Raw genomic sequence first — 57,671 nt, forward strand, 5'->3', positions numbered from 1 at the left:
GAAGATTTCCTTTTATTTCCGGTGATGAATCGTCTTCATCATTATTTCGGCAAGACACGAAAGTGAAAAAAGTAAAGGCAATAAAGAATAATGATAAAAATTTATAAATTTTCATTGTTGATTTTTTAAGTTGAAATTTTTAAATAGAAATACTTTTTGAATGTTCGGAGGCATTCAAGTTTTTTAATTACAGAATTTTGCACATAAATACTTTGCTGGGATTCCTAGGGAATAACAACTAAGTGTAAATTAAAGCCCGATGCTAAATTTTGCGTTAAAAAAAGATTAAAAAATAACTTAAAAAACGGGTGGCCTGAAAATATTTTTTAAAAACAGAAAAGAATATGCTGTTTTATAAAGAAAACCGAAATTTGAAAAGAAAGACTTTTCTGTTTTATTGATTTTGGTAATTTCAGGGAGAATATAAATATCCAGCAATTTCTGGCCTGAATTTTTCACTTTATTTAATGGGGAAGAGTCGGTATCATTTGCTTTTGCGAGTTCTTTACTAAGGTAACATTTTCCGTTACAGTGAAGCTCAGGATTACTTTTATTGATACACAGCACTTTAGAAATATAATCATAATTTACAGCATATTTCACCAATGGCACCAGAGGCCTGAATACCACAAATAAAGTAAGAAATATGCTGCAAATAGAGTTCATTAGCTTATTTTTTACTGATTGCTTCTTCGTACCTTCTGCTGATTTCTTTCCAGTTCGTTACGTTCCAGATAGCAGTCAGGTAATCTGCTCTTTTATTCTGATATTTCAGGTAATAAGCGTGTTCCCAAACATCAATCCCAAAAATCGGGGTTCCTTTTTCCTCTACCACATCCATCAGAGGATTGTCCTGATTAGGTGTTGAAGAAACAAATAGTTTCCCGTTTTTATCCACAGACAGCCAAGCCCATCCAGAACCAAAACGATCTGCTCCCGCTTTGTTCATTTTTTCTTTAAAAGCATCCATACTTCCGAAAGTTTCATTGATAGCTTTCGACAGTTTCGCTGATGGTTGCGTATTTTTTTCGGGTGTCAAAACTGTCCAGAACAATTCGTGGTTGTAATGACCTCCTGCATTATTTCTCACTGCAGCAGGCAACTTTGAAACATTCGACATTATCTGAAATAAAGTTTGTTTTTCCTGTGGAGTTCCTGCAATAGCTTTATTTAGATTCGCCACATACGCTGCGGCATGTTTTGAATAATGAATTTCCATCGTCTGGGCATCAATATTTCCTTCCAATGCGTTGTATGCATACGGCAAAGGTGTCTGTTTGAATTGCGCAAATGCAAACTGCGCCGCAAATACTGCACTTAGAGCAGCAATTTTCATAATCTTCATAACGTTTTGTTTTTAGTGATTAAACAATATTTATTGTAGTAGTTTTTTAATATCCTCAATTAAGATTTCCCTGTCGGGATGATATTTTCCCGTCAGTTTTGGTATTTTTCCCTCAGCATCTCCATAATTCAATCCTGAATAGTATAAAATCGGCATATTCTCTTTATCATATCGGCAACGGATATTTCCTTCTTTATCAACAAGGGCAATCATCCCGCTGTGATTAAGACTTTCACTCTCATCTTCTTTATCACCAACATAAATATTAAACTGGTCAGCAATTTTTCCGATATAATCTCTATTTCCTGTCAGAAAATGCCAATTCGGAGATTTAGCACCGATTCTTTTGGCATGTTCTTTCAATAATTCCGGGGTATCATTTTCAGGATCGATGCTTATTGAAATGATTCCAAAATCCGGATTGTTTATTTCATCTTCGATAGCCCTCATATTGGTATTCATCACCGGACAAATCGTAGGGCACCTGCTAAAGAAAAACTCTACCAGATATACTTTTCCAAGCATATCTTTATTGGTAATCTTTTTATTATTCTGGTCAGTGAGCTCAAAATCAGGCACTTTCATTACAGTGTAAAGACTTTTTTTAAAATAACCCATCCCAACACCAATTCCCAAGAAAAGCAGAGCAATAACCGCAATCGGAATAATTACTTTAGTCTTCGCATTATTTGGATTTTTATTTTTGGGCATATTTCTCAGGATTTTTTTTGAACTCATCTTTACAGTAAGTACTGCAAAAACCGTACGTTTTATTTTTATAGACTGCTGTATCTTTCATATCAGCCTCTGTTGGCATGTTACAAATCGGGTCTACCGCATTGGCAAATTTTACTCTTTTTGTATTTGATTTAGCAGATGTATTTGATTGTTTATGCTTTACTTTAGGTGTTTCTTGGGCGCAAGCTGTTAATGAAACAGACAATAATGCCGTTAAAATAATTTTTGATTTCATTTTAATTAAAATTGAAATTAATATAGGTATTGAATGATAATTGATTGATTTTTTTTAACTAAAATTAATTTTAAACCATTAAGAATATTGAAGAAGTTAGGATAAGGAGATTAAAACGATTTTAACAATTCCAAAAACTGAATCAATTTTCAATAATGTAAGCAACAATTAACATTTTAGTTTAAATGTAAGCTAAAGGTGGATGGAATATTCTGAAGAAATATTCTGAAGGATGGAAATTAATATAATCCGAGTTTGGATTTTTTACTGAAATATCTGATTGACTTTTGTCAGAAAAAGAAAATATTTCGTTGAATAAAAAAACATCTAACCCTGCAATTTTTATATTTTGGTTATTGTTAGATTGCTTTTCTGTTTTTGCTAATTCTTTTTCAACGTAGCATTTTCCTTTACAGGTGGATTGAGGAACATTTCTGTTTTCACAAAGATTTTTTACAATATAATTATAATTAAGCACATAGTTTACCAATGGCAAAACCGGACGTACTGCAATTGTGAAAATAATGAATATGGAAATAAAAAACCTCAATTATCAATTCTGTATTACAAATATACTACTGAATTTGTTTTTATGAATGATTTATGATGAAAGTCATTTTTATGAATAGTTGTTAATAAAATTTTATTTTCCCCCACAGGTTGCACATAGGTTTGTATACCTGTACAACCTATGGAAGATTAAAATTCCATTCTCTGGATTCTCACAGCATTTAAAATTGCAAGTAATGCAACTCCGACATCAGCGAAAACTGCTTCCCACATGGTGGCTAAACCTCCTGCACCCAAAGCCAGAACAACTGCTTTAACAGAAAAAGCTAAAATAATATTCTGCCAAACTATCTTTTTAGTTTGTTTTCCTATATTGATAGCCATTGGAATTTTGCTCGGCATATCATCCTGAATCACCACATCTGCAGTTTCTATGGTAGCATCACTTCCCAATCCGCCCATTGCAATTCCAACATCGCTTAAAGCAACAACCGGAGCATCATTCACTCCATCTCCGACAAAAGCTACAGTTTGATTTTTGGCTTTAATTTCCTTGACTTTATTCACTTTATCTTCCGGCAGTAAGTCTCCGTAAGCATTTTGAATTCCCAACATATCAGCGACATACTTTACAACAGAAGTTTTGTCGCCACTCAACATGGTGGTTTTCACATGTAAAGATTTAAGTTTATTAATGGTCAATTGTGCATCAGCTTTTATTGAATCTGCAATGGTGAGATATCCAACAAACTTTTTATCATAAGCGATAGCAATTAAAGTGTAAACAATATTTTCAGGTTTAATATCATAACTGATGTTGAATGTATCCATCAATTTGAAATTTCCGACTAATAATTCTTTTCCGTTGACGGCGGCTTTCAAACCATGTCCTGCAATTTCCTCAACATTTTCCAACCCAACAGAATGGTCAATTTCACCTACATATTCATGAATAGCTGTTGCAACGGGATGTGAACTTTTACTTTCCAGAACATTAACAAATTTCAGGATTTCATCTTTATTAAATTCATTATTAAAATCAACTTCCTGAACTTTGAAAACACCTTCCGTCATCGTTCCGGTTTTGTCCATCACTACGTTTTGAACATTTGCCAAAACATCTAAGAAATTACTTCCTTTAAATAAAATCCCATTCCGGCTTCCCGCTCCGATTCCTCCGAAATATCCCAAGGGGATTGAAATCACCAAAGCACAAGGACAGGAAATTACCAAAAATACCAATGCTCTGTACAACCAGGCTCTGAACTGATAATCATCAACAAAGAAGTAAGGCAACAGTGTAATCCCAATCGCCAGAAAAACCACAATCGGCGTATAAATTTTCGCAAATTTTCTGATGAATAATTCTGTCGGAGCTTTTTGAGCTGTTGCATTCTGCACCAATTCTAAAATCTTGCTCAACTTGCTGTCTTTGTAAGCTGTTGTGACTTTCACCTGACTCACTGTATTCAAATTAATCATTCCGGCCAAAACAGTTTCTCCTTTTACTTTGGTATCGGGCTTACTTTCACCTGTCAAGGCTGAAGTATTGAATGAAGCAGATTCGGATAATAATTCTCCGTCTAAACCAAGCTTTTCACCGGATTTTAACTGAATAATTTCACCGATATTTACTTTTTCGGCTTTTACGGTTTGTGGTTTTCCATTATTTATAATCGTAACCTCATCAGGGCGCTGATCAAGTAAAGATTTAATATTACTTTTTGCTCTCGTCACAGCTATTGCCTGAAAAACTTCACCAACGGAATAGAAAAGCATTACAGCAACACCTTCAGGATATTCGCCGATGGCAAAAGCTCCTACTGTAGCAATTCCCATTAAAAAAAATTCAGAGAAAATATCTCCATCCGTTATACTCTCATAAGCTTCCTTTAAAACGGGCAATCCAACCGGAATATAAGCGATTAAATACCAAACTAAACGAATCCAGCCGGTAAACCAGTCTGGTTTTATATAATTATCTAAAGCAATTCCTACCAATAACAATGCAAAAGAGATAATCGCGGGAAGAAACATCTGAAAAGCAGATGTATTTCCCGTGTCATGAGAATGGCCGTGATCGTGACCTTTATGATTGTAATTCTGTTCTTTTTGGGATTTTGTACTGCAACATTCTTCCATAACTGAATAATTTTAATCAAAATTAGGTTTAAAATTAATGCAATACTATTGCAAACTTTCAAGACAATTTTCACAGATTCCTTTCGCAAAAAGTCTTATTTCATCAATTCTGAAATTCGTCTGGATATTTTCAGGAAAGGAAATATCTTCTTTACAGGTCGTCTGTTTGCAGATTTTACAATAGAAATGAAGGTGCCAGTCTTTATGCGTATTTTCATCACAACCGTCATGACAAAGTTTGTATTTTGTCGTTGTATTTTCCTGAATACTGTGAACAATTCCCTTTTCTTCAAAGGTTTTTAAGGTTCTGTAAATGGTTGTTCTATCGGCATTTTCAAAATTATTTTCAATTTCGGACAGTGACAAGGCCGCTTCCTGAGAACTTAAAAAATCATAAACCAAAATCCTCATGCTTGTCGGTTTTGTATTTTTATCTATTAACTTGTTTTCGATATCTTTTTTCATGATGTTGGCCAATTAATGTTCGTGTTCTCCTGAATTTGACAGTTTTGCATTGATAAAAAACGCTCCTTTTGTCGCAATTTTCGCTCCTTCGGGAATAGATTTCACAGGTGTAATAGCAGTATAACCCATTTCTGATGTTCCTTTTACCACTTCCACTCTCTCAAAGTTAACGGTTTTTTCCTGAGATTTTTCATCTTTATGCTCTTCTGATTTTTGCTTGGTTACCAGAAAAATGTAATCTTTTCCGTCCGAACTGGTAATGGCTGTATTCGGAACTGCGGGCATTAATTCATTATTTAAACTTACAACAGCCGTGGCATTCATTCCGTCAATCAAACCATTTTTATTCCCTTTTACTTTACAGTGAATGGGAATTGTTTTACTTTGATTTTCAAAAGCCGTTCCGATACTGTACACTTCAGCATCATATTCTTCTACAGGATTATTCGTCAGTGTAAAATGAATTTTTTGCCCTACTTTTATTGATGGTAAATCTTTTTCAAAAACCTGTAAATCGAGATGCAAAGAACTGTTATCAACAATTTCCGCAACGGGAGATGAAACATCGATATAACTGCCGATTTGCAATAAAATATTGCTAATTGTCCCGTTGATTGGCGCAGTTACTACAAGTCCGGACTTTAAATTAGTATTCGAAACACTGCCGGGACTGATCCCCATCATCTGAATCTGCCTTTGCAGAGATGCTCTTTTGGTTCTTAATGTTTTTAATTCCGCTGCAGCATTTTGCAGATTTTTTTCCGCTCCGGCATCATTATCAAAAAGTTCCTGTTGTCTTCTGTATTCCTGTTCTGCAAAAGTAATCCGGCTTACTGTTGTCAAATAATCTTCCTGCAGTTGGATAAATTCCGGATTGGCAATCGTGGCAATCACCTGACCTTTTTTTACATAATCCCCGACCTGCACATGTAATGTTTTGATAACACCACCATACAAAGAAGTGGCATTCGCTTTGTTGTTATTGGGAACACTCAGCGCTCCGTTGGCTTTGATAATAGAGGTTAATTCTTTCATTTCAATCTGCCCTAGCGTAATACCAACCGCATTCATCTGCTTTTGTGTGAGTTCTGCAAATTCCGAACTTTCATATTCGGAATATTCTTCTGTTTTCTCTTTCGTATCTTCTCCTTTCTCCGCCTTACTACAGTTTAACAGAAATAATGACAGAAAGATGATTATAATAATATTTAATTTTAGCTTCATTTTATTGATTAATTAAAGAGTTGATGTTGATAACCGTCTGGTTCACCTGTTGAATAGACTGCAGATACTTTAGTTCAATATCCGTAGCTGTCTGTAAGGCAAATAAATATTCCACATAAGAAATTTCACCCGTTTTATAGCCTAACTGAGCTGCTTTAGCGATACTTTTGGCATTAGGAACCGCCTGATTCAGATAATAATGATACTGCTGAACATCCTGTTGGTATTGATTCAACGAATTTCTTAGTTGAATATCCAATTGCTGCTGCTGAAATTGGGCATTGCTCTCTTCCATTTGCCTTTGTAACTCCAAAGATTTAATTTTGGCTTTCGTCGCTCCAAAAGTCAAAGGAATTGCGACTCCGACACTTATAGAATTGAATCTGTCTCCTGCTCCGTAATATCTTTCCTGTCCTCTCAAGGTGTGGAAACCAATTAAAGATTGACTGGTGTAGCCAATGCTGAAGTCGGGCAAACCTTGAGCTTTTTCAACATTTTTATTTTTTTCCAGCACTTCCATATTTTGCTTAAAAACCCGAATGGAAGGATGGTTGGCAACTGTTGTACTGTCCAACAGGTGTTCGGCTTTTAAAGGCTCATAGTTCTGAGAAAACGGAATTGAAATTTCCTCATTAACATTTAATAAACCCTTCAAATTTTTATAGGCATTCTCCAAATAGACTTTATTTTGCTCAAACAGTAAATTGACTTCCCCTTTCCTGGTTTCTGCTGTATTGATTTCAATTTTTTTAATATCTCCGGCTTTGAATCTTACTGTTGCAATTCTTATAAAATCGCCATATAAACTGTCTAAATATTGAAGTTTGGTTTGATTATACTGCAGATATTCAATCTGATAAAAATAACTTCTGACCTGTTTTATCAATTCGTTTGCAGTCAGCTCTCTTTCCAATTTTTTACTTTTAATTTCTGACTGAATCAGTTCTTTTCTGGCTTTAAACAAAGTCGGAAACGGGATACTTTGAGAAATAGCAAACGACTGGTCAAATTTCGGACTGTTATATTGTCCCAATTGCGCACTAAAATCTAATTTCGGGAGCTCTTTTGCCGTAGGCTGTAGTACTTCCGAAGATTGAATATTTAAATCTTTTGACTTAATAGACGGATTATTTTTCTGCATCAGCTCTATCGCTTCACTCAAAGAAATCTCTCTTGAATTCTGTGCTTTAATATTTTGACTTAAACATAAAAAAACTGTCAAAACAACGACTGTTAAAGGTTTTCTGAGAAGTTTATTTTTCAAATTAATTTTAGGATTAAAAATGATGTACAACATTGGCAATACAAATAATGTAAGGAAAGTTGCTGAAACCAGACCGCCGATAACCACCGTCGCCAAAGGTTTCTGAACTTCCGCTCCAGCGCTTGTACTTACCGCCATCGGTAAAAATCCCAAAGATGCTACGGTTGCTGTCATTAAAACAGGTCGAAGTCTGGTTTTTGTCCCTTCAATGACTCTTTTTAACACATCGGAAACACCTTCTTTTTCCAATTGGTTGAATGTTCCGATCAATACAATTCCATTAAGAACCGCCACTCCGAACAATGCAATAAATCCTACTCCAGCGCTTATACTGAAAGGCATTCCTCTTAGCAAAAGCGCAAAAACACCACCAATCGCACTCATCGGAATCGCTGTAAATATTAAAATCGCCTGTTTAAACGAATGAAATGTAAAATACAGCAACATAAAAATCAATAAAAGCGATATCGGGACTGCAATCATCAAACGTTGGCTTGCTTCTTTTAAATTTTCAAACTGCCCTCCATAAGTGAAGTAATATCCGGGCGGAAGCTTTACCTCTTTTTCTAATCTTCGTTGAATATCTTTCACTACACTCTCTACATCTCTTCCTTTTACATTAAAACCAACAACTATTCTGCGTTTCCCAGCCTCACGGCTGATTTGAGCGGGACCTAATTTATACTCAATATTAGCAACTTGGGACAGAGGAACCTGAATCCCTGTATCTGTTGGAACCATTAAATTGTTGACATCCTCAATATCTGTTCTGTAAAGGCTGTCCAATCGCACCACCAAATCAAAACGTCTTTCATTTTCAAAAATCTGCCCGGCTATTTTTCCGGCAAATGCAGTACTCAACACATCATTGACATCTTCTACATGTAAGCCATAATTAGCAATTCTCGTTCGGTCATACGTTACATTAATCTGTGGCAAACCTCCTACTCTTTCAACCTGAGGAGAAGTAGCTCCCTCTACATTCTGAATCACCTTACTTACTTTATCGACATATACAGACAGGGAATCCATATTTTCACCAAAAATTTTAACGGCAACATCTTGTCGGATGCCCGTCATCAATTCATTAAAACGCATCTGAATCGGTTGATTTGCTTCAAAGAATACACCGGGAATTAATTCCAGTTTTTCTGTAATTTCTTCTGCTAATTCCGTGTATGGTTTTTTTGATTTCCATTCTTTCTGTGGCTTTAAAACAATGATTAAATCGGTGGCCTCAGGCGGCATCGGGTCAGTGGGAACTTCCGCAGAACCTGTTTTTCCAACCACCATTTTTACCTCATCAAACTGCTTGATAATTCTGGAGGCCTGCATTGAAGTTTCGATACTCTGGCTTAAAGAACTTCCCTGTGGTAAAATACAATGAAATGCAAAATCACCTTCCTGTAACTGAGGAATAAATTCCCCTCCCATTCTACTGAAAATCAATGCTGATATAGAAAATAAAACAACTGTAACGGCAACAATGATGTATTTAACCTTAATCGCTTTTTGCAATAAAGGTTGATAGGTTTTTTGCAGTCTAATCATCATTTTATCAGAAAAATTTTCTTTATGTGAACTCTTTTTTGAAAGAAAAAGCGCGCACATCATCGGAATGTAAGTAAGCGAAAGAATTAATGCTCCAAGAATGGCAAAACTTACTGTTTTGGCCATTGGAGAGAACATTTTTCCTTCAATTCCAGCGAGGGTAAGAATCGGAATGTAGACAATTAAAATAATAATTTCTCCGAATGCTGCGCTTCCACGGATTTTTGATGCCGATAAGAAAACTTCTTCATCCATTTCGCTTTGCGAGAGCTTCTGCATAGATTTTCTTAATCCTAAATGATGCAAAGTAGCCTCAACAATAATAACGGCTCCGTCGACAATTAATCCAAAATCAATCGCTCCCAAGCTCATTAAATTGGCACTTACTCCAAACACATTCATCATTCCCAACGCGAATAAAAGTGACAATGGAATTGCTGATGCAACAATCAATCCCGCTCTGAAATTGCCGAGAAACAGGACTAAAACAAAGATGACAATCAAGGCTCCTTCTATTAAGTTTCTCTCCACCGTTCCAATAGCACGGCCAACCAAATCTGTTCTGTCTAAAAACGGTTCAATAACAATATCTTCAGGAAGAGATTTCTGAATAGTCGGTATTTTTTCTTTAATTCTATTGACAACATCATTACTGTTTGCACCTTTTAACATCATTACAACACCACCAACAGCATCCGTTTGTCCATTATACGTCATGGCTCCGTATCTCGTTGCATTTCCGAAACGAACATCTGCAACATCTTTAATGAAAACCGGGATAGTTCCTGAATTTTTTACTGCGATATTCTTCACATCTTCCAAAGATGTCACCAGGCCAATTCCACGGATAAAGTAAGCATTCGGCTTTTTATCAATATAAGCTCCTCCTGTATTTTGATTATTCTTTTCTAACGCTAAAAATATATCAGAAATACTGACTCCCATTGCTTTTAACTGATTGGGATTAACGGCAACTTCATATTGTTTTAATTCTCCTCCAAAACTGTTGACCTCAGCCACTCCTTCTGTTCCGTACAACTGCCGGGCAACAATCCAGTCCTGCATCGTTCGAAGGTCTTTTGCGTTATATTTTTTTTCACTTCCTTTTTTAGGATGTAAAATATACTGATAGACTTCTCCCAAACCTGTACTGACAGGCGCCAGTTCAGGAATTCCGATCCCTTTTGGGATATTTTCTTCAGCCTGTTTTAATCTTTCATTGATTAATTGACGGGCAAAATAAACATCGACTTTATCTTTAAAAACAACGGTAATTACTGACAACCCAAAACGTGAAACACTTCTGGTTTCTTCTATATCAGGAACATTAGCAATGCTTTGCTCAATCGGAAAAGTCACCAGTTGTTCAACTTCCTGTCCTGCCAAAGTAGGACAAACGGTAATGATTTGAACCTGATTGTTTGTAATATCAGGTACAGCATCAATGGGAAGTTTTGTGGCACTCCATACTCCCCAGATGATGAGTAACAAGGTCATTATTCCAATGACAATCTTGTTTTTAATACTGAATTTTATAATTTTATCTAACACAAATTGAGATTTAATTTGTGATTATCTGCCCTGATTTTTAGGAAAAGTCTGCAAAAGTTTTTACCAACTGTTTTTTAATTTGCAGAGTTGCTATACCCAGCAAAGATGCAAAGCCAGAGAGACAATCTATTGATTTTTTAAAATACACTTCCATTTCATCCAAAAATGAAATGCAAAATATCATGAAAATCCCTGCAACGATATTGCAAAGCTTCATGTAATACTAAAAATCAGTAATTAAATCTTAGGAGGTTGCCAGATATGGTCGTAAACCTGATATGCGAAATTTTTCTTTTGAAAAAGAATTTTCTTTGAAAAATAGGTTTGAATCTGCTCAGGAATTTTTATGAAAGGTTCCATTTTGAAAGCTGTAACGGCCATCTGACAACAATTGCAGGCACAAAGCGGTGAACATATATCACCTTTATCTTTCGAGTGAGATTCTTGAATATTTTCGGTTAATTCTATTTTATTTGAACCTGATTCTTTATGCACATCCGCACACGGCGCTACTGATAATGCCATAAAATAGAATGCTAAAAGAAATCTGAATAGGTTCATTGGGACAAAGGTAGAATATTTTTATAAATGTAATTTAATTTTTAATATTTTGAAAAATTCTGTTTTAATAAAATTTTCATTATTGGTAAGTTAGATACCCCCAGAATAAACAATTTATCTATTAAACAAAATAATGAAATTAATATAACTATGAAAAACAATATTGGATTTTTGCTACTATTACTCATCAATTGCACTTCTAATACAAGTATTCATGATCTCAGATATAATTCTCGTCAATTGGGAGTTCATTAGAAGGTACCATAAAAAATAGCCTTTGCAATTGCAAAGGCTATTTTTACAAATTCGGATTATTCTCCACCTCCTTCTGCGGAATAGAAAACAAATAATATCTACTATTCGGAGCAAAAGCAGACTGGTCAGGAAAAGCATAAATTGTATGACCTCTTCCGTTTACACTTTTGACGGTTCCATCAGGAGTAGTGATCTGCACCTGAATTGCCTGTCCGATTGAATTGGTATAAGGTTTCCTTACCACAGTTCCCTGCGTTCTGATAATGTCCGACAAAGAAAATCCTTCTCCGAACAATTCTTTTCTTCTTTCAATTAAAACTTCTTTAACTACATTTTCCTGAGTCAAAGAACCGATATAAAGATTGGCATTTCTAGCTGATTTCAGTTCATTCAAAACGGCTACTGCATTGGTTATATTTCCGTTTCTTGCTTCAGCTTCAGCTTCAATTAAATACATTTCGGCTGCTCTCATATAGACGATATCGGCAATTAAATTGGCTTTAAATTTGAACTTAGCATATCTCAGAAGCCCTTCCCTGCCCGGAAGTCCGTCCCAAGAAAATAAAGAATATCGAATATCATTCGTATCAAACAAATCTTTAAAATAAGGATCTGCCATAAAGCTGTAATAATAACTTCCCGAAGACGAAACATCTAAAAAGTGGAAAGCATAACTCTCACTCGACTGTTCCTGCGTTTGCCCGTGTCCCCAAATCCATTCTCCGTTGCTGATATCATTGAAGCCTTCCTTATATTTTTCGGCAGTCATCAAAGGATATCCCGCTCTCGCAGCTTTTGCAGCAGTTGCAGCTTTTGCCCATTCTCCTGTATTCAGATATGTTCTTGCTAAAAGTCCGTTTACAACAGCTTTATCAATTTTATCTTTATTGTTTCTTGTATAATTTTGAAGCAATTGATCAGCATCTGTCAAATCACTTTTAATCAAAGTATAGATTTCTTCCAAACTTGCTCTTTTGTTCGGCTTAGAATTAGTGGTTGTCGGTTCTGTATAAATTGGTGCCGTTAAAGCCGTTTTATCTTTTAAATAACTAAACTGATAAAAACTCGCCAAATTCAGATAACAAAAAGCACGTAATGTTTTTGCCTGACCTTTCACCTGATTTTTCTTTTCCTGACTTCCTTCAGTAGCATCTATTCTTGCAATAACATTATTCATATTGTTGATTGTAGAATATAATAAGCTCCAAATAAAAAGCGGTCGGCTTCCCGTATTATTCACTAAATCTGTGAAAGCATAAGCATTCGGAAATCCATATTTATTGGTCAAAACCGCTACATCGCTTCCCATCGCATCACTCGTTCTCAAAACCGTTGAGTAACCGATGTTGGCATACGTTGTTCCATCATCATTAAATTTCGCCCAAGTTCCATTAATTACCGTTTCCGCATTATCAGCAGTTTTAAAAACTTCTTCTTCATTCGCCTGATTAGTTGGAGCCGTTTCCAAATCACTTTCACAACTTACCAAAGATAAAGCAGCGAATAAAGCAAAGGATAAATATTTTATTTTTTTCATTGTTTTCATTTAAAATGGTTTAAAGAGTAGCCTGAAGTCCAAAAGTTACCGTTCTCATCGCCGGATATCTGTAATAAGTCGTTCCGTCTAATGTTTGTTCCGGATCCATTCCTTTATGCTTGTAGAAAGTCAATAAGTTTTCCCCCTGTACATAAATTCTGAATTTTTTCAAGCCTAATTTTGCAAAATAATCGGATGGAAGTGTATAACCGATACTTAGATTTTTTAATCTTGCATAGGTTGCAGAATATAAAAATCTTGATGAGGTTGATGTCCAGTTATTCGTAGTTGTGCTCAATGCCGGAACATTTGTATAAGGGTTTTCAGGAGTCCACCTGTTAAGCATTTCAGCGCTCCACGACCTTCCGGCAAGATTTCCGCTTGACATAATTGCGGTGTAATCTGTATCTAGCACTTTACCGCCAATCCTGAAGGATAATAATGCCGATAAGTCAAAATTCTTATAATTAACGCTCGTTGTAATTCCTCCAACCAATTTCGGGAGTGCCGAACCTTGAATTTCCCTCGTAGCTTTAGCATATTCCGAAGTTGTACCTTCTACTGTTTGTCCGTTTGCATCTGTCGTTACGGTTTTCCAAAGTGGCTTTCCGTTATCGGGATCTACTCCAGCCCAAGTCGGAAGGTAAAAATCATATACTGAACCTCCTACAGTTAAAAGTTTTGTTCCACTGATAATAGATGTTTGTGGCAATTTTGTGATTTTATTGCTTAAAGTGCTTAAATTCACATCGACATTCCATTCAAAATCTTGTGTTTTAAACGGTGTTGTGAATAATGAAAATTCAAAACCTGTATTTTGTAATGTTCCGATATTTGCCTGAAACCCTGTAAATCCTAAAGAAGGAGCCATCGGCATTTCAAACAGTAAATCCTGACTTTGGCGCTTGAAATATTCTATATTTCCTTTAATTCTATTATTAAGAATTGTGAATTCAAGACCTAAATTTAAATTGAGATTTGTCTCCCATTTCAAATCGGGTGTCGGAAGATTGCTTGCAACGGTTCCCGGCTCACCTAGATTATTGTAAAATTTATATAAACTTTGATATGCGTAATATGTTTTAAGCTTATCATTTCCCTGGCCTCCATAACTTGCACGCAGTGTCAGTTGATTGAAGAAATTTAAATCCTTGATAAAATCTTCATTGGAAGCTTTCCAAGAACCACCGACTGACCAGAAAGCTCCCCATCTTTTTTCCGGTGAAAATCTGGAAGAAGCGTCAGATCTTACCGATCCTGAAACGAAATATTTATTTTGATAATCATATTCCGCTTTGCCTAAGAAACTTAGAAGTCCCAATTTATCACTGTTTCCCGTGAAACCTCCTAACAGAGCAGCCGCATCCGGTTCATAATAATACGGAAGTGAAAACTGAGTTCTGTTACCCGAAATCGTCTGATACTCATAATGATAAAATTCTTGCCCAGCCAAAAGGTTGATATGATGCAGCCCAAATTTCTTATCATAGGTCAAAATATTACTCGTTGTATAAGAAAGTGTTCTGGAATTAGTTCTCGTTACTGCCCCGCCAATTTCCGTGCCTTCACCAAGCAATGGATTTGTGTAATAATGACCGTTATAATTCACCAAATCAACAGAAAAACTCGTTTTAAATTTTAATTCAGGCAAAAATGTAAATTCTGCAAATCCTTTTCCTGAAAAGTTATCTTCTCTGTTTTCATTTTTATCTAAAGGTAAGGTTGCCGCTAAATTCTGATTTTGTAAAGCGTTTGTCGGCCTGTATTTTCCGAAGTCATAAATATAGTTCCCACCGGCATCCAGTTTATAGCTTCCATCTGCGTTTCTTTCATAGTAAGGATAAAATGAAGGAATACTTCGCCCCACATTAATAATATTCTCCGAACTGGAATCAGAAGAAGGCGGTGCCAATTGGATACTGTTCGTATAGCTTAAATTGGCCCCAACGTTCAGCCATTTTTTAACTTCAGAATTTAATTTTAACCTCGTACTGTATTTTTTGAACCCAGACTCAATCGCAATTCCTTTATCATCCAAATAGCCTAATGAAAAATAGTAATTGCTTTTCTCACTTCCGCCACTAACATCCAAATCTACCTGATTTCTGGAAGCAACACGCTGAAGAACATCTGCCCAGTTATCATTCCACAGAGCGTTTGCACCCGGCAGTAATTTTCCGTCTGTTCCTACCGGTTTAGGAAAATTGGCTCCGTATGGATTAATTCCCAAAGCATTCACTAAACCATCTGTCGCCATCTGAGCTGCCTGCTGAGCCGCAATGTTGTTAGCAACAAATCCGTTTCTCATCGCTTCCCAATACAATTCGAAATACTGGTCTGTACTTACCTGGGCATAATCTTTTACTGCTCTCGAGGAGAATCCCTGACTGATATTAAAATTAATTCTGGACTCTCCTTTTTTACCTGATTTTGTCGTAACAATGATAACCCCGTTTGCCCCTCTTGAACCGTACAAAGCACTGGCAGTAGCATCTTTCAGGACACTAATAGATTCAATATCGTTTGGGCTGATGGTATTGATATTTCCGTCAAAAGGAAGTCCGTCTACGACATACAAAGGATCACTTGAAGCACTTAAAGAGCCTATTCCACGGATACGAACAGAGGCCACAGAACCAGGCTGCCCGGAAGAACTTACCGCCTGAAGCCCAGGAACCTGACCTTCCAATGCTTTTGTAATATTGGTAACAGGCCTGTTGTTGATTTTCTCACTCGAAATTGTTGCCACAGAACCTGTGTAACTGTTTTTTTTAGCTTTACCGTATGCTACAATCACCACCTCATCAATCTCTTTTTCATGAAGTGTATCTTTTTTTGCTTCCTGCCCCTTCACATTAGCAATTCCTAAGAAAAACACAGCGACTGGCGGAATCCAAATTTTAAAATTAAATGAATTTTTGCTAATCATAATCAATTTTGTTTAACATTAATTTAAACATCAGCCCTTATAAAAAAGACAACAAAGGGCATCAATAAATATGATTAACCTATTGCTTATCTTTCCTTTTTTGAGGCTGAATGTAACACCTTGCGATTTGCAGGTTGTTAAGATTTCACAGGGTCAGTTCCCTCCATCTTTCTTTATAAGCCGATCGAAATATGGATGCAAAGCTAAAAACAATTAGTCTACAAAACAAGTAGACTTTAAAATTTTTGATTATAATTTTATGAGAATTAAGTTAAATTTATTTTAAAAACCACCAAAATAAGGAGTTATAAAAATTATCAATTTTTTAAATATGAGAAATATCATTAAAAATAATGCAATTAACAAAACCCTAAAAAGAGCTGCCTTTTACAGACAACTCTTAAAAAATATTTATAATAATATCTAAATAATTAATATAATCGCTGAATAGAAATATAAACTTCCAAGGTATTATCCGCAGTAGAAGGATCCGAGGTTGTATTGCCATTTCCATTACCTGTGGCAATAGATTTATTATCAATACGCAGTACATAATAAACCCTGTACCATTTGTTATCAGCCGTGGTTACATCAAAAGTTACTGTCTCATTTCTTCCTTGGGTTAGGTAAACACCATCATCAAACTGAGCATAATTATTTGGCAAAATTAATAGGTTTGCTCCGTGTGAATCTCCCGTATGAGTTGACACTTCAGAAACCCAGACTTTCGCATTCGAAGCTGTAATATTATAAAGACGAGGATCCATATTTGTACTTGCACCGGTTCCATCAAATGCTCCCGGGGAAGTTATGAAAGCATCAATTCTAAATGTATTATTCAGCACAGGCAAATCTGTAAGATATTGACTTAATAGAAATGACGATGTTTTACGAGGAATAGATGAATGATAAAACACCAAATCCCCTGGGGAAATTCCATCACCTGCTCCAATGGTCGCACTACAAGTTTGTCCCCCGATTGTTAACGGAAAAGTTGTAGAAACAGGGCTTGTCACAGTGGGCGTTCCTGAAATTGTATAGCTAAGTGTCCCTGAACCGGAATTAAAATTTCCTGCAGATAAAGTTGCGGTAAGCCCATTTACAGGACCAATAGTCTGAGCCGGATACACCCCTCCATTTCCTCCTGTGTAAGGAACATTCATCGCACCCGTAAAAGGAACTCCTGCTGTATACGTACTTGGAGAAAGCGTAATTGCGTTACAAGTAATGCTTCCTAAAGTTCCAGGCGCTAATGAACCATTGTTAAATGTTCTCCATTCCGTTCCATTCCAAAAAACATAACCGTTGTAGGTAAGTCCGCCGGTTCCTAAATTATAAACCAATAGTCCCGTTGCAGGTGAAGGTATAGTCACCTGGTCCGTTTGAGAAGTCAAAGCAACCTTAGGACCAAGAAACCCTTTTTTATTACCCGACGGTAAACCATCTACATTGATATCGAGAATTGCAGATGCATTTGGTGTATTTGTCCCAATACCTACACTTCCATTCGAAGTAACAACAAAATCGTTAGACTGCTGTAATGCAGTTGAGACTCCTGTCACAGCATTATCTCTTGATCCATCTACATGAAAAATGCCTTGAGGATTAGCTGTATTAATCCCAACTTGCGTATACGCTGATACAAAAGCTAAACTTGTAATTAATAAAATAATTTTCTTCATAATAATTGTTTAAAAAAGTTAACATCAAAAGAGGGTTTTGAGGGTGAATACCTCTCAGGAATTATCATTTATGTTTTTAGAATCTCAACGATCTCATTTCTCATCTCTTATATTTTTCTTTTAAAATCTTATATTTCATTATCATGTTTCTTTTATCAAATATCAATTCTGTTTGCAACAAAAAGCCCTTAAATACTTTACATTTTTTTCTATAATTTTGTAAAATGAAAAAAAGGAATTTAATTCATGTTAAATCATGATTATTTTCAAAGAAAAGAAAACATTCATTTGAAATATTTTTATTTAAAAACTATTTTGCAAAATTATTTTTGTTGATAAATCAAAAAAGAGTCAGATAAATGATAATCCCGAAAATGATTTATATTAAATTATCAATTTAAAAATCAAGCAGTTAATAAAGTCATTTTCAGGAATTCATTACGTTTTATTTAAAATAAATCTACTTAAACACACAAATGAGCTCAAAACATGAACAAATAGAAAAATTAAAACATGAACTGATGGACAGGTATGTCATTCTTATGATTAGTATCTTAGGAATTTATGCCGGTATTTTTACTTTCTATATTCATGATAAAGTGATGTCTTGGTATTTAACTGCCGGGCTGATTTTTATAGGCTACAGTTATTCACTAATGCGGAAAAGATTTCCTACCAATACAATTGTTCATTTGTATTTAATCCTAGCGCCTTTATATAATTTTTATGTAATGCTTGCTTTTTGGAATAATTCCGTTGCAAGTTTTTGCTGGTTATTACCTATTCCATTAGGAGCCTATATCTTTTTTACCAAAAAAGAAGTATTGGCTTATACATTTTATATTCTGTTTATCATTATAATCGGCTATATTATTGCCAATAATCTGCAAATCGATTTTCCCAAACACACTCAAAAAGAAGTAATATTCACAGACACTATTCTGATTACGTCAAATATATTAGTAGTTACCTTGCTAATATATTATAAAGATAAAATCAAAAAACTTGAAATATTATCTGAATTCAGCCAAACCGAATCAATACAAAAAGAGAAAATAACTGTCACAGAGTTTATGTCAGAGGATAATGATGCCGACAATGAAAATATGGAAAAGCTTTTCTCCAAAATAGAAGAATCTATGACAGCAAATATGCTTTTTAAAGACGTTAAATTTAATCTTTCAGCATTGAGCGTTGCGTTGGAAGTTAATAGTACTTATATATCCAAAGCTATTCGGTATAAGGGTTTTCCAAATTTCAACAACTATCTTAATACTTATAGAATAAACTATGTAAAAAAGTTGTTTAACGAAGTTGATTTTCAGAAAACCACGTTGATGTATGTTTATACAGAGGCCGGATTTTCGAACCAATCGACATTCAATAGGGTTTTCAAACAAATTGAAGGAATTACGCCTTCAGAATATTTCCAGCGAAATCTCAAAAACAATAGCAAAAGCAGTGTTTAAAAAATATTATCTTTGAATAAATTATTTTCAATGAAAGTTCTTATCATCAACGGCCCAAATTTAAATTTACTCGGAACCAGAGAACCTGAAATTTACGGAACAGTTTCTATGGAAAATTATTTAGAGAATTTAAAATCTGAATTTCCATTTCATGAATTAAAATATTACCAGTCAAATATTGAAGGAGAAATTATTAACAGGATTCAGGAAGACGATTTTGAAGCCTTGGTGATTAACCCCGGAGCTTTTACACACTACTCTTATGCTATTGCTGATTGTTTAAAGAATATTCAGAAGCAAAAAATAGAAATTCATATTAGTAATATTTACAAAAGAGAAGAATTTCGGCAAAGATCTGTCACTGCAGCAAATACTGATGCTGTTTTATGCGGTTTCGGAATGAATGGGTATAGACTGGCAATCTTAAGTTTAAAATAAATTTCACAGCTTTTACAAATATTTCATTATAATCTGTGAAATCTGTAGGTATAAATAGGAAATAAAAATCCCCATCGTTTTGATGAGGATTTTTTATTTAGTTAGTTGTTTGCTCCTGCAACTGAGGACCAGAGGCAATAAGCTTCTTGCCCTCTTCTGTATTACAATATTGATCAAAGTTCTTAATATATCTTGAAGCTAAATCTTTAGCTTTCTCTTCCCACTCAGAAGCGTTATTGTAAGTATTTCTTGGATCCAGAATACCTTCAGAAACGTTTGGCAATTCAGTAGGAACTTCTAAGTTCATAATTGGAATTCTAGTTTTTGGAGCATCTTCGATAGAACCGTCAATGATTGCATCAATGATAGCTCTTGTATCCTTCAAAGAAATTCTCTTCCCAGTACCATTCCAGCCTGTATTCACCAAATATGCTTTTGCTCCGTGTTCTTTCATTTTACCAATTAATGTTTTAGAATACATGGTTGGGTGTAAAGTCAGAAACGCTTCTCCGAATGCAGGAGAGAAAGACGGTTCAGGTTCTGTGATTCCTCTTTCAGTTCCCGCTAATTTTGAAGTATATCCGCAAAGGAAGTGATATTGAGCCTGATTTTCATCTAAAACTGAAACCGGTGGCAATACTCCGAAAGCATCAGCAGAAAGGTAGACAATTTTCTTTGCGTGTCCTGCTTTTGAAGGCAAAACGATCTTATTGATATGATAAATAGGGTAAGAAACTCTCGTGTTTTCAGTAATTGATCCATCTGCATAATCAGCTACTCCATTATTTACCACTACATTTTCAAGAAGTGCATCTCTTTTGATTGCCCTGAAAATATCCGGTTCTTTTTCCTCAGAAAGATCAATAACTTTTGCATAGCAGCCACCCTCATAGTTGAATACACCATTGTTATCCCAACCATGTTCATCATCACCAATCAAATATCTTTTTGGGTCAGCTGACAAAGTAGTTTTTCCCGTTCCTGAAAGACCAAAGAAAAGGGCAACATCTCCTTCTTCACCTACGTTTGCAGAGCAGTGCATAGAAGCCATACCCTTCAACGGAAGGTAATAATTCATCATTGCAAACATCCCTTTTTTCATTTCTCCCCCATACCAGGTACCTCCGATAATCTGAAGTTTCTCAGTAAGGTTAAACATTACGAAGTTTTCAGAATTCAATCCTTGAGTTTCCCAGTTCGGGTTTGTTGTTTTAGAACCGTTGATTACTGTAAAATCAGGTTCTCCGAAGTTTTCCAGCTCGTAGTGAGAAGGACGGATAAACATATTAGTAACGAAATGCGCCTGCCACGCTACTTCAACGATGAACCTTACTTTTAATCTTGTATCTGCATTTGTTCCACAAAAAGCATCTACTACATAAATTTTCTTAGATGTAGAAAGTTGGTTCAGCACTAAATCTTTACAAGACTGGAAAATTTCTGTTGTCGTAGGTAAATTTACTTTACCATCCCAGAAAATTGTTTCTCTTGTAACATCATCCTGAACTATATACCTGTCTTTAGGAGAACGACCTGTGAAAATTCCTGTTTTTACCGATACTGCCCCAGATTCTGTAAGCTCAGCTTTCTCAAAGCCCTGATTTTCAGGAGCAACTTCAGCCTGGTATAATTCTTCGTAAGAAGGATTATAGACGACTTCGTAATTTCCTTTAATCCCTAATTTTTCTAAATCTTGGATGATTTTAGCGTGTTTCATTTTACTTATATTTTCTATTTCTTTTTTGGGTTCAACAAAATTAAATATTAATTAATTGTTAAAGGTGGTTAAATATAATGATATAAGTCAGAATGACAAATAAAAAATAAGCCCTATAAGAATTTGAAAATCAACGTATTATTTCATTCCACTGGAAAACAGTATGAAAACCTTTTCCCCAAAAATAGTCCTTAAAGCCATCAAATTTTGAGGTCATGACAAAATCTCCACCCCAGGCTCCCAAACTTTTTACAAAAACAGGACAATCTGAGAAAAATTTAGTTTTAACTGTAGGAATTTCAAGAAAATCTGATATTTTTTGCTCATGAATTAACATTAGCTCAGAAAAATTTTCCAATTCGTTACATAGCAAAATATTTCTTGTAAGATCCGAAAATTCATCTACTAGTTTTTGAGACTTCATTTTAGACCTGTAAAAATTAATTCCTTCACGGCTATCCTGCTTTTGATTTAGATGAATAAAAATGAGCTCATTTTTAAAGGAAGGATTAAAATTTATCTTCTCATATTTTATCTCAGGCCTGCTCTGAAAAAGAACGGCTGATTTCTCTTTTGCAACTGCAATATCATAACCACTTCCTCCCAAACTGAGAGAATTCAAATGAAAAGGATCAACTTCAGCCCACTCCGCAAGATTATTCATCAAAGTTGAACTGCTTCCCAGGCCATAATCTGCAGGAAACTGAAGATTTGTTTTTAAATGATAAGTAAAATTATTTCTGAATTTAGCTATAGAAAGTAACTGAACGTTTTTTAAGGTTTTTAAAATAAATTCAGCACTTGAAAGAATATTAGTTTCCAGAATCTGCCAGTTTTTGTAATCAATGACAGCTTTTAACCATAATTTATTTTGATGATAGGCCTCCCAAAAAATCAGGGATTTCTCATCTTCGTTTTCTTCAAAAGAAAACTCTTGTCCCAGTTTGGTAGGTACCGCCAGGACAAGAGCTCCGTCTATTGCGAAATATTCTGAAGTAAGCATAAGCTTTCCCGGTGAAAATATCTCGCCCATATTTGTTTAATTAGATTGCAGATGCAACATTTACAGAAGGATCAATTTTTTTGATTAACCCCTGAAGCGTTTTTCCAGGTCCTACTTCTACAAAGTTATCCGCTCCGTCTTTAATCATATTTTGAACAGATTGTGTCCATTTCACAGGACCTGTCAATTGTGCGATAAGATTTTGTTTGATTTCTTCAGGATTTATAATTGCAGTCGTCGTGATATTCTGATAAACAGGAATCGTCGCTTTTCTGAATTTTGTTTTTTCAATCGCAGCAGCCAGTCTCTCTTGTGCAGGCTGCATCAATGGAGAATGAAATGCTCCGTTTACAGGCAGTAACAATGCTCTTTTTGCTCCTGCTTCTTTCAACTTTACGCAAGCCTCTTCAACAGCAACTGTTTCACCTGAAATTACTAACTGTCCGGGACAGTTATAATTTGCTGGAACTACAATTCCGCTGATTTGAGCACAAATTTCCTCAACTTTAGCGTCTTCCAGTCCTAAAATTGCAGCCATAGAGCTTGGATTAGCATTACAAGCATCCTGCATAGCTTTTGCTCTTTCGGAAACCAATTTCAGACCATCATCAAAAGATAAAACTCCATTAGCAACCAACGCCGAAAATTCTCCTAAAGAATGTCCCGCAACCATTTCAGCTCCAAGACCGTTCACTGCTTTAAGAGCAGCTACTGAATGTATAAAAATTGAAGGCTGGGTAACCTCCGTTTTTTTAAGATCTTCATCCGTTCCGTTAAACATAATGGAAAGGATATCAAACCCTAAAATTTCGTTGGCAGATTCCATCAAGTCCTTAATGTCTTTTCTAGAATCATACAATTCCTTTCCCATTCCTACGAACTGAGAACCCTGCCCAGGAAATACAAGTGCTTTCATGTATTAATTTAAAATATTTTGCAAATATAAATATAACGTTAATAATATTCTTTAAAAACAACAAAATCACTTAAGGCACCAATCTAATTACACGGTAACCTGTATTTACATAAGCTCCGTTTGCCTTAGGTTTTACAAACTCAAATTTTGTAGCCAACTGAGTCTGAACTTTATTCATTTGTTTAAAGATTTCTCCTTTTTTATTTTCTCTTGTTAGCATGTCATTTACAACATCAAAGCCTACAATCGCATATTTCGGAGGTGTTTTGCAGTATTTACCTTTGTAAGCTGCTAAAATTTCTTTTTCAAAACTTCCGTCAGTATTGATCTTTCTGTCCATCAGGTAAACTAAATTTGCCTGGCTCAAATCGTCTATTTTTTTCTCAAAAACCGGAGAATAGTACATGCTGAAAGCTTTTATACCCTGAACTTCTTTGGATAAAGCAATCAATTTATTAGCAAAAGCATCTCCAACGCTGTCATTAGCATTTGCTAAAATGGCAATCACAGGAGCAGATTGACCTGTCATCATATTTTGATCAAGCTGAATATCCGCAGGAGAATTTACAATAGTCACCGTTGGATTCTTAAGTGTTTTTTCAAGACTGGCTTTGATATAATTTGCATTGTCTTTTTTGCTGTCTGCAACGATATAGATTTTTTGGTCAGAATAGGTGGATTTTACTTCATCAACAATTTTATCAGCATACGTCTGATCGTTTGTTTCAATAATAATCAGATTACTGTAATTATATAATTCCGGAGAGTTGGCAAATGGTGCTACAATCGGGATTTTTTGATTTTTTGTAAAGTCTAGAACATCAATGACGTTAGACTTGAAGAACGGCCCTATAATCAAATCCGTATTATTAGGGTTTAGTTGTGTCAATGAATTTTTAAATGTCGCTTCATTTCCTGAATCAACAATTTTCACCTCAAGTTTTTGACCGTTTCTGGCATTTCTCTCGATCGCAAGCTTAGCACCTGTCAGGAAATCCATTGCCATGGCTCTGTATTGAGTTTCGTTTGTACTGTACCCGAAAGGCAGCATTAAAACAACGCTCAGCGCATCACCGCTCTTCTTTACATAAGCAGGATCAAGTTTTTTAATTTTTAAAACCATTCCTGTTTTTAAACCGTGAGATAAATCAGGGTTCAGAGCAATTAATTCGTCAATTGTAATTCCATATTTATTAACAATTGAAAAAACGGTATCTCCTTGTTGGACTGTATATGTCACATAATCATCTGCGGCAAGATTTGCCGAAACTACGGAAGATCTCTCATTTCCTGAATCTACTTTTGCTTTTGAATTTGAAGGAGCTTCAGCTAGGGTATTATTATCTGTATTTGATTTCTTTATCTTAATAGCTTCACCAGGCTTCAATCCTTTTGCTTCCAATCCTGGATTTAATGCAAAAAGTTCTTGCTGAGTGATATTGAATTGTTTTGAAATCCTATAATAATTATCTTTTGATTGGATTACATAATTTTCTCCATCCGCAACAGAAGCCGGAGTTTCAACAACTGCCGTCTCTACGGGTTTTGTAGTTGTAATGGCTACGGAAGCCTGTTCGCCACCATATTTTTTAATACTTTCAAGAGGTAATGTAATCTCATCTCCTATTTTCATATGAGAATCTAACTCGGGATTTAATTTTCTTAAATCAGACTCAGAAATCCTGTATTGTTTTGTGATACCATACACTGTTTGCTTAGGCTGTAAAACAATTTTCCCTACTTGAGAACTATTAACTGGTTTTGTATTTTCAGCAACAGCAGTTTTCGGAGCTGAAGTTACCGCTTTGTCACTTTTTACACTCAAAACATCTCCAATCGCCAGTTTGCCGTCTTTAAACTTAGGGTTCAGTTTCAGCAATTCATCTACAGTCATCCCGTATTTTTTTGCAATATTGTAAGGATTATCTCCTTTTGCAACGGTGTGCGATTTCTGAGCAGATACACCCAAAACCATACATAAACTGGATAGAATAAAAAACCTTTTTATCATAGTCGATAATTATAATTTACAAAAATACTCCTTTAAAATTAAATGGCAATAATTATTAATTTTGATTCTTGAACTACCATTTGTTCCAAACAATTTTCAAGCCATGAATATCCATAATCCGCAAAGAATACACTAAAATTATAAACCCTTTCCTGCCAGTTTTTATAGGGATGTACATCTAAAAATAAATTCTCCAGCCTTTCCAATAATTCGCTTTGTTTTATTTTTTCTGCGTGAAGAAGACGCTTTTTTAATCTTTTAAAAGACTTTAATTGCCGTATTTCTTCAGCTTTCACCATATTTCCAAAAGATTTTTCGGTAGTTTCGGCGATTGATTTTAGTTCCGAAAAATTGTTAAGTAAAAGGTTTTCTTTTTCGTTTAATAATTTCAATATGACATTATCGTCTAAAATTTTATTATTGGTAATTGTTGTAAAATTCTGAAAGAAATCGTCAATTTTCAGATCCAGTTTTTCTATTTTTCCTAAAGTTTTCTTCTTTAAAAATAACATTGAATTTCGCGGAATCAAAATTGGAAAAGGAATATTTATCTTGGTGAAATAATCTTTTAGTTCCAGCCAGTACATAATTTCGGCATTCCCTCCGATATACGCCAAATTTGGCAACACCGTTTCCTGGTAAACAGGTCGCATCAAAGCATTCGGACTGAATTTTTCAGGGTGATTTTCCAATTCATTTAAGATTTCTTCCTTGGTGAATTGAATATTTTTATCAATAACAATATATTTTTGTCCGTCAAAATCAATCCTGTCTCTTGTTTCAGATAAATAGAATAGATTAATCTCTCGAGGATTTACCTGAACTTTTCCATACTTCTCAGTAAGGAAGTCAACTTTTTGTTTTGAGGTTTTATATAAACTAAAATTAAGAAGCTCATCCTTGAAGGTTTGCTTAATTTGATTTTTAAGCTCTTTTGAATCTCCGTCAAGCATCAGAAGTCCAAATTCCGAGAAGAGTCTGTTTACCAAAATCCGGATCGCATCCGTAAGCGTATTTCCAACTTTATAAGCTTCTTTGAGCATTAAAATCAATTCTGTCCCGAAAATAGAATCCTTGAATTCTTTTTCAAATTCAGAGATGAAAAATGTATCGTTGATTTGAATTTTTCCAACTGCACCACCCTGTTTTCCGCTAATTTCGTAATAGTTATCCTCTGTTTTAAAATGATTAATTTCAGCAAAATCATGATCTTCTGAAGCCATCCAATATACCGGAACAAAATTAAAATCCGGAAAATATCCTTTTAAGTAAGTACAGGTTTTTATCGTTTGTAAAATCTTGTATACAAAGAAAACCGGCCCTGAGAACAGGTTCAGCTGATGTCCTGTCGTAATTGTAAATGTATTGGGTTGCTGTAAGCTTTCTATATTCTCTTCCTGCTTCGATGAAAGCTTAAGATATGAAAGTTGTTTTTGAAATGCATTAAACAGAACCTCTCTTTGCTGTAAAGTAAAAGAATTTTGCTTTAAATGAATTTGTTTTTTAAAATTATCTAAAGAAAATGTAGTTTCTTCAAATCCCTCGATATGTTGGTTTAAAAAATCTTTTACCAATTGAGGTATATTTTCTATATCGTTAAATGATATTTTATTTATTGTTTTCAACCTGATTCTACTTTTAGTTGAACATATACCACACAATTCCGATATTTAATCTAAAATCATAAACCGGATAATGTGGAAATGCATAAGCTTTGTTATTTGAAAGAACTGTTCCAACCTGCTGTCCTTCTATAAAGAAGAACATTTTTTTCACTTTCATATTAAAATAAACATCAACAATCGGTTGTCCGCCAATCGAGAATGAATTTGCATTGGGTAAAATATATTCGTTGATGATGGGAAAATAATCTCTCGATGCAAATTTTGAGAAATAATAGACCTTGATTCCGGTTTGCACTTCGGCCGCTTTTTTAAACCATTTTCCTTGATAAAAAATATTTGCCCTACCGATGAAACTTGGCATTGGGTACAATTCCTTATTTGTCAAAGCATTTTGGAACTGCAATCTTGTATTCAGATGAAAACTTCCATAGCTGAATGTGGCATCACCTCCAATTTGAGAAATATCTAATGAACTTTCACTTTGTTGAGGCTTTGCGTCACTATCAAAATATGTATAATTATCAATTCTAAAATAATTGGCAAATAATTTAGTCTGAAACCATTTCAGATTAATATCTCCTCCAATTTCCATGATAGACTGATTCTTTGCATTCTGTAAGTAATAATTGTATTTATTATAGATAGATGTATTTAAAAGATAATTAAAGCTTGGATAAGTACTTTGGAAATTCACTTTAGCATTTACAAAATAATCCTTAACAGGCTCAAATTTTAAATTATTTGTTGTTTTTAAATAATTTCCAAATTCATTTCCCTTTGAAAACTCTAAGAATGAATTTACCTGAACTTTATCAAAAAGCTTGATTTGTAAATTTCCGACAGCACCGATCCTGTTTTCTTTAAGTTTTGTCGGATAGGTTAAATCATTTAAAGTAATTCCATTTTCTAATCCAAATTCCAGCATCTGATATCGCACTCCCGCATCTAATTTAAATTTTTCATTATCAAAAACTAAGCTTACCGTATTACTCAAATTATTAGAAAATTTCTGAGTTCCTAAATTATACCCGTTAACCAATTCTGCGGGGTCTGTATACCAGTAGGATTCTAAAGCATTCTGACTATAAAAATATTTATTTCCCTGGTGAAAAATCGTATGTCTTATTCTGAAAGGAAATTTTTCAGAATTAAAAGGAGTGAACTGATGGCTTAAATAATATCTTCTATATGAAAACTGCGAACTTGAAGATGCCAAATTCACCTGTACATTTTGCCTGTTACTCGAATTACTATCCCCGGACTGGAAAAGATCATCTTCAACAATCCCTCCGTTTTCCTGATTGTTTACATTCTGATGTAAATAATGGGCAAAGGCCTCATAATTTCCACTTTTAGAGACATAATGCCCAGAGAAAAGTGTATTATTATTGGCAGCTAATGAATTCCGATAAAGCCCCTGTGAACGAAGCCCCATATATTCTACCGCAAAGTTGAATCGTTTACCAATATTTTGAGTATAAGTTGATTTTAAAGCCGCCCCGTTTTTCATTGTATTATGATAAACAAAAGTTGCTGTCGGCGTTTTCACATCATAATACTGAATGTCATTAATTCCTAAAATTCCGTAAGATTTATTCGTGGGAAGTAAGCCTAAGTTTTGTTCGGCATTAATTTCAAAAGACAAAGGATTAAATCCTGAACCAACATTAGCAAATTGTACTCTACCAAAATTGTCTTTGTTATTATATTGTGTAAAAATAAATGTTTTATCAAAAGTCATAACAGTATCAAATACCTTCTTCTCTGAAAACTGTGTCTGATACTGATAATCATTAATTGTTGGTTTAAATATTTTTAAGGAATCTTTCTTTCCGGAGTCTATGACCAAGGTATCTTTTGCTGCAAGCTTTTTTTCAAGTGTATTTGAGTCTGTTTTATTAACTACCTGAGCATTAGCTATGAATCCGAAGAAAGTTATTATAAAAAGTATATACTTCATTATTCTTTTTTGTAAAGCAAAAATAAGAAATAAAAGGAAATAAAAAACCCTGCTTAGAGCAGGGTTTTATTATAGATTATTTTTGATTATTAATAACCAGGGTTTTGTGGCAAATTTGGGTCATTATTAATTGAAGTTACAGGTATTGGCCATTGCCATAAATAACTTGAAGCTGCTATAGTTTGAGTACTAGCAGGTGTCCCCGTACCATCTGCTCTGGCTCCTTCTCCTGTCCTTTGAAGACCTAAAGCTAAACGTTTTAAAGTGTAAAATCTGTCCATTTCAAATGCAAGTTCTAATCTCCTTTGAAGCATTATCTCATTCCATAAATTAGTTCCACTTAAAGTCACATCTGTATAACCTGCATATCTTTGCTTTTTAAGCGTATTAAGCAAAGTATTTGCTAAAGTCTCGTTTCCAATTTTATATGCCGCTTCTGCAACATTTAAATAAACTTCCGCAGTTCTTAAATACTTAATTTCTATAATATTTAAAGATGAGGTTTCTGCTGTGTTTGTAGCATATTTAACAACAGAATTAGCTGTAAGACTGTTAACTCCTGAAACATAGGTACTTTGTCTCATATATGCAGATTTTCTAACATCAGTTGGAGTAAATAACTCATAAACAGATTTAGGCACTACATATTCGGCTCTGATATTACCTCCTGTAGCAGTAGCACCTTGTTGATATACTGTACCAGTAGTAACCGCTTCGTTTGCAGAATTTAAAACTTTAAACAAAACTCCATCTGTATTATTAGAAGACCAAACTAAAGGGAAATTAGACAAAGAGCCAACGCTTGAAGACATTGAAATCGATTGTTGTCCATAATTTACAGTATTCTGATAATCTCCTTTATATAAATAAACTCTCGATAACATACCAAGAATTGCAGGTTTAGTAAGCCTTCCTTTATCTGTTGAATTCCCTATATTATTAGCTGCAAAAGTTAAGTCATCAATAATTTTATCATATACTTGAGCAACAGTTAATTTTCGACCAAAAGAAGTCCCCATAGGTTCATAGGTATCAACATAATCAATACCCATTGATGAATTTGCATCACTACTTTGAGTTGGAATTTTACAATATGCACGGACTAAATCAAAATGTATCATTGCTCTAATACCTCTAGCTTGCGCCATGATATCATTTTTATCAGCACCATCGGGTAAATTATTAATATATAACATTGGCAAATTAGCATAACTAATTGCTTTATAACCATATATAAATAAATTAGTTACAGACCCTACTCCTCCATTAAAATTCCAGTTATATGCAAGAAAATTAGTTTGTCTTCCTAATGGACTAATAACCAAATTATCAGATATTTCATCGGGAATAGCAAGTTGATTAGTATCTCCTGCAAAATATCCACTATTTTTCATTGCATCATATGCTGCATTAATTCCAGCTTGAAATCCGCTAACAGTTTTAAAAGCATCTATAGTTGCTACTTTTTGAGGAGAAGTTTGTTCTAAGTCTCTTTCGCAAGAACTCATAATGCCTAAAGAAACTAAACCTATAATTAAATATTTAATATTTTTCATTTTTTATCCTTTAAAATTTTAAATCAAATCCAATTGTAAATGTTTTAACATTTGGGTAAGAATATGCATAATATGAGTTAGGTACATAATTAGTGGTATTTTCACTCATTCCTATTGCAGATTCAGGATCTCCTTCAAATTTAGTCCACGTATATAAATTCTGTCCTTGTATATATACTCTAAATGAATTGAAAAAAGCATTTTCACCAAGGATCTCCTTATCGAATGTATATCCAATACTTAAACTTCTGAATTTAATATAATCTGTTTTTTGAAGAAAATAATCTGTTGTATATATTCCTTCATCAGACGGTTTAGGTAACACATTAGTATCTCCTGGATTTTGCCAATAATTAAAAGCATCAGTACTTTTATTAGTGTTATATTGTGCCGGATCAAGTCTGTCCAAAGCCGCATAATTTAATGCCCAACCTCCAAACTTATAACTAAACTCAGCACTCAAATCAAACTTCTTGTACGAAAATGACGTTCCAAACCCACCATATACCTTAGGCAAAGGAGACTTATCTGTAATATTCTGAATATCAGAAGTACTATAAACATTTGTAGCTGTCCCGCCAGGCAAATTATAAAATGTTTCTCCAGGATTTGGAGTTGTTCTATTTGTATAATATAGAGCCTCTCCATTATCAGGATTTACACCAGCATTCCTAACTAATCTAAAAATATATGGCATCTCACCAACTTTTAACATACTATTTCCATAGTATCCAGTTATTCTTTCAGTCTCTCCATTTTTTAAAGCTAACAGTTTATTTTTTACATTGGCAATATTTCCATGAATATTCCAATTTATTCTGCTATTTTTAATAATATCATACGAAAGTTCAGCTTCAATACCTTTATTTTCCATATCCCCTACGTTATCATACGTGGTATATCCTCCTAGTATATCAACACCTGAAACTTGTTGTAAGAAATCATTTCTTTTGGTTTTAAAATATTCAAATGAGCCTCTAAGTCTACTACCATACACAAAATCAAACCCATAGTTTTGCATTTTTGCCACTTCCCACTTCAGATTAGGATTACCATAAGTAACTTCATAAGCTGTAGGTGCTGTTCCATATAATCCAAAGCTTGCATATCCAATATTAACATAATCTGGAATTGTACTATCATTACCAACTGTACCATATGAAGCTCTTAATTTGAATGTTTTTAGATCTGTGTTTGCTAGAAAATTCTCTTTAGCAATATTCCATCCAGCACTTACACTCCAAAAATTACCAAATTTATTATTTGCTCCAAATCTAGAACTCCCATCCCTCCTCAATGAAGCACTAATAAAGTACTTTTTAGCAAAATCATAATCTAATAATCCAGCAAATGAGCTTAATGTATATATTGTTTTTGTAGACGTAGAAGTCAATATCGTTGAATAATTAGCTAATTGATAAGGATTTAATAATTCATTATTTTTATTTTGTTTAGAAGATGACATTGTGTTTGATGTCCCTTGATAAAACTCATGGAAAACGGTTAAATTAATGTGATGAGAATTAAATGTTTTATCAAAATCCAATCTATTATTAATAGTATAATTAAAAAGATCATTATTACTATTTGATAACCAACCATTTGCATATCCTAATATTCCTCCTAGTGTAGACCCTGGAAATATTGCCGACCACCCTTTAAGCTGAGCGTAAGTCCCCATTAAACTTGATCTGAATTTTAAATAATCAGTAAATTTATATTCACCATATAAATTACCATTCAGCCTTAAATTCTTATTAAAATTTGGGTTTGAATGAACCGCCTCTGTAAAAGGGAAACCTGCAGATGTTGAATTATAGCTCCCATCTGGATTAAAAACAGGTTCATAAGGATTTGCACTATACATAAAATTAATTGGATTTTGTGCATTATATAATTCTCTTTGGTTATCAGTTAATTGATATTGAAGAGATGTACTTATACCCAATTTTACTTTCTCTGTTAATTGACTATCAAAATTAAATCTGGCAGAATATCTTTTTAGAGCATCGAGATTACGTATAATGCCTGAATTATGATCATAACCCAATGAATAATAGTAAGAATTTTTACTATCTCCTCCGTTAGCGCTAAATAAGTAAGACTCTTCGGACGAAGTCTGCAAAACATCTTTCTGCCAATCATGATTTAAGGCTGTCAATGCAGATATCTGTGACGATGTCCAAGGTTCAAAACCTACATCATCAGCAATTGCATTCTCCCATTTTAATTTCTGTGACGCATCCATCATCTGGAAATTTAGTTCTTTATCAGAAATCTTTTTGGAGAAACCAAACCTAGTTTGCAACATATAAGTCGGTTTACCAGAAGCACCTCTTTTGGTCGTTACAACAAGTACTCCAGCTGATGCTCTAGAGCCATATTGAGCAGTTGATGCTGCATCTTTTAATATTGTCACCGATTCTACTTCACTAGGATTCAACGCATTGAATTGAGCTATTGAAACATACATCCCATCAAGAACGACTAATGGATCTAGGTTACCCAAACCAGCAACACCACGAATCTGAATAGATCCGCCATCTCCGGGTTTACCTCCATTTGCTTGAACTAAAACTCCCGGAGCCTTACCTTGAAGCATATTTGTCATTGAAAGGGTTGACTGTTGTTCAGAAAATTCTTTGGATGAAATAACTGATTGAGCTTGTATAATCTCATCTGCTTTCTTGGTTTTGTAACCAGTTACAACTACCTCTTCAATTTGCTTTTCTTTGGTTGCTGTATCTTTCTTTGTTGTTTGTGCAAAAGCAGTTTGTCCTAAGAAAAACAAAGCTCCTGCACTTAATACACGTAGTTTAACATTCATATTAACAAATTTTAATATATTTAATGGGCAAATATGTTAATAAATATTAACATTTGCAAGTTTTTTTATCACATATTAAGAACCTCCTTTTACATTTTAAGTTAAAAATTCCATAAAACAAATAAAATTTAACAATAATAGGAGGTTATTTTTCAAAAAAATACAAAATATTTACAATAAAAAAAACATTTAACAGCTTTTTATTAAAAAATAAAATATTATTTAGAATAATTATAAATTAAAAGGATTAAAAAAATAAAAAACCCGCTTCATAAGAAGCGGGTTTATTTTTATTATAAAAAGTAGAGTTATTTCAACTTTTTCTTTACGGCAACTTGCTCGTAAACTTCTAGTATATCGCCGATTTCGATATCATTATATCCCTTCAAATTCAATCCACATTCGTAACCTTTTGTTACTTCTTTGACATCATCTTTGAAACGTTTCAAACTTTCTAATTCTCCATCAAATTTCACAATACCATCACGAAGAACCCTTACTTTTGAATTTCTGGCAACTTTTCCTGAAAGAACCATACATCCGGCAATTGTTCCGACTTTAGAAATCTTAAATACCTCTCTGATCTCAACATTACCAATTACTTGCTCTTTAATTTCAGGAGAAAGCATCCCTTCCATAGCCTCTTTCACTTCTTCAATAGCAGCATAGATTACAGAGTAATTTCTAATTTCAATCTCCTCTTTATCTGCAAGATCTTTAGCATTAGCACCAGCTCTTACATTAAATCCGATGATAATAGCATCTGAAGCCGCAGCCAGGTTAACGTCTGATTCGGTAATCTGCCCAACACCTTTATGAAGGATATTTACGTTAATTTCAGCAGTTGACAATCTTTGTAATTGATCAGATAATGCCTCTACAGAACCATCCACATCACCTTTTAAGATGATATTCAATTCTTTGAAATCACCTAAGGCAATTCTTCTACCCAGCTCTTCAAGTGTTGTATGCTTTTTAGTTCTGATAGAAAGTTCTCTTTGAAGCTGTTCCCTTTTATTAGCAATAGTTTTAGCTTCACTTTCATCAGCATACACTTTAAATTTATCACCAGCTGTAGGAGCCCCGTCTAACCCTAAAATTGTAACAGGAATCGAAGGACCCGCTTCAGTAAGATTTCTTCCTCTTTCATCAAGCATTGCCTTCACCTTACCATGATTCTTACCTGCCAATACATAGTCACCAACCCTTAATGTTCCTGACTGTACTAACATCGTAGCAACATATCCTCTTCCTTTATCTAATGAAGCTTCAATTACAACTCCTTGTGCATTTCTATCAGGATTTGCTTTTAATTCTAGCATTTCTGCCTGAAGTAAAACTTTCTCCAATAATACATCTACGTTATTCCCAAACTTAGCAGAAATTTCCTGAGCCTGAACATTTCCTCCCCATTCTTCTACTAAAATATTCATTCCGGAAAGTTGTTGACGAACATTATCAGGATTAGCATTTGGTTTATCCACTTTATTGATTGCAATAATCATTGGTACACCCGCAGCCTGTGCGTGAGAAATAGCTTCTTTTGTCTGAGGCATCACATCATCATCGGCTGCTATTACAATAATTGCAATATCCGTGATCTGAGCACCTCTCGCTCTCATCGCTGTAAAGGCTTCGTGACCTGGTGTATCTAAGAATGTAATTCTTTGACCGTTTTCCAATTTCACATTATAGGCCCCGATATGCTGTGTAATACCTCCTGATTCACCAGCAATTACGTTTGTTTTTCTAACGTAGTCAAGCAATGAAGTTTTACCATGGTCAACGTGTCCCATTACTGTTACAATTGGAGCTCTTGGAGATAAATCTTCTTCATTGTCGATTTCTTCTTCAACTTCAGATTCACCAAGTTCTGCATCTGAGAACTCAATTTTATAACCAAATTCATCAGCAACTAATAATAATGTATCAGCTTCCAACCTTTGGTTCATTGTAACCATTACACCAAGTGAGAAACAAGCTGAAATTACTTCTGTAGGAGAAACATTCATTAAGCTCGCTAATTCACCAACAGTGATAAATTCCGTTACTTTTAATGTTCTGTCTGCCGCATCAATTTCTTGCTGACGTTCATCTTGTTCTCTACGGAAGTTCCTTTTGTCTTTTCTGTGTTTAGCAGATTTAGACTTTCCTCCTTTATTTGTTAATTTCTCAAGAGTTTCCTTGATTTGATTTTTAACCTGCTCATCTGTCAATTCAACAGGCATCGTTCTCTGTCCCGGTCTGTTATTACCAAAACGGTTCCCGCCACCTTGGCCGGGTGGACGATTTCCCTGACCACCTTGACCTGGTGGACGGTTTCCTTGATTATTATTACCAAAACGATTTCCACCACCTTGGCCCGGCGGACGGTTTCCGCCACCTTGACCTCCCTGGCCCTGAGGACGGTTTTGATTATTTCCTTGAGGACGGTTTCCCTGACCACCTCCTTGGTTATTATTACCGCCTTGCTGGTTATTTCCACCCTGCTGGTTATTATTACCTCCAGGCTTTTCAATTCTTTTTCTTTTCTTTTTCGCTCCAGAACTTGGTTTTGGTGCAAATTGAGTCAGGTCGATCTTTTCTCCGACAATCTTAGGACCGTCAAGTTTTTGATAAACTGTTTCAATTTTTTGTGGTTCCTGAGATTCTTCTTCAGGTTTTTTAGGTTCTCCTTTTGCCTCCGCAGGTTTAGCAGGAGTTTCAGCTACCGGTTTTGGAGCTTCTTTTACAGTTTCAACCGGTTTTTGCACAGGTTTTTCTTCTGCTTTTTTCCCCTCTTCTCTAGGTTTATCTTTTTTCACAGGCCTGTTTCTAGACTCTATTTGAGACAAATCAATTTTATCCAGAACTTTAAATTCCTGTTTTTCAGGAGCTGCTTTTCCTTCAGGAGCAGGAGCAACTTCTTCTTTCTTATCCTCAACTACAATCTTTTTTTCTTCAACGATAGGAGCTGGTTTTTCAACAGGAGTTTCCTCAACTTCAGGTTTTTTAGGTTCTAAATCTATTTTACCTAAAATTTTAGTTTCCGGTTTATTAGCTTTAGCTCTTATTACTTCAGGGGTTTTCTTTTCTTCAATTTCCAGTTTTTCTTCGGGAACTTTCGTGATCACCACCTCATGGGAAGCTTTACGCTGCTCGCCATCTTTGGCAAACTCAGCTTCCAATGCAGAATATGCCGCTTCTTCTAATTGAGCGTTAGGATTGCTTTCAACCTCGATACCCTTAGCTTGTAAAAATTCCACTAATCTGGACATCGAAATATTGAATTCCTTAACCGCTTTATTTAATCTAATTTTTGGCATCTATATTATTTACTGTTTTTTAATTCTTAAAATTAAAGTATTTCTTTTTTACTATTTATTAAAATTTATTTAAAATCTTAATCTTCAAATTCTTCTTTAAGTATACGCTTTACGTCTTCAATAGTTTCCTCTTCCAAATCTACCATTTTCAAAAGACTTTCTGTGTCTTTATCCAACACAGATTTCGCCGTAGTAAGACCTACTTTTTTAAATTCATCCAAAATCCATTGCTCGATGTCGTCATTAAATTCTCTTAATTCAACGTCATCATCTTCGCTAGACTCTCTATGCACATCAATTTCATAACCTGTCAACCAAGAAGCAAGCCTGATGTTTTGACCTTGTTTTCCGATAACTTTAGATATCTCTTCAACAGGAGTATAAACCAATGCGTAATTTTGCTCCTCGTTGATATCAATTTTATTAATGGTAACATTACCTAAAGCTCTTTTCACCAGGATTTCAGGGTTTTTAGACCACTGAATAACATCGATGTTTTCATTTTTCAACTCTCTTACAACGCCATGGATTCTTGATCCCTTCACTCCTACACAGGCTCCTACAGGATCAATTCTGTCGTCATAAGCATCTACCGCAATTTTCGCTTTCTCTCCAGGGATTCTTACTACTTTTTTCAACATAATAGTACCATCCTGGATTTCAGGAATTTCCAGTTCCAATAATTTCTCTAGGAATTTAGGGGCTGTTCTGGAAATAATAATCTGCGGTTTTGATCCTTTAAAATCTACTGTTTCAACAATAGCTCTGATATTTTCTCCTTTTTTAAAGAAGTCGGACCCTATCTGATTTTCTTTTGGCAAAATGAATTCGTTTCCTTCATCATCCAGCAAAATTACGTGTTTGTGACGTATGTGGTGAATTTCTCCAACCACAATTTCCCCAATTTTATCTCTAAACTGCTCATACAACATTGCATTGTTGTGTTCCTGCAGTTTTGTAGCCAATATCTGCTTCAAAGTCAGGATATTTCTTCTTCCCAGCTGAGCAACAGGAATTTCCATGGTAAAATCTTCTCCAACTTCGAAAGTAGGGTCAATCTTTTTAGCTTCAGAAATTTCAATTTCCAAATCGTCGTCTTCCGACATCTCGTCTTCTACAATCGTTTTATTCAAAAATATCTGAAAATCTCCTTTATCAGGGTTCACAATCACATCAAAATGATCATCCGAATCAAATCTTTTTCTTAAGAGTGTCTTCAGTGAATCTTCAATAATTGCCATAAGATCAATCTTACTGATCCCTTTTTCGTCTTTAAAATCACCAAAGGATTCAATCAACGCTATATTATCCATTTATTCTTTTTTCTTTTAAAATTTAATTGTTACTAATGCTTTCTTAATCTCAGAGTACGGAATTTCCTTTTCCTCCTCCACGTCTACTTTACCTTTACCTACATCTTTCGGTTTACGATAACGCAGAATAAGTGTGATTTTTTCATCATCCACCTTTGTCAGTTCAGCTTCGATTTTAGTAGAATCGTTTAACAAAACCTCAATTTCTCTTCCTATATTTTTTTTGAACTGTCTGGGAGTTGAGAGAGGCTCACTTAATCCGGCAGACATTACCTGAAGGCTGAAATCATGCTCCTCACGATCCATATTGAATTCTACTGCACGACTTACATCAAGACAATCCTGCAACGAGACTCCATTATCTCCGTCTAAAATCACCGTAATATCATCCCCTGCAGAAAACTTTAAATCAATAAGAAATAAATCTTTTCTTGTTTCAAGGAATTCGTTTAATAATTCTTCAATTCTTTTTCTAAACTCCATAAAATTACTTAAATCTTGATTTACAGTACGAAAAAAGGCTTTCTTCCGAAGGCCTTCCCATTATTTTACCGTAAATCCATTGCAAATATACAAATATTTTCTAAAAAAGCAAAATCATCTTATTATCAAATAAATAACTTAAAAAATGATTTACATCAAATTAAAGAATGTCATGAAAGTATTTTTATTATTTTTGTCATTAAATTTTAAAAACATACATTTTGAATATTACTATTGTAGGAACAGGTTATGTAGGTTTAGTTACAGGAACTACCCTAGCAGAACTTGGAAACTCAGTCTACTGCGTAGATATTGATGAAAAAAAAGTAGAAGGTATGAAAAACGGCGTCGTTCCCATTTATGAGCCGAACCTTGAAGAAATGTTCTTAAGAAACATTCAAGCTGAAAGATTATTTTTCACTACTAATTTGAAGGAAGCACTTGATAAAAGCGAAGTTGTATATCTTGCTTTACCCACCCCTCCGGGCGAAGATGGTTCCGCAGATCTTTCATACGTGATCAATGTTGCCCATAATATTGGAGAAATGATGACTGAATATAAGGTTATCGTTAACAAAAGCACTGTTCCTGTAGGAACTGCCGACAAAGTAAGAGAGGTGATTTCTTCTAAAACGAACATTCCTTTTGATGTGGTTTCCAATCCTGAATTCTTAAGAGAAGGTTTTGCTGTTGAGGATTCAATGAACCCTTCGAGAGTAGTTGTCGGAGCAAGTTCCGAAAAAGCACAGGGTATTATGGCTAAAATTTACCAGCCATTTACCAATACAGGTATTCCTATTATATTTATGGATGAGAAATCATCTGAACTTACAAAATATGCTGCTAACTCATTCCTAGCTGTAAAAATTACATTTATGAATGAAATTGCTAACTATTGCGAAAAAGTAGGTGCAGATGTAGACAAAGTAAGACTTGGAATGGGAAGTGATGACAGAATTGGCCACAGGTTCTTATTCCCGGGAATAGGATATGGAGGAAGCTGTTTTCCTAAAGATGTGAAAGCTTTAATAAAATCAGGAAAGCAAGAAAATTTTAATTTTCAAATTCTTGAAGCTACAGAAAATGTAAATACTTCTCAAAAAATAATTCTTGTCTCTGAAATTGAAAAATATTTTGGAGGAAATATAGAAGGAAAGAAAATTGCAATGTGGGGATTAGCTTTTAAAGCCAATACTGATGATATTCGTGAAGCCTCTTCTTTAGATAATATTGCCCTTCTTTTAGAAAAAGGCGCGAAAGTTGTAGCGTATGATGCCGTTGCAGAAAATAACGTACAAAAACTTCTTGGAGATAAAATACAATATGCCAAAAGTATGTATGAAGCCTTAGAAGGTGCAGATGCATTATTTGTTGCAACAGAATGGCCGGAATTCAAAAATCCTAATTTTGAATTAATGGCTAAAAAAATGAATAATAAAGTTATTTTTGACGGAAGGAATATGTATCCACTCGAAATTCCTGAGCAAAACGGATTTTATTATAAAAGTATAGGTAGAAAGACAATAGAAAATAACTAGATGAAAAATATAATCGTTACAGGAGGAGCGGGGTTTATTGGTTCCCACGTGGTAAGAGAGTTTGTAAAAAACAATCCGAATACGACAATAATTAATCTTGATGCCCTCACGTATGCAGGAAACCTAGAAAATTTAAAGGATATTGAAAATGAGCCTAATTATGTTTTCGAAAAAGCCGACATTACAAAACCTGAAGAATTAAGAAAAATATTCGAAAAATATAATCCTGATGCTGTGGTACATTTGGCGGCAGAAAGCCATGTTGACAGAAGTATCACTGATCCCACGGCATTTATCAATACTAATGTGAACGGAACAGCAAATCTCCTTAATCTTTGTAAAGAATTCTGGACATTAAATCCAGATCACACACACGGAAGATTTCCTGACGAAAAAAGAAAAAACCTTTTCTATCATGTTTCAACTGACGAAGTTTACGGAAGTTTAGGTGAAACAGGCTTTTTCCTTGAAACGACCTCTTACGACCCCCAGTCTCCATATTCAGCTTCTAAAGCAGCATCTGACCATTTGGTAAGAGCCTACGGAAATACTTACGGAATGCCTTTCATTGTTTCAAACTGTTCAAATAATTACGGCCCGAATCATTTCCCTGAAAAATTAATTCCCCTTTGTATTTCAAATATTATTAATGAAAGACCTTTGCCGATTTATGGTGACGGAAAATACACGAGAGACTGGTTATTTGTCATTGATCACGCTAAAGGAATTTACCAAATTTTCAACGAAGCAAAAACCGGTGAAACTTATAACATCGGAGGCTTCAATGAGTGGCAAAACATTGATTTAGTGAAAGAATTAATCAAGCAAATGGATGCCAAGCTCGGAAAACCAGAAGGTTATTCTGAAAAATTAATCACTTTCGTAAAAGACAGACCGGGACACGATAAGCGCTACGCAATTGATGCTACCAAACTGAATAAAGATTTGGGATGGAAACCATCAGTAACATTTGAAGAAGGGCTTTCAAAAACAATTGACTGGTATCTGGAAAATAAAGAATGGCTTGAAAACGTAACAAACGGGGATTACCAGAAATATTACGAAAAACAATATAACTAACACAAAAAAAGATGAAAGGTATTATTTTAGCCGGGGGTTCAGGCACAAGGCTTTATCCATTGACAATTGCTGTAAGTAAGCAATTGATGCCGATTTATGACAAACCAATGATTTATTACCCGCTTTCCACCTTATTATTAGCAGGCATTAAAGATATTTTAATCATTACAACCCCTCACGACCAAGCCGGATTCATTAAATTATTGGGAGACGGCTCTCAAATTGGCTGTAACATTGAATATGTAGTACAGCCAAATCCTGACGGCCTGGCCCAAGCCTTCATTTTAGGCGACAAATTTATTGGAAATGATTCTGCTGCTTTAGTTTTAGGAGATAATATTTTCTACGGCTCTGAAATGGGAACTTTATTGAAAAACAAAACAAATCCCGACGGCGGTGTTGTCTTTGCTTATCATGTTTCAGATCCTGAAAGATATGGTGTTGTAGAATTTGATGATAATTTTAAAGCTATTTCTATTGAAGAAAAACCTATATATCCAAAATCTAATTATGCAGTTCCCGGGTTGTATTTTTATGACAATGAAGTAGTTGAAATTGCAAAAAACATCAAACCCTCTGCAAGAGGCGAACTTGAAATCACCGATGTAAACAATGTTTATTTGAGTAAAAACAAGCTTGAGGTAGGCGTCTTAGATCGAGGAACAGCTTGGCTGGATACAGGGACGTTTGACTCCCTTAATGATGCTTCAGAGTTTGTGAGTGTTATTGAAAAGAGACAAGGTTTCAAAATAGGATGTATCGAAGAAATTGCTTTCAGAAATAACTTTATCAATGAAGAAAAACTCCTTGAAACAGCCAGTAAATACGGAAAAAGCGGCTATGGAGAATACTTAAAAAAACTCGTTAATAAATAAAAAATCAGTTTTAAATATTTACAACTATTAGCTATTATCACTGATAGTTTTTGTTCATAACAACAAATATTAATATATTAGTTGTAGTTTTTTAGTTTTATATGAATAATAATTCATGAATTTGAAAACATGAAGATATTTAAATATTATAAATTTGCATAAATTTTCACACAAATGAATGAACCACAACAGAAGTGGACAGAAACAATAGGCTCCAGTCATTCTTTATTTGATTTGCAATTAAAAGAAGTATGGAGGTATAAAGACCTTATTTATATGTTTGTAAAGAGAGACTTTATATCAAGTTTTAAACAGACTATTTTAGGTCCGATTTGGTTTTTTGTTAATCCTATTTTTACCACAATTACATATCTGATTATTTTCGGAAAATTTGCGAAACTCCCTACAGATGGAGCTCCTGGAATATTATTTTATCTTGCTGGAGTTACTTTATGGAATTATTTCTCAGGCTCGCTACTTGGTACTTCTGCTACATTTACGGGAAATGCCAACATTTTCGGAAAGGTATATTTCCCAAGGCTTGTAACTCCTATTTCAATTGTAATCTCAAATTTAATGCGCCTTGGCGTTCAGTTTATTTTATTTATTATTGCCTGGGCTTATTATCTTATTAATAAGGAAATTACTCCAAACTGGTGGATTTTAGCGACACCATTTCTGGTGATTCTTATGGCTTTATTTGCTTTAGGTGTCGGAATGATATTTTCAGCACTTACTACAAAATACAAAGATTTAAGTATGTTGTTAGGCTTCGGGGTGAGCTTATATATGTATGCTACTCCCGTTATTTACCCGGTATCTATGCTTCCCGGATATTTTAAAAATATTGCTAAGTTTAATCCGTTAACTGGTATTTTTGAATGTTTCAAATATGGATGGCTTGGTGTTGGAGACTTCTCTCCTATTATGTTAATAGCAAGTACAATTATAACTGTTATTCTCTTATTTATTGGTATTGTTATATTTAATAAAGTAGAGAAAACGTTTATGGATACAGTATAGTTGAATGAAAAACACTTGATAAAATTAAAATTTAAAAAACATGCTAGCTTTAAAAGCAGAAAACATATCAAAACAATACCGTTTAGGGCAAGTCGGAACAGGGACACTTTCTCATGACTTAAACAGATTCTGGCATAGAGTAAGAGGAAAAGAAGACCCTTACTTGAAAATAGGCGAAGCCAATGACAGAACAACCAAAGGTAATTCTGATTATGTCTGGTCCCTTCGTGATATCAATTTTGAAATTCAACAAGGTGATGCAGTAGGAATTATAGGAAGAAATGGTGCCGGAAAATCCACTTTGCTCAAGCTCTTGAGTAAAGTCACAAAACCTACAACCGGGACAATCCACACCAATGGAAGGATTGCTTCATTATTAGAAGTGGGAACGGGTTTTCACCCGGAAATGACCGGTCGTGAAAATGTTTACCTTAATGGTGCAATTCTGGGAATGACCAGAAAAGAAATTACAAGAAAATTTGATGAGATTGTTGCTTTTTCCGGTGTTGAAAGATATATTGATACGCCGGTAAAAAGATATTCTTCTGGAATGTATGTACGCCTCGCATTTGCTGTCGCAGCCCATTTAGAATCTGAAATTTTAATTGTGGATGAAGTTTTAGCAGTCGGGGATGCAGATTTTCAAAAAAAATGTCTGGGTAAAATGAATGATGTTACCAAAGGAGAAGGAAGAACAATTCTTTTTGTAAGTCATAATATGACCGCTATAAAAGAACTTTGCAACAAAGGTATTTTATTAAACCAAGGTTCACTTCTTTATCAGGGAAACATGTTGGACACCATTATAGAGTATCAAAGAAGCAGCACAACGGCAACTTCTTATCATTATAACGGTAACATTAATGAAGCGTTAGGAAACGAAAATATTAAAATTAAGGAGTTCTCAGTCAGCCCAATTAAAGGAGAACTGATAGATATAGATTCTGGAGTTCATGTAAAGCTAGTTTTTCAAAATTTCTGCCCTGACATAACGCTCGATACAACCTTTGAATTAAGAAGTTACGAAGAATTGGTTATTTTCCATGTCGGAGCATTTCCGGCAAGCAACAACAACTCGGAAATAGGAGAATATACGGTAGAATATGACATTCCCGCAGGTTTACTCAATGCAGGAAATTATTATTTCAAATTATATTTTGGTAAAGATCAGACTGTTCTTCTGTATGGGATTGATAATTTTATTGGGTTTGAAGTTGAAAATGTAAAGGTAGGTAACAAAATACATGTCTACCCGGGTGTCACAAGACCCCATTTTGAATATAAAATACAGACACCATGATTCCAAAAATAATTGAACTTCCAAAAATATATGACAAAAGAGGAAATCTTTCCTTTTTTCAGCATCCTTCCAATCTCCCTTTTGAAATAAAAAGAACATATTGGATCTATGATGTGCCGGGGGGAGAAACAAGAGGCAGCCATGCTTTTAAAGAACAACAAGAGTTTATTATTGCTCTTTCAGGAAGCTTTGATGTTATTATACATGATGGGAAAGAGGAGAAAACATTCTCACTCAACAGATCTTATTATGGTTTATATATTCCTAAAATGTATTGGAGAAAGTTGGAAAACTTTTCCACAAATTCATTGGCATTAATAGTTTCCGATCACAATTATAACGAGGGAGACTACATTAGGGATTTTGAAGAATTTAAAAAACTTGCGCATGAAAAATAACCCCTCTGTATTTGACTGTAGCGTTATAGATTTAGGAAAAATAAGCTTTGATGAAGGAAATCTCACTGTAGTTGAAAATAACTCTAATTTTCCTTTTGATGTAAAAAGAATTTTTTACCTGTATGATATTGTTGGCGGAGAAAGCCGGGGAGCCCATTCCCATAAAGAATGCCATCAATTCCTGATCGCTGCCAGTGGAAGTTTTGAAGTCTCTTTAGATGACGGAAAATTTAAAAGACAGGTTTTTCTTAATCGTCCTGATACAGGCTTACATATCCCTCCGGGAATCTGGGCTTCTGAAATTAATTTTTCTTCAGGGGCTATTTGCCTGGTTTTGGCTTCACATCATTATAATGAAGAAGATTATATCAGAAATTATGAAACCTTCTTAAAATTACAAAATGAAATATAATGTTCACAACCTAGCTGACGTACAAACTGAGAATATTGGTGAGGGAACTACTATTTGGCAATTTTGTGTTGTTTTAAAAAATGCTAAAATTGGGAAAAACTGTAATATTAATTGTAACGTCTTTATTGAGAATGATGTATCAATTGGAGATAATGTGACCATCAAACCCGGAGTACAGATTTGGGATGGGGTAATATTAGAAGACAATGTGTTTGTGGGACCTAATGTTACATTTACAAACGACCTTATCCCAAGATCTAAACAATATCCTCTTGAGTTCGCTAAAACTTTAGTAAAAAAAGGAGCATCTATTGGTGCCAATTCCACAATTGTTGCAGGAAACACGATAGGAGAAAATGCATTGATAGGCGCCGGAAGCGTTATCACAAAGGATGTTCCGGCAAACACTGTCTGGTTTGGAAACCCTGCTAAGCAAAAAGGCTATATTTCGTCCGAAGGTAAAATATTAGATCTGAATATGATCGATAAAGAAGGTGTTTTACATCAATTTGTGAATGATAAATTTGTGAAAAAATGATCAAACCCTTAACTTCCTTAAGATTCTTTTTTGCTTTCTTTGTCTTTTTAAGTCATTTGTCTTACTTAAAACAGGACGAAAATTATAAAGGTATATTTGAGGGTATTTTTTCAGAAGGCTTTTTGGGAGTAAGTTTCTTTTTCATATTAAGCGGATTTATACTTGCACTTAATTACAGAGATAAATTTGTTAATAAAACAATTACGCTTAGAAAATTCTACATCGCAAGGTTTGCAAGAATTTATCCTCTGTATTTTATAACGATGCTTGCTTCTATTCCTGCTTTTTACAGCAGCTTCAAAATTTTGCTGTATAATGTTTTATTAATCCAAAGCTACATTCCTGATGACAAAGTTTTTTTTTCATATAATGCCCCATCGTGGAGTATTTCAGATGAAATGTTTTTTTATGCTTTATTTCCGGCCTTAATCATTATCGTATATAATTTACCTAAAGTTTTTAAAATCATACTAATCATTACATTTGTAGCGTTTATACTATTATTGAACTCTATTTTAATTGACGAAAGCAAGCTTCACTATTGGTTATACATATCACCATTTATCCGGATTTTTGATTTCCTTTTAGGAATTCTTTTATTCGATATAGTCCTTTATCTTAAAAAGAAAAAACAAAATTTAAACCAAAACTTATTCAATTTTCTTGAAATAGGAGGTATTGCCACTTTAGTAATATTTTTCATTTTTCATAATAGTCTACCTATTAGTTACCGGTTTTCCATTTATTACTGGCTCCCAATGTGTATGATTATTTTAGGTGCATCCGGCTCTTTTATTTTCAAAGAAAATACAACCTGGATATCGAAGTCCCTTTCGTGGAGATGGCTCGTATATTTAGGTGAGATTAGTTTCGGATTCTATCTCATTCACTATTTAGTATTAACATATACAAATAAACTCAACGGTTTTACCGGTATTCATCTCAAGGGTATTCCATATGCCGCAGAAATGTTTATCATTACACTTATTACAAGTATATTTGCTTTTGAATGCATAGAAAAACCATTGAATAAAAAAATAAAAAATTTATTTTCATGATTAAGTTCCTTGATTTACAAAAAATTAATCTACAGCACCAAGAAGAAATTGAAAGGAAACTTTTAGAAGTTTTTCGTTCGGGATGGTATCTTATGGGGGGTGAATTGACCCATTTTGAGAAAAACCTTTCAAATTATATTGGCTCTAAACATGCTATCGGAGTTGCGAACGGGCTGGACGCTCTTCGTTTAATACTTCGCGCTTATATTGAGCTGGGATTCATGAATCCCGGAGATGAAGTGATAGTTCCTTCAAATACATATATTGCATCTATTCTTGCTATCTCTGACAACGGATTAATTCCTGTTTTAGTAGAACCGGATACCAAAACATATAATATTGATATCTCCAAAATAGAAGAAAAAATAACACCGAAAACAAAGGCCATTTTAATAGTGCATCTTTATGGAAGAATTATTTTTTCAGAAGAACTGAAAAAATTAGCCGGGAAGCATACATTAAAAATCATTGAAGATAATGCTCAGGCAATAGGAGCCGAGTGGAACGGATTAAAATCCGGGAATTTAGGGGATGCGGCAGGTTTCAGTTTTTATCCCGGTAAAAATCTAGGAGCATTAGGAGATGCCGGTGCAATCACGACGAATGATGAGAAGCTTAATAAAACAATAAGAGCATTGGCCAATTATGGTTCTAATCAAAAATATGTGAATATTTACAAAGGCTTAAATTCAAGGTTAGACGAAATTCAAGCTGCAGTTTTAGATGTAAAATTAAAATATATCGACAAAGAAAATAATATCAGAAGAAATATTGCAAAACGCTATATCAGCGATATTTTAAATCCAAAAATTATTCTTCCTGAAAATCCTGAAGCTGAAAAAGAACATGTATGGCACGTTTTCGTAATTCGTTCAGAAAAAAGAGAAGAGCTTCAGGCTTATCTTACAGAACATGGTATTCAGACTCTTATTCACTATCCTATTCCGCCCCATAAACAAGAGGCATACAAAGAGTGGGAAATGCTACCTTTACCTATCAGTGAAAAAATACATCAGGAGGTTTTGAGTTTACCCATTTCCCCGGTAATGGAAGAGGAAGAAATTCAAAAAGTAATAGAAGTTTTAAACAGGTTTTAGAAAATATATCGAGTTTATTAAAAAAGTTTGAATTTTAAGATTCTGCTTTTGAAATTCAATAAAGTAATAGTATGACAGACTTACCATTGGTTTCGATTTTATGCCTTAGCTATAATCATGCACAATTTGTAGTGGAATCTTTAGAAAGTATAAAGTCCCAGAGCTACAGTAATATCGAAATACTGATTTGTGATGACAGTTCTAAAGATAATTCAGTAGAAGTTATAAATAATTGGGCTGAAAACAATTCACATCTGAATATCCATTTTATCAGGCATACTCAAAATCAGGGTATCTGTAAATCTCTGAATGAATTACTACATCAGTCAAAAGGTAAATATATTCTTACTTTGGCACTGGATGATTTATTGGAGCGCGATAAAATAGAAAAACATGTGATACTCTTAGAAAATTCGGCATCTCATGAAGTACTTGTATTTTCAAATGCTTATTTAATAGATGATAATTCCGCACTCTATCAAAATACTTTTATTCCTTATTTTCATAAATATTTGAATCTTGAATCAGGGAATTTTTATGAGACATTAATCAAGGATAATTTTATTCCCGCAATGTCTTGCCTTATCAAATCTGCCATTGTAAAGGAGATTGGAGGATGGGATGAAAGCTTAAGTTTTGAAGATTATGATATGTGGCTAAGACTGAGTCAAAAATATGATTTTATTTATGATAACTCTAAATCCTGCCGCTATAGAATTCATGCAACAAACTCACATAAAAAGAAAAATTTTTTAAACGAATCTTTTTTTGCAATTTATTTAAAGCATAAAGAGCACCCCCTGATGAAGCACAAAATAATGCAGATAATTCATGAAGCTTACAAAAAAAACAGTTTAACTGAAGGACACAAAGAATACCTGAGAAAACTGGAAAACAAAACACTTAAGGAAAAATTAATTTTGAAAAATGTAAGAAAGCCCACTTACAGTACTTTGCTTTTTCTCCAGAATATGTATCATGGAAACTGGTAAAGAATATTAGAAAATAATTTACAAAAAATGAATGAATGAAAACAAAATCCAGAACAATTGCATTTTACTTACCACAATACTATCCTATTCCTGAAAATGATGAATGGTGGGAAAAAGGTTTTACAGAATGGACAAACGTTACCAAAGCAAAACCATTATTTCCCGGACATCATCAGCCCAATTTACCTAGTGAATTAGGTTTTTACGATCTTCGTATCCCTGAAGTTCGGGAAAAACAGGCTGATTTAGCAAGAGAACATGGAATCGAAGGCTTTTGCTACTGGCATTATTGGTTTGGAAACGGCAAAAGAATTTTAGAAAGAGTTTTCAAAGAAGTTCTTGAAAGTGAAAAGCCTGATTTTCCCTTTTGTCTTGCATGGGCCAATGAAACATGGAAAGGCATCTGGCATGGTCTTGACAATCAAATTCTTGCAGAACAGGTCTATCCTGGCGTTGAAGACTATACCAAACATTTTTATGAAGTGCTGCCGGCTTTCAAAGACAAAAGATATATAAAAGTTAATAACAAACCATTATTTATCATTTATAAGGCATTTGATATTCCGGATATAAAGCTTTTCATAGATTTGTGGAATAGGCTTGCAATCGAAAATGGTCTTGAGGGAATTTATTTTGTAGGTCATCTTTTTGATTACAGAAGGTATCAGGAAATTTTGGATTTAGGTTTAGATGCTGTAAACGTAGTTCGTATGAATGAAGTGCAAAGACAATTGCCAAAACCAAAACTCAGCATCAGGGAAAAATTAGAATATAAGCTGAAAAAGATTTCTAAAGACATTCCTAAATATGAATATAAGGATGCCATAAAAGTTTTATTGGGTGAAGAGTCTAAAAATAAAAATGTGATTCCTACTTTGTTCCCCAATTGGGATCATTCCCCAAGGAGTAAGGGAAAAACACTTGTCCTCCATGATTCTAACCCTGAGCTTTTCAGACAACATGTAAAAGATGCATTAAATTTAGTAAAGGATAAGCCTGAGGAAGAAAGAATTATTTTCATTAAATCATGGAATGAATGGGCTGAAGGCAATTATATGGAGCCCGACAGAAGATATGGAAGACAATATCTTGAGGTTTTTAAGGAGGAAAACACATATTAAGCTGCTTGACCAATGACAATATCTGTAATCATACCAGTATACAATGCTGCCGCTTTTATAGAAAAAGCAGTACTCTCCGCGTTACAATTCTCTGAAGTAAAAGAAATTTTATTAATAGACGACGGATCTACCGATGGATCTTTGAAAATTTGTGAAGAAGTTGCAGAGAAATACAGTATTGTAACATTCTTACAACATCCTGATAAAAAAAATCATGGAGTTTCCGCTACCCGTAATTTAGGGATGGATCTGGCCTCTCAAGAGTTTATTGCTTTTCTGGATGCAGATGATTTTTATTTGCCCAATCGGTTTGATGCAGAAAGAAAATACTTTAAAAATCCTGAAATCGATGGTATTTTTGGAGCAATAGGGGTAGAATTTGTGACCGAAGCCGGGAAGAAGAAATACCTTTCCGTAATTAATGATACCGGATTAACGACAGTTAATCACCCCGCTGAAGGCTTAGACGTTTTTTATGGGTTGTCACAAATAAATCTTGCTTTTGGTACTTTCTTCTCGCTTATTGCTACCACTTTAAGAAAAAAAGCTATTGAGAATCCAAAGCTACGCCTTAATGAAAGCTTAAAAATGCACGAGGACAGAGATTTTATTGTAAAGCTTTCTTATCATTGCCATCTTAAATCCGGGTTTATAGACAAGGCAGTTGCCATAAGAACAGGGCATGAAAATAACACGTTTTCATCGGTACAGAATAAATCAAAAACATATTACAATAACCAGGAAAAACTATATTATTCATTATTTACTTGGGCAAGAAAGCAGCAAGGAATACCTCGGGAAGCTGTAGAACTATTTAAACTAAAGCATTTGTGTGCGAAAGTTGCCGCAAAATCAGGAGTTAATAAATATGTTTCTTATGCGTTATATTCTTTAACGGAGCCCAAACTCCTTAAAACGAGATACAGGTACTTTGCCCTGAAAAATTATCTTTAAAATTTATTTAGATTATATCTTTCTCAAAAAGTTCCCGTGAAAGATAAATATTCAACTTTTGAAAAAACGATTTACAAATGATTATAGGAAATGGTGTTTTAGCAAACGCAATAAAAGATTTTGATATAGAAAATGTGGTTTTTTTCGCTTCAGGAGTTTCTAATTCATTAGAAAACAGAGCATCTGAATTTGAGCGGGAAATCAATCTCCTGAATTTGACGATTAAAGAACACCCTGGAAAAAAATTAATTTATTTTTCAACCTGTAGCATCTATGATTCTTCAAAATCAGAAAGTCCTTATGTTCTTCATAAACTTAATGCGGAAAAATTAATCGCTGAAAATTGTCATACATATGCAATTTTCAGAGTGGGAAATGCTGTAGGAAAAGGTGGAAATATGAACACTTTAATTAATTTCCTCAAGAATTCCATTGAAACAGATAAAAAAATTCAAATTCACAGCAAAGCAAGAAGAGTTTTTATAGGAGTAGATGATGTAGCACTTTTTATTAATCAAAATATAGAAATTATAGAAAACAAAATCTACAATCTCGTATATCCCTATCAATTCTCATTAGAAGAAGTTATTACTCCTTTAGAAAAACACCTGAATAAAAAAGCATTATACGAAGTAATAGATGAAGGCGCTTTTTATGATATAGATTTTGAAGAGGGAACAAAAGTTTTTTTTGAGGGAACTTCTCCGGAAGAGTATTTGAAAAAGTTGTATACCACTTATTTATAGTTTATGTTCAGAAATAATTTAATTAATAATAGTCTTCAGGTAATGTCTTCTCGGGTAGCATGCTTTGTGATAAGTATCATTTTCTTACTATCTTACTTTATTTTTTATCCTACGGTCTTCGAACAAAATGATGATGTCATCATGAAGCTTATTGCTAACGGATACTTTACCGGCCAGCCGGAGTCTCATTTGGTATTCATTAACATTATCGTTGGCTTTATTCTAAAATTCCTGTACATTCATATTTCGGGAATAGAATGGTATTCCGTAATGCATATTTCACTGATTATCACCGTTTTTTTTTCCAATTTATATTGTATTACAAGGTATGAGACTGATACTAAGAGATTATTTTTAACGATAATAAATCTGAGTCTATTATATTTTTTTTCAAGGCTACAGTTCAGTTACACATCCGGTTTCCTGGCTATTTCTGCTGTGATTTTGCAAATATACGGACTTACTCATGATAACCGGAAACTATTGGCTTTTTCCATATTACTGATGCTTTTATCTTCTCTTATTCGATTTGAGATGTTTTTCTTCACATATCCTATATTGTTTATTACTTTTTTATTTCATCTGAGAAAAAAGTTAAGCTTAAAAGTAGGAATAATTGGAGGAATACTAATCATGGGTGCATTTTTGATTAATCAGCTTAATTATAAAAATAATCAGGACTGGAAAAACTATTATGATTACAATAAAGCTCGTGGTTCTGTTACCAATAACCTCAATATCAACTTAAATGACAAACATTTAGTTCAGGATTTAAAACTGAATGCCGAAGATCGTTTTCTTTTACAGAATTATGTTTTTACAGAAAACTTCACGGTAGAAAAGCTTAAAAAATTAACAGCTTATTCAAAGGAAAATCACACCTCGATGGGCTCGTCAATAAATTTCATTTATTCTTATGTAACAGCCTATTCAATTGCAATTACAGTATTTTTGCTGATAAGTTTAATAACGAGAAGATACCGAATTGCAGCCGCAATACTTTTACATATTGCAATGATTTTAATAACCGTGAGATATGCTAACATGGTACAATACAGAATACTGTACCCTACTCTTTTCTGTCTAGTATTTCTCTATTTAAAATCGTTAAATACCAATAAATCAAAGTCATTATCTGTTTTTCTAACAGCTTCATTATCAATATTTTTATTATTTCAGGTTAGAGATGTAAGAAAAACAACATTTTTTGCTGACAGGGCTCAAGATAATATCCGTAAAATTGAAAAGCAGCTTCCTAAAAATAAGATCTATTTAGTTGATCCAACATCAAATTATTATCTAATAGGCAGAAGTGCTTTTGAGAATCCGGACAGGAAATTTGTTTTTTTTGGCTGGCTTACCAATTTTCCCGCAAACAAGAAAACATATTCGGATTATAATTCTAATTTATACAGAATGCCCAACCATCCTCTTATCATATCAAAAGCAAATTACAATAAATTAAAACCTTTTATTTTTAATAAGGAGATATACATCATTGATGATAATAATCTCATATCTCTGATATCCAAAAGATAATAAATATAGCCTTGAAAGTTCATAAAATCATTATATTTACAAAAATTTATTTCACAAATGATTAGTATTGTAAGCCCTGTTTATCGTGCAGAAAAAATTCTTCCTACGCTAGTATCAGAAATTAATTCTGTAATGGCTAGAATCGGAGAGGAATACGAAATTATCCTGGTAGACGACAGAAGTCCTGATAATTCTTGGGAAATAATGCGGTCTCTCATGCCTAATAATCCCAATTTAAAAGTTTTCCGGCTCAGCCGCAATTTTGGGCAACATGCTACTATCATGGCTGGTCTTACAAAAGCGAATGGTGACTGGATTATCGTAATGGATTGCGATATGCAGGATCAACCCAAAGAAATAGAAAAGCTCTACAAAAAAGGATTGGAGGGCTACGATGTGGTGCTTGCAAGAAGAGAAATCCGAATGGACTCTCCTTTAAAGAAATTAAGTTCGAAGATATTCTATAAAATATTTAATTACCTTGCCGGAATAGAGATCAATAACGAAATAGCAAATTTTGGTATATATAAAAGAAAAGTTGTCCGGTCTATTTTAAATATTAATGATAATATAAAGTTTTTCCCGTTATTTGTAAAGTGGGTCGGCTATAACAGCACGACAGTCCCCGTAGAACATGCATCAAGAGAGGAAGGAAAATCAGCTTACAGTTTATCACGTCTTATTTCATTGGCTTTTAATGTAATTATTTCATTTTCAGATAAGCCTTTAAAGATTTTCGTTGGTTTTGGCGCCACTATTTCCTTGCTTTCTATTCTTGTAGCTGGGTATTTTGCCCTAAATTATTTTCAGGGAAAGATTACGGAACCCGGTTTCAGCTCCATCATATTATCAATCTGGTTCTTATCGGGTGTTGTAATAAGCTGTATCGGAATTGTAGGAATTTACTTAGGAAAAACTTTTAACCAAACTAAAAACAGACCCGTATTTTTAATTGATGAAGCTTATGAAAATTAATTTTTTACAATGGGACAGCGATTTTTTTAAAAAGAAAATCGGAGATATTACGTTAAATAATAATAACGAAAATGTTGATCTTTCTGACAATTACGATCTTATTGTAATTAAGCAGCCCTCTGATTTTGATATAAATTTAGCGGATTATGATCTTTCATTTAAAGAAACCAAAGTCAACTTTATAAAATCTTTGAATAATACGCGTTATTCTGATTTAGAGTCTGTAAAAGATACTGATGATACAGAGAAAAGCATAGATTTTTTCAAAGATTTAGCATATGAAAGTGGAAAAATGAGCCGGTTTTTATTGGATAAAAACTTTGGCGAAACAAAATTCAGAGAGCTCTATGACATGTGGATTATTAATAGCCTTAATAAGAAATTTGCTGTAAAAACTTTCTATCTGGAAGAGGGTGAAAAAGCTATAGGCTTTGTCACTGTACAAAAGTATGATACTTTGGGAAAAATCGGGCTTATCGCTACACATCCGCAATTTCAGGGAAAAGGATTTGGAAAAAAACTATTAAATAAAGCAGAACAATTCTGCATAGAAAGTGGAATTACCCATTTGGAAATTCCTACACAAAAAGAAAACATACAGGCTTGTTCTTTCTATAAAAAACAAGGCTATGATATAAAAGATGAAATAACTATCAAACATTATTGGAAAAATGATCCCTTTTAACAAACCTTATCTGACAGGAAAAGAAACTAAATATATCGAGGAAGCTGTAGCATCCGGGAAAATTTCAGGAAACGGAATTTTCACACAAAAATGTCAAAAATTTTTTGAAGACAAATATGGCTTTAAGAAAGTTTTGCTTACAACGTCTTGTACAGATGCACTTGAAATGTGCGCCATTCTTGCCAATATAGAAAAAGATGATGAAATAATTATTCCAAGTTATACTTTTGTATCTACCGCATTGGCCTTTGTAAGGCAGGGGGCTAAAATAATCTTTGCAGATTCTTATAATGATAATCCTAACATAGATGCAGATAAGATAGAATCTTTAATTACTCCAAAAACTAAAGCAATTGTTGTCGTTCATTACGCTGGAGTTGCCTGCGATATGGAAAAGATTATGGCAATTGCAAATAAATATAATCTTATTGTAATAGAAGATGCTGCACAGGCTATAGATAGTTTTTATATCTTTTCTGATGGCACAAAAAAAGCCCTTGGAAGTATTGGTCATATGGGAGCTTTTTCATTTCATGAAACTAAAAATATTATTTCCGGTGAAGGAGGAATGCTTACTATAAACGATGAAAAATACATTGACCGAGCAGAAATAATTTGGGAGAAGGGAACTAACCGTTCTCAGTTTTTCCGTGGGGAAATTAACAAATACGGATGGGTGGATACCGGCTCATCTTTCCTTCCAAGTGAGATTATTTCGGCATTTTTGTGGGCACAACTGGAAAATTTAGAGGAAATCCAAAAGAAAAGACTGGAAATATGGAATGTATATCATGAGAATCTAAAAGATAATCCGGGATTCTCATTACCCACAATTCCTCATTATGCAACCAATAATGCACATATGTTTTATCTTATTTTCAACTCAATTGAGGATAGAACATTGCTTATAGAGAAGCTTAAAAAAAATGATGTATTAGCTGTTTTTCATTATCTTTCATTGCATAAAAGCGAATTTTACAATAATCAGCATGATGGCAGAATATTGGAAAACTCTGATAATTTTGAAGATTGTCTATTAAGGTTACCTCTTTTCCATAGCCTTTCGGAACAAGATCAGGAAAAGATCATTCGGTTGATAAATGATTAAAGAAAGTAATTTTGTCTTTTAAATAAAAGGATTAAACACCAAGATGAAAAAAATAGATACACGCATTTTTAAAGATCAATACACCGAAAAGAACGGGAAATATATTTTTATTCCCGTGCAGGAAGAAGTTGTTTCTGATTTTTTAGATAAAATAAAATATAGAATAAAAAAATTTAATAAACTCTATTCTTTACTGATAGAAATTATTAGTCCTGTTTTTCCTCAGCCTTTTTTCGATGCCAAAAGCATAATCAGGAAAGAGATAAAAGGTAAAAATATGACAGCCCTAAACCTGGGAAGTGGAAATTCAGATTTCGGCGATGAGCTCCTTAATGTAGATCTGCTTCCCTATGAAAATGTAGATATTATTTGTGATATAGAAAAACTTCCGTTCAAAGACAATAGCATAGATTATATTATAAACATTGCAGTATTGGAACATGTTCCTAATCCTCAGAAAGTTATCTCTGAGATATATCGAGTCATGAAACCCGGAGGGAAAATTTACTGTTTTATTCCATTCATGCAGCCTTTTCATGCATCCCCTTATGATTTCCAACGTTTCACATACGAAGGAATGAAGCATCAATTCAGGGCTTTTGATGTAATAAGCTTAAAACCAGTTGGTCCTACATCTGGTATGCTCTGGAATCTGCAAGAATGGCTGGCTCTTGTTTTATCTTTTGGAATAAAGCCTTTACATACATTTTTATATCTATTTTTTATGATAATTACATTCCCTATCAAATTTCTTGATTTCTTTTTACAATATCATCCAATGAGTAAAAATCTAGCGACCGGGTTTAGTATAAAATGTGAAAAAAAATAAACAAAAATGGAGAAAAAGTTATATTGGAACAGTATAGGCATCATTTTCTTATTTGGAGCTCTCTTTATGGGATATTTTGTCTACTCCAATTTTGATAAAGGACTCGTCATGAATGACGAGGCTTATTATTTAGCCCATTTCCGGGATTTTAGAAATGTCCTCACCGTAGATGCAACCAATTATTTCAGAATCTTTCAGGTATTCTATACAGATAACATTTATCATTTTAGAATTATCACTTTTCTGCTTCTGAATCTTTCATCATATCTGCTCTTTTTTTTAGTTTCAAAATATTATAAATTAAAGATTTCCCCTTTTTTATTCGGACTGCTTGGTATCTGTCTTAATTTTCTTACATGGCGTGCTACAATAGTTGTTTTAAATCAGTATCATGGAAATACAATACTTATAAACCTTACAATATCATTTCTTGTCTTATTTTTGCTTTACAGAAAGAAAATTTTTCTCGTTGTATGCGGATTTTTCTTGGGTATTTTTATATTTGACGGTGTTCCCCATGTTATTACCATATTCCCCATAACTGCTTTTATAGTTTACAATTTTTGGAAAAGCAGCAAAAGTATAGTCTTAGTTTTCGGAGGAGGAATTTTATTAGGAATTATATTCTATTTCTCCTTTATCGAAAGTCTTTCTACTTTTATAAAGCAGTTAGAATATGTAAAAATCTATAAACATTTTCACAGGAAACAGCATCCTATCCGTTTTTATTTTTACTGGGTTGCTTTTGTTATTGGTTTTGTTGCCGTTCCTTTAGCATTATCATTATTTTT

At 34.0% G+C, this 57,671-nt stretch carries 47 protein-coding genes and 1 riboswitch (2 of these 48 cut by a window edge); of the genes, 22 read left to right on the top strand and 25 right to left on the bottom strand.

From position 1 onward, the window contains the following. The 14 genes from ACM39_RS10160 to ACM39_RS10225 form a co-directional block, all read right to left on the bottom strand. Positions 1-115, bottom strand: the start of a protein-coding gene (locus ACM39_RS10160; RefSeq protein ID WP_048510915.1) for an MbnP family protein. It extends 713 nt beyond the left edge of the window; 115 of the gene's 828 nt are visible here — the first part of the coding sequence; it begins with the start codon at positions 113-115; its stop codon lies beyond the left edge, outside the window. Between the two features lie 182 nt (positions 116-297). After that, complete coding sequence (locus tag ACM39_RS10165; RefSeq protein ID WP_048510916.1) at positions 298-666, bottom strand: hypothetical protein; 369 nt, start codon at positions 664-666, stop codon at positions 298-300. A gap of 4 nt (positions 667-670) precedes the next feature. Then, on the bottom strand, positions 671-1,345 hold the full coding sequence (locus ACM39_RS10170) for a superoxide dismutase (RefSeq protein ID WP_048510917.1): 675 nt from the start codon (positions 1,343-1,345) through the stop codon (positions 671-673). 30 nt (positions 1,346-1,375) lie between these two features. Continuing rightward, on the bottom strand, positions 1,376-2,083 hold the full coding sequence (locus ACM39_RS10175; RefSeq protein WP_228377096.1) for an SCO family protein: 708 nt from the start codon (positions 2,081-2,083) through the stop codon (positions 1,376-1,378). Continuing rightward, positions 2,043-2,318, bottom strand: a complete 276-nt coding sequence (locus ACM39_RS18855; RefSeq protein ID WP_082140565.1) for a YHS domain-containing protein — start codon at positions 2,316-2,318, stop codon at positions 2,043-2,045. Before ACM39_RS18855 ends, ACM39_RS10175 begins: the two co-directional genes overlap by 41 nt. Before the next feature lie 181 nt (positions 2,319-2,499). Continuing rightward, the gene (locus ACM39_RS10185) at positions 2,500-2,868 is read right to left on the bottom strand and encodes a hypothetical protein (RefSeq protein WP_048510919.1); all 369 of its coding nucleotides are present in this window, start codon (positions 2,866-2,868) and stop codon (positions 2,500-2,502) included. 149 nt (positions 2,869-3,017) lie between these two features. Further along, positions 3,018-4,970, bottom strand: coding sequence for a heavy metal translocating P-type ATPase (locus tag ACM39_RS10190; protein WP_048510920.1), 1,953 nt, complete (start codon positions 4,968-4,970; stop codon positions 3,018-3,020). 45 nt (positions 4,971-5,015) lie between these two features. Beyond that, positions 5,016-5,435 (bottom strand): Fur family transcriptional regulator, encoded by a 420-nt coding sequence (locus tag ACM39_RS10195; RefSeq protein ID WP_048510921.1) that lies wholly within the window; start codon positions 5,433-5,435, stop codon positions 5,016-5,018. Positions 5,436-5,447: 12 nt separating this feature from the next. Beyond that, positions 5,448-6,659: an efflux RND transporter periplasmic adaptor subunit gene (locus ACM39_RS10200; protein ID WP_048510922.1), complete on the bottom strand. Its 1,212-nt coding sequence runs from the start codon at positions 6,657-6,659 to the stop codon at positions 5,448-5,450. Position 6,660: 1 nt separating this feature from the next. Then, positions 6,661-11,025 carry a CusA/CzcA family heavy metal efflux RND transporter gene (locus ACM39_RS10205; RefSeq protein ID WP_082140566.1) on the bottom strand — a complete coding sequence of 1,455 codons (4,365 nt, stop codon included), beginning with the start codon at positions 11,023-11,025 and terminating at the stop codon, positions 6,661-6,663. Between the two features lie 237 nt (positions 11,026-11,262). Further along, positions 11,263-11,586 (bottom strand): DUF6660 family protein, encoded by a 324-nt coding sequence (locus ACM39_RS10210; RefSeq protein ID WP_048510924.1) that lies wholly within the window; start codon positions 11,584-11,586, stop codon positions 11,263-11,265. Between the two features lie 298 nt (positions 11,587-11,884). Next, on the bottom strand, positions 11,885-13,378 hold the full coding sequence (locus tag ACM39_RS10215) for a RagB/SusD family nutrient uptake outer membrane protein (protein WP_048511010.1): 1,494 nt from the start codon (positions 13,376-13,378) through the stop codon (positions 11,885-11,887). A 19-nt stretch (positions 13,379-13,397) separates the two neighbouring features. Beyond that, positions 13,398-16,307: a SusC/RagA family TonB-linked outer membrane protein gene (locus ACM39_RS10220; RefSeq protein WP_048510925.1), complete on the bottom strand. Its 2,910-nt coding sequence runs from the start codon at positions 16,305-16,307 to the stop codon at positions 13,398-13,400. Between the two features lie 83 nt (positions 16,308-16,390). Further along, positions 16,391-16,489: riboswitch (SAM riboswitch) on the bottom strand. 249 nt (positions 16,490-16,738) lie between these two features. After that, positions 16,739-17,989 (bottom strand): hypothetical protein, encoded by a 1,251-nt coding sequence (locus ACM39_RS10225; RefSeq protein WP_048510926.1) that lies wholly within the window; start codon positions 17,987-17,989, stop codon positions 16,739-16,741. A gap of 476 nt (positions 17,990-18,465) precedes the next feature. On the opposite strand from ACM39_RS10225, the gene ACM39_RS10230 reads away from it, so the two are divergent. Together ACM39_RS10230 and ACM39_RS10235 are read left to right on the top strand one after the other, a co-directional pair. Beyond that, the gene (locus tag ACM39_RS10230) at positions 18,466-19,458 is read left to right on the top strand and encodes a helix-turn-helix domain-containing protein (protein WP_048510927.1); all 993 of its coding nucleotides are present in this window, start codon (positions 18,466-18,468) and stop codon (positions 19,456-19,458) included. A gap of 30 nt (positions 19,459-19,488) precedes the next feature. Beyond that, complete coding sequence (locus tag ACM39_RS10235; RefSeq protein WP_048510928.1) at positions 19,489-19,896, top strand: type II 3-dehydroquinate dehydratase; 408 nt, start codon at positions 19,489-19,491, stop codon at positions 19,894-19,896. A gap of 97 nt (positions 19,897-19,993) precedes the next feature. Here ACM39_RS10235 and pckA read toward each other — a convergent pair whose 3' ends face one another. The 11 genes from pckA to rimP form a co-directional block, all read right to left on the bottom strand. After that, positions 19,994-21,613, bottom strand: coding sequence for a phosphoenolpyruvate carboxykinase (ATP) (gene pckA, locus ACM39_RS10240; protein ID WP_048510929.1), 1,620 nt, complete (start codon positions 21,611-21,613; stop codon positions 19,994-19,996). Positions 21,614-21,743: 130 nt separating this feature from the next. Continuing rightward, a complete protein-coding gene (locus ACM39_RS10245) occupies positions 21,744-22,646 on the bottom strand; it encodes a GYDIA family GHMP kinase (RefSeq protein WP_048510930.1) in 903 nt (300 codons plus the stop codon). A 10-nt stretch (positions 22,647-22,656) separates the two neighbouring features. Beyond that, on the bottom strand, positions 22,657-23,532 hold the full coding sequence (gene fabD, locus ACM39_RS10250) for an ACP S-malonyltransferase (protein ID WP_048510931.1): 876 nt from the start codon (positions 23,530-23,532) through the stop codon (positions 22,657-22,659). A gap of 70 nt (positions 23,533-23,602) precedes the next feature. Further along, entirely contained in the window at positions 23,603-25,543 is a 1,941-nt protein-coding gene (locus ACM39_RS10255) for a LysM peptidoglycan-binding domain-containing protein (RefSeq protein WP_048510932.1), read from the bottom strand. A gap of 38 nt (positions 25,544-25,581) precedes the next feature. Continuing rightward, positions 25,582-27,168 (bottom strand): bacillithiol biosynthesis cysteine-adding enzyme BshC, encoded by a 1,587-nt coding sequence (bshC, locus tag ACM39_RS10260; RefSeq protein WP_048510933.1) that lies wholly within the window; start codon positions 27,166-27,168, stop codon positions 25,582-25,584. A 13-nt stretch (positions 27,169-27,181) separates the two neighbouring features. Further along, a complete protein-coding gene (locus ACM39_RS10265) occupies positions 27,182-29,128 on the bottom strand; it encodes a putative porin (RefSeq protein WP_048510934.1) in 1,947 nt (648 codons plus the stop codon). Positions 29,129-29,217: 89 nt separating this feature from the next. Beyond that, on the bottom strand, positions 29,218-30,684 hold the full coding sequence (locus ACM39_RS10270; RefSeq protein WP_048510935.1) for a RagB/SusD family nutrient uptake outer membrane protein: 1,467 nt from the start codon (positions 30,682-30,684) through the stop codon (positions 29,218-29,220). Between the two features lie 10 nt (positions 30,685-30,694). Next, complete coding sequence (locus ACM39_RS10275) at positions 30,695-33,511, bottom strand: SusC/RagA family TonB-linked outer membrane protein (RefSeq protein WP_048510936.1); 2,817 nt, start codon at positions 33,509-33,511, stop codon at positions 30,695-30,697. Between the two features lie 308 nt (positions 33,512-33,819). Beyond that, positions 33,820-36,816 (bottom strand): translation initiation factor IF-2, encoded by a 2,997-nt coding sequence (gene infB, locus ACM39_RS10280; RefSeq protein WP_048510937.1) that lies wholly within the window; start codon positions 36,814-36,816, stop codon positions 33,820-33,822. Positions 36,817-36,893: 77 nt separating this feature from the next. Then, positions 36,894-38,129 (bottom strand): transcription termination factor NusA, encoded by a 1,236-nt coding sequence (gene nusA, locus ACM39_RS10285; protein ID WP_048510938.1) that lies wholly within the window; start codon positions 38,127-38,129, stop codon positions 36,894-36,896. Between the two features lie 15 nt (positions 38,130-38,144). Beyond that, positions 38,145-38,612 carry a ribosome assembly cofactor RimP gene (gene rimP / locus ACM39_RS10290; protein WP_048510939.1) on the bottom strand — a complete coding sequence of 156 codons (468 nt, stop codon included), beginning with the start codon at positions 38,610-38,612 and terminating at the stop codon, positions 38,145-38,147. Positions 38,613-38,833: 221 nt separating this feature from the next. Between rimP and ACM39_RS10295 the strand changes: the two genes are divergently transcribed. From ACM39_RS10295 to ACM39_RS10390, 20 genes are all read left to right on the top strand, one after another. Beyond that, a complete protein-coding gene (locus ACM39_RS10295) occupies positions 38,834-40,150 on the top strand; it encodes a UDP-glucose dehydrogenase family protein (RefSeq protein ID WP_048510940.1) in 1,317 nt (438 codons plus the stop codon). Then, positions 40,151-41,230: a dTDP-glucose 4,6-dehydratase gene (rfbB, locus tag ACM39_RS10300; protein WP_048510941.1), complete on the top strand. Its 1,080-nt coding sequence runs from the start codon at positions 40,151-40,153 to the stop codon at positions 41,228-41,230. Between the two features lie 11 nt (positions 41,231-41,241). Continuing rightward, positions 41,242-42,105: a glucose-1-phosphate thymidylyltransferase RfbA gene (rfbA, locus tag ACM39_RS10305; protein WP_048510942.1), complete on the top strand. Its 864-nt coding sequence runs from the start codon at positions 41,242-41,244 to the stop codon at positions 42,103-42,105. Between the two features lie 174 nt (positions 42,106-42,279). Next, positions 42,280-43,128, top strand: coding sequence for an ABC transporter permease (locus ACM39_RS10310; RefSeq protein ID WP_048510943.1), 849 nt, complete (start codon positions 42,280-42,282; stop codon positions 43,126-43,128). 40 nt (positions 43,129-43,168) lie between these two features. Continuing rightward, positions 43,169-44,428: an ABC transporter ATP-binding protein gene (locus ACM39_RS10315; RefSeq protein ID WP_048510944.1), complete on the top strand. Its 1,260-nt coding sequence runs from the start codon at positions 43,169-43,171 to the stop codon at positions 44,426-44,428. Then, the gene (locus ACM39_RS10320) at positions 44,425-44,826 is read left to right on the top strand and encodes a sugar 3,4-ketoisomerase (RefSeq protein WP_048510945.1); all 402 of its coding nucleotides are present in this window, start codon (positions 44,425-44,427) and stop codon (positions 44,824-44,826) included. Before ACM39_RS10315 ends, ACM39_RS10320 begins: the two co-directional genes overlap by 4 nt. Next, positions 44,816-45,238, top strand: coding sequence for a sugar 3,4-ketoisomerase (locus ACM39_RS10325; protein WP_048510946.1), 423 nt, complete (start codon positions 44,816-44,818; stop codon positions 45,236-45,238). Before ACM39_RS10320 ends, ACM39_RS10325 begins: the two co-directional genes overlap by 11 nt. Then, a complete protein-coding gene (locus ACM39_RS10330) occupies positions 45,228-45,776 on the top strand; it encodes an acyltransferase (RefSeq protein ID WP_048510947.1) in 549 nt (182 codons plus the stop codon). Before ACM39_RS10325 ends, ACM39_RS10330 begins: the two co-directional genes overlap by 11 nt. Continuing rightward, positions 45,773-46,834, top strand: coding sequence for an acyltransferase family protein (locus ACM39_RS10335; RefSeq protein ID WP_048510948.1), 1,062 nt, complete (start codon positions 45,773-45,775; stop codon positions 46,832-46,834). Before ACM39_RS10330 ends, ACM39_RS10335 begins: the two co-directional genes overlap by 4 nt. Then, positions 46,831-47,931, top strand: a complete 1,101-nt coding sequence (locus ACM39_RS10340; protein ID WP_048510949.1) for a DegT/DnrJ/EryC1/StrS family aminotransferase — start codon at positions 46,831-46,833, stop codon at positions 47,929-47,931. Before ACM39_RS10335 ends, ACM39_RS10340 begins: the two co-directional genes overlap by 4 nt. Before the next feature lie 71 nt (positions 47,932-48,002). After that, a complete protein-coding gene (locus tag ACM39_RS10345) occupies positions 48,003-48,923 on the top strand; it encodes a glycosyltransferase (RefSeq protein WP_048510950.1) in 921 nt (306 codons plus the stop codon). A gap of 35 nt (positions 48,924-48,958) precedes the next feature. Then, positions 48,959-50,044, top strand: coding sequence for a glycoside hydrolase family 99-like domain-containing protein (locus ACM39_RS10350; RefSeq protein WP_048510951.1), 1,086 nt, complete (start codon positions 48,959-48,961; stop codon positions 50,042-50,044). Positions 50,045-50,056: 12 nt separating this feature from the next. Continuing rightward, positions 50,057-50,998 carry a glycosyltransferase family 2 protein gene (locus tag ACM39_RS10355; protein ID WP_053073320.1) on the top strand — a complete coding sequence of 314 codons (942 nt, stop codon included), beginning with the start codon at positions 50,057-50,059 and terminating at the stop codon, positions 50,996-50,998. A gap of 77 nt (positions 50,999-51,075) precedes the next feature. Then, entirely contained in the window at positions 51,076-51,744 is a 669-nt protein-coding gene (locus tag ACM39_RS10360; RefSeq protein WP_048510952.1) for an NAD-dependent epimerase/dehydratase family protein, read from the top strand. A 3-nt stretch (positions 51,745-51,747) separates the two neighbouring features. Then, complete coding sequence (locus ACM39_RS10365; RefSeq protein WP_131701439.1) at positions 51,748-53,283, top strand: hypothetical protein; 1,536 nt, start codon at positions 51,748-51,750, stop codon at positions 53,281-53,283. A 57-nt stretch (positions 53,284-53,340) separates the two neighbouring features. Next, on the top strand, positions 53,341-54,258 hold the full coding sequence (locus ACM39_RS10370; RefSeq protein WP_048510954.1) for a glycosyltransferase family 2 protein: 918 nt from the start codon (positions 53,341-53,343) through the stop codon (positions 54,256-54,258). Further along, positions 54,248-54,943, top strand: coding sequence for a GNAT family N-acetyltransferase (locus ACM39_RS10375; RefSeq protein ID WP_165585112.1), 696 nt, complete (start codon positions 54,248-54,250; stop codon positions 54,941-54,943). Before ACM39_RS10370 ends, ACM39_RS10375 begins: the two co-directional genes overlap by 11 nt. Next, on the top strand, positions 54,930-56,051 hold the full coding sequence (rffA, locus tag ACM39_RS10380; protein WP_048510956.1) for a dTDP-4-amino-4,6-dideoxygalactose transaminase: 1,122 nt from the start codon (positions 54,930-54,932) through the stop codon (positions 56,049-56,051). The genes ACM39_RS10375 and rffA overlap by 14 nt, the downstream gene beginning before the upstream one ends. A gap of 43 nt (positions 56,052-56,094) precedes the next feature. After that, positions 56,095-56,880: a class I SAM-dependent methyltransferase gene (locus ACM39_RS10385; protein WP_048510957.1), complete on the top strand. Its 786-nt coding sequence runs from the start codon at positions 56,095-56,097 to the stop codon at positions 56,878-56,880. Between the two features lie 6 nt (positions 56,881-56,886). Continuing rightward, on the top strand, positions 56,887-57,671 hold the start of the coding sequence (locus ACM39_RS10390; RefSeq protein ID WP_131701440.1) for a hypothetical protein. Its footprint extends 811 nt past the window's final position; only the first 785 of its 1,596 coding nucleotides appear in the window; it begins with the start codon at positions 56,887-56,889; its stop codon lies off the right edge, out of view.

Source organism: Chryseobacterium sp. FH2, assembly GCF_001045455.1.
In the GTDB taxonomy this organism is placed as follows: Bacteria; Bacteroidota; Bacteroidia; order Flavobacteriales; family Weeksellaceae; genus Chryseobacterium.

Coding starts and splice junctions, on each gene's coding strand:
- ACM39_RS10165 (WP_048510916.1), bottom strand. CDS start 666: ATGAACTCTATTTGCAGCATATTTCTTACTTTATTTGTGGTATTCAGG.
- ACM39_RS10170 (WP_048510917.1), bottom strand. CDS start 1,345: ATGAAGATTATGAAAATTGCTGCTCTAAGTGCAGTATTTGCGGCGCAG.
- ACM39_RS10175 (WP_228377096.1), bottom strand. CDS start 2,083: ATGAGTTCAAAAAAAATCCTGAGAAATATGCCCAAAAATAAAAATCCA.
- ACM39_RS18855 (WP_082140565.1), bottom strand. CDS start 2,318: ATGAAATCAAAAATTATTTTAACGGCATTATTGTCTGTTTCATTAACA.
- ACM39_RS10190 (WP_048510920.1), bottom strand. CDS start 4,970: ATGGAAGAATGTTGCAGTACAAAATCCCAAAAAGAACAGAATTACAAT.
- ACM39_RS10195 (WP_048510921.1), bottom strand. CDS start 5,435: ATGAAAAAAGATATCGAAAACAAGTTAATAGATAAAAATACAAAACCG.
- ACM39_RS10200 (WP_048510922.1), bottom strand. CDS start 6,659: ATGAAGCTAAAATTAAATATTATTATAATCATCTTTCTGTCATTATTT.
- ACM39_RS10210 (WP_048510924.1), bottom strand. CDS start 11,586: ATGAACCTATTCAGATTTCTTTTAGCATTCTATTTTATGGCATTATCA.
- ACM39_RS10215 (WP_048511010.1), bottom strand. CDS start 13,378: ATGAAAAAAATAAAATATTTATCCTTTGCTTTATTCGCTGCTTTATCT.
- ACM39_RS10220 (WP_048510925.1), bottom strand. CDS start 16,307: ATGATTAGCAAAAATTCATTTAATTTTAAAATTTGGATTCCGCCAGTC.
- ACM39_RS10225 (WP_048510926.1), bottom strand. CDS start 17,989: ATGAAGAAAATTATTTTATTAATTACAAGTTTAGCTTTTGTATCAGCG.
- ACM39_RS10230 (WP_048510927.1), top strand. CDS start 18,466: ATGAGCTCAAAACATGAACAAATAGAAAAATTAAAACATGAACTGATG.
- ACM39_RS10235 (WP_048510928.1), top strand. CDS start 19,489: ATGAAAGTTCTTATCATCAACGGCCCAAATTTAAATTTACTCGGAACC.
- pckA (WP_048510929.1), bottom strand. CDS start 21,613: ATGAAACACGCTAAAATCATCCAAGATTTAGAAAAATTAGGGATTAAA.
- ACM39_RS10245 (WP_048510930.1), bottom strand. CDS start 22,646: ATGGGCGAGATATTTTCACCGGGAAAGCTTATGCTTACTTCAGAATAT.
- fabD (WP_048510931.1), bottom strand. CDS start 23,532: ATGAAAGCACTTGTATTTCCTGGGCAGGGTTCTCAGTTCGTAGGAATG.
- ACM39_RS10255 (WP_048510932.1), bottom strand. CDS start 25,543: ATGATAAAAAGGTTTTTTATTCTATCCAGTTTATGTATGGTTTTGGGT.
- ACM39_RS10265 (WP_048510934.1), bottom strand. CDS start 29,128: ATGAAGTATATACTTTTTATAATAACTTTCTTCGGATTCATAGCTAAT.
- ACM39_RS10270 (WP_048510935.1), bottom strand. CDS start 30,684: ATGAAAAATATTAAATATTTAATTATAGGTTTAGTTTCTTTAGGCATT.
- ACM39_RS10275 (WP_048510936.1), bottom strand. CDS start 33,511: ATGAATGTTAAACTACGTGTATTAAGTGCAGGAGCTTTGTTTTTCTTA.
- infB (WP_048510937.1), bottom strand. CDS start 36,816: ATGCCAAAAATTAGATTAAATAAAGCGGTTAAGGAATTCAATATTTCG.
- nusA (WP_048510938.1), bottom strand. CDS start 38,129: ATGGATAATATAGCGTTGATTGAATCCTTTGGTGATTTTAAAGACGAA.
- rimP (WP_048510939.1), bottom strand. CDS start 38,612: ATGGAGTTTAGAAAAAGAATTGAAGAATTATTAAACGAATTCCTTGAA.
- rfbB (WP_048510941.1), top strand. CDS start 40,151: ATGAAAAATATAATCGTTACAGGAGGAGCGGGGTTTATTGGTTCCCAC.
- rfbA (WP_048510942.1), top strand. CDS start 41,242: ATGAAAGGTATTATTTTAGCCGGGGGTTCAGGCACAAGGCTTTATCCA.
- ACM39_RS10310 (WP_048510943.1), top strand. CDS start 42,280: ATGAATGAACCACAACAGAAGTGGACAGAAACAATAGGCTCCAGTCAT.
- ACM39_RS10315 (WP_048510944.1), top strand. CDS start 43,169: ATGCTAGCTTTAAAAGCAGAAAACATATCAAAACAATACCGTTTAGGG.
- ACM39_RS10320 (WP_048510945.1), top strand. CDS start 44,425: ATGATTCCAAAAATAATTGAACTTCCAAAAATATATGACAAAAGAGGA.
- ACM39_RS10325 (WP_048510946.1), top strand. CDS start 44,816: ATGAAAAATAACCCCTCTGTATTTGACTGTAGCGTTATAGATTTAGGA.
- ACM39_RS10330 (WP_048510947.1), top strand. CDS start 45,228: ATGAAATATAATGTTCACAACCTAGCTGACGTACAAACTGAGAATATT.
- ACM39_RS10335 (WP_048510948.1), top strand. CDS start 45,773: ATGATCAAACCCTTAACTTCCTTAAGATTCTTTTTTGCTTTCTTTGTC.
- ACM39_RS10340 (WP_048510949.1), top strand. CDS start 46,831: ATGATTAAGTTCCTTGATTTACAAAAAATTAATCTACAGCACCAAGAA.
- ACM39_RS10345 (WP_048510950.1), top strand. CDS start 48,003: ATGACAGACTTACCATTGGTTTCGATTTTATGCCTTAGCTATAATCAT.
- ACM39_RS10350 (WP_048510951.1), top strand. CDS start 48,959: ATGAAAACAAAATCCAGAACAATTGCATTTTACTTACCACAATACTAT.
- ACM39_RS10355 (WP_053073320.1), top strand. CDS start 50,057: ATGACAATATCTGTAATCATACCAGTATACAATGCTGCCGCTTTTATA.
- ACM39_RS10360 (WP_048510952.1), top strand. CDS start 51,076: ATGATTATAGGAAATGGTGTTTTAGCAAACGCAATAAAAGATTTTGAT.
- ACM39_RS10365 (WP_131701439.1), top strand. CDS start 51,748: ATGTTCAGAAATAATTTAATTAATAATAGTCTTCAGGTAATGTCTTCT.
- ACM39_RS10370 (WP_048510954.1), top strand. CDS start 53,341: ATGATTAGTATTGTAAGCCCTGTTTATCGTGCAGAAAAAATTCTTCCT.
- ACM39_RS10375 (WP_165585112.1), top strand. CDS start 54,248: ATGAAAATTAATTTTTTACAATGGGACAGCGATTTTTTTAAAAAGAAA.
- rffA (WP_048510956.1), top strand. CDS start 54,930: ATGATCCCTTTTAACAAACCTTATCTGACAGGAAAAGAAACTAAATAT.
- ACM39_RS10385 (WP_048510957.1), top strand. CDS start 56,095: ATGAAAAAAATAGATACACGCATTTTTAAAGATCAATACACCGAAAAG.